The 57671-nt window shown below is 41.1% G+C and carries 54 protein-coding genes, 1 tRNA gene and 2 pseudogenes (1 of these 57 running past the window's edge); 39 read left to right on the top strand and 18 right to left on the bottom strand.

The features are described from left to right. From glnD to VXQ92_RS12985, 5 genes are all read right to left on the bottom strand, one after another. Window positions 1–152, bottom strand: partial view of a [protein-PII] uridylyltransferase gene (glnD, locus tag VXQ92_RS13005; RefSeq protein WP_416682030.1) — the 5' portion only. It extends 2515 nt beyond the left edge of the window; only the first 152 of its 2667 coding nucleotides appear in the window; it begins with the start codon at window positions 150–152; its stop codon lies beyond the left edge, outside the window. A gap of 26 nt (window positions 153–178) precedes the next feature. Next, window positions 179–1393: a formate-dependent phosphoribosylglycinamide formyltransferase gene (gene purT, locus VXQ92_RS13000; RefSeq protein WP_416682028.1), complete on the bottom strand. Its 1215-nt coding sequence runs from the start codon at window positions 1391–1393 to the stop codon at window positions 179–181. A 91-nt stretch (window positions 1394–1484) separates the two neighbouring features. Beyond that, window positions 1485–2135, bottom strand: coding sequence for a hypothetical protein (locus VXQ92_RS12995; protein ID WP_416682027.1), 651 nt, complete (start codon window positions 2133–2135; stop codon window positions 1485–1487). Between the two features lie 94 nt (window positions 2136–2229). Further along, on the bottom strand, window positions 2230–2577 hold the full coding sequence (gene ygaH, locus VXQ92_RS12990) for an L-valine transporter subunit YgaH (protein WP_416682025.1): 348 nt from the start codon (window positions 2575–2577) through the stop codon (window positions 2230–2232). Then, on the bottom strand, window positions 2574–3326 hold the full coding sequence (locus VXQ92_RS12985; RefSeq protein ID WP_004278940.1) for an AzlC family ABC transporter permease: 753 nt from the start codon (window positions 3324–3326) through the stop codon (window positions 2574–2576). The genes ygaH and VXQ92_RS12985 overlap by 4 nt, the downstream gene beginning before the upstream one ends. A gap of 102 nt (window positions 3327–3428) precedes the next feature. Here VXQ92_RS12985 and VXQ92_RS12980 point away from each other — a divergent pair, with 102 nt between their 5' ends. Beyond that, window positions 3429–3926 carry a hypothetical protein gene (locus VXQ92_RS12980; protein WP_416682023.1) on the top strand — a complete coding sequence of 166 codons (498 nt, stop codon included), beginning with the start codon at window positions 3429–3431 and terminating at the stop codon, window positions 3924–3926. 588 nt (window positions 3927–4514) lie between these two features. Here VXQ92_RS12980 and ychF read toward each other — a convergent pair. Continuing rightward, window positions 4515–5606 (bottom strand): redox-regulated ATPase YchF, encoded by a 1092-nt coding sequence (gene ychF / locus VXQ92_RS12975; protein ID WP_416682021.1) that lies wholly within the window; start codon window positions 5604–5606, stop codon window positions 4515–4517. Between the two features lie 296 nt (window positions 5607–5902). On the opposite strand from ychF, the gene VXQ92_RS12970 reads away from it, so the two are divergent. Next, window positions 5903–6667: a glutathione S-transferase family protein gene (locus VXQ92_RS12970; protein WP_416682020.1), complete on the top strand. Its 765-nt coding sequence runs from the start codon at window positions 5903–5905 to the stop codon at window positions 6665–6667. Between the two features lie 463 nt (window positions 6668–7130). Further along, window positions 7131–7601, top strand: a complete 471-nt coding sequence (locus VXQ92_RS12965) for an Lrp/AsnC family transcriptional regulator (protein WP_004645518.1) — start codon at window positions 7131–7133, stop codon at window positions 7599–7601. Between the two features lie 68 nt (window positions 7602–7669). Here VXQ92_RS12965 and VXQ92_RS12960 read toward each other — a convergent pair whose 3' ends face one another. Together VXQ92_RS12960 and VXQ92_RS12955 are read right to left on the bottom strand one after the other, a co-directional pair. Continuing rightward, window positions 7670–8419, bottom strand: coding sequence for a YebC/PmpR family DNA-binding transcriptional regulator (locus VXQ92_RS12960; RefSeq protein WP_004731522.1), 750 nt, complete (start codon window positions 8417–8419; stop codon window positions 7670–7672). Between the two features lie 248 nt (window positions 8420–8667). After that, window positions 8668–9222, bottom strand: a complete 555-nt coding sequence (locus VXQ92_RS12955) for a 1-acyl-sn-glycerol-3-phosphate acyltransferase (RefSeq protein WP_064096678.1) — start codon at window positions 9220–9222, stop codon at window positions 8668–8670. Between the two features lie 801 nt (window positions 9223–10023). Here VXQ92_RS12955 and VXQ92_RS12950 point away from each other — a divergent pair. The 24 genes and pseudogenes from VXQ92_RS12950 (at window position 10024) to bioD (ending at window position 40540) form a co-directional block, all read left to right on the top strand. Next, window positions 10024–10100: transfer RNA gene (locus VXQ92_RS12950), tRNA-Ile, on the top strand. Window positions 10101–10294: 194 nt separating this feature from the next. After that, window positions 10295–11524, top strand: coding sequence for a tyrosine-type recombinase/integrase (locus VXQ92_RS12945; protein ID WP_416682018.1), 1230 nt, complete (start codon window positions 10295–10297; stop codon window positions 11522–11524). 182 nt (window positions 11525–11706) lie between these two features. Beyond that, window positions 11707–14550 carry an ATP-binding protein gene (locus VXQ92_RS12940; protein WP_416682036.1) on the top strand — a complete coding sequence of 948 codons (2844 nt, stop codon included), beginning with the start codon at window positions 11707–11709 and terminating at the stop codon, window positions 14548–14550. Window positions 14551–16288: 1738 nt separating this feature from the next. Continuing rightward, window positions 16289–17293, top strand: a complete 1005-nt coding sequence (locus VXQ92_RS12935) for a hypothetical protein (protein ID WP_127800873.1) — start codon at window positions 16289–16291, stop codon at window positions 17291–17293. Between the two features lie 252 nt (window positions 17294–17545). Next, on the top strand, window positions 17546–19114 hold the full coding sequence (locus VXQ92_RS12930; RefSeq protein WP_416682016.1) for a type I restriction-modification system subunit M: 1569 nt from the start codon (window positions 17546–17548) through the stop codon (window positions 19112–19114). Beyond that, window positions 19114–19605: pseudogene (locus VXQ92_RS12925) on the top strand (restriction endonuclease subunit S); the annotation flags it as partial. The gene VXQ92_RS12930 and the pseudogene VXQ92_RS12925, both read left to right, overlap by 1 nt. After that, window positions 19594–20283 (top strand): annotated as a pseudogene (locus VXQ92_RS12920) (restriction endonuclease subunit S); the annotation flags it as partial. The pseudogenes VXQ92_RS12925 and VXQ92_RS12920, both read left to right, overlap by 12 nt. Before the next feature lie 9 nt (window positions 20284–20292). Then, entirely contained in the window at window positions 20293–21390 is a 1098-nt protein-coding gene (locus VXQ92_RS12915) for a PD-(D/E)XK nuclease family protein (protein ID WP_416682015.1), read from the top strand. A gap of 51 nt (window positions 21391–21441) precedes the next feature. Beyond that, window positions 21442–24318, top strand: coding sequence for a type I restriction endonuclease subunit R (locus VXQ92_RS12910; RefSeq protein ID WP_416682013.1), 2877 nt, complete (start codon window positions 21442–21444; stop codon window positions 24316–24318). A 35-nt stretch (window positions 24319–24353) separates the two neighbouring features. After that, window positions 24354–25328 carry a hypothetical protein gene (locus VXQ92_RS12905; RefSeq protein ID WP_168398649.1) on the top strand — a complete coding sequence of 325 codons (975 nt, stop codon included), beginning with the start codon at window positions 24354–24356 and terminating at the stop codon, window positions 25326–25328. A 107-nt stretch (window positions 25329–25435) separates the two neighbouring features. Continuing rightward, the gene (locus VXQ92_RS12900; RefSeq protein ID WP_104500627.1) at window positions 25436–25642 is read left to right on the top strand and encodes a helix-turn-helix transcriptional regulator; all 207 of its coding nucleotides are present in this window, start codon (window positions 25436–25438) and stop codon (window positions 25640–25642) included. Further along, window positions 25639–27762, top strand: coding sequence for a DUF3987 domain-containing protein (locus VXQ92_RS12895; RefSeq protein WP_416682012.1), 2124 nt, complete (start codon window positions 25639–25641; stop codon window positions 27760–27762). The genes VXQ92_RS12900 and VXQ92_RS12895 overlap by 4 nt, the downstream gene beginning before the upstream one ends. Window positions 27763–28497: 735 nt before the next feature. Continuing rightward, window positions 28498–28926 (top strand): IS66-like element accessory protein TnpA, encoded by a 429-nt coding sequence (gene tnpA, locus VXQ92_RS12890; protein ID WP_004783683.1) that lies wholly within the window; start codon window positions 28498–28500, stop codon window positions 28924–28926. Continuing rightward, a complete protein-coding gene (gene tnpB, locus VXQ92_RS12885; RefSeq protein WP_004783682.1) occupies window positions 28923–29258 on the top strand; it encodes an IS66 family insertion sequence element accessory protein TnpB in 336 nt (111 codons plus the stop codon). Before tnpA ends, tnpB begins: the two co-directional genes overlap by 4 nt. Window positions 29259–29332: 74 nt before the next feature. Then, window positions 29333–30937 (top strand): IS66 family transposase, encoded by a 1605-nt coding sequence (tnpC, locus tag VXQ92_RS12880; RefSeq protein WP_416682010.1) that lies wholly within the window; start codon window positions 29333–29335, stop codon window positions 30935–30937. Window positions 30938–31536: 599 nt separating this feature from the next. Then, on the top strand, window positions 31537–32271 hold the full coding sequence (locus VXQ92_RS12875) for a thermostable hemolysin (RefSeq protein ID WP_416682009.1): 735 nt from the start codon (window positions 31537–31539) through the stop codon (window positions 32269–32271). Window positions 32272–32306: 35 nt separating this feature from the next. After that, window positions 32307–33827 (top strand): AMP-binding protein, encoded by a 1521-nt coding sequence (locus VXQ92_RS12870; protein ID WP_416682007.1) that lies wholly within the window; start codon window positions 32307–32309, stop codon window positions 33825–33827. A 38-nt stretch (window positions 33828–33865) separates the two neighbouring features. After that, window positions 33866–34717 (top strand): TauD/TfdA family dioxygenase, encoded by an 852-nt coding sequence (locus tag VXQ92_RS12865; RefSeq protein ID WP_416682006.1) that lies wholly within the window; start codon window positions 33866–33868, stop codon window positions 34715–34717. Between the two features lie 50 nt (window positions 34718–34767). Continuing rightward, entirely contained in the window at window positions 34768–35589 is an 822-nt protein-coding gene (locus VXQ92_RS12860) for an SDR family oxidoreductase (protein ID WP_416682005.1), read from the top strand. A gap of 306 nt (window positions 35590–35895) precedes the next feature. Then, a complete protein-coding gene (locus VXQ92_RS12855; RefSeq protein WP_416682004.1) occupies window positions 35896–36621 on the top strand; it encodes an alpha/beta hydrolase in 726 nt (241 codons plus the stop codon). Between the two features lie 73 nt (window positions 36622–36694). After that, the gene (gene bioA, locus VXQ92_RS12850; RefSeq protein WP_191731323.1) at window positions 36695–37972 is read left to right on the top strand and encodes an adenosylmethionine--8-amino-7-oxononanoate transaminase; all 1278 of its coding nucleotides are present in this window, start codon (window positions 36695–36697) and stop codon (window positions 37970–37972) included. Further along, the gene (locus tag VXQ92_RS12845; RefSeq protein ID WP_416682002.1) at window positions 37969–39138 is read left to right on the top strand and encodes an 8-amino-7-oxononanoate synthase; all 1170 of its coding nucleotides are present in this window, start codon (window positions 37969–37971) and stop codon (window positions 39136–39138) included. Before bioA ends, VXQ92_RS12845 begins: the two co-directional genes overlap by 4 nt. After that, window positions 39135–39890 carry a malonyl-ACP O-methyltransferase BioC gene (bioC, locus tag VXQ92_RS12840; RefSeq protein WP_416682001.1) on the top strand — a complete coding sequence of 252 codons (756 nt, stop codon included), beginning with the start codon at window positions 39135–39137 and terminating at the stop codon, window positions 39888–39890. The genes VXQ92_RS12845 and bioC overlap by 4 nt, the downstream gene beginning before the upstream one ends. Next, window positions 39887–40540, top strand: coding sequence for a dethiobiotin synthase (bioD, locus tag VXQ92_RS12835; RefSeq protein WP_416682000.1), 654 nt, complete (start codon window positions 39887–39889; stop codon window positions 40538–40540). The genes bioC and bioD overlap by 4 nt, the downstream gene beginning before the upstream one ends. Here the strand turns inward: bioD and VXQ92_RS12830 are convergent. Further along, a complete protein-coding gene (locus VXQ92_RS12830) occupies window positions 40518–41897 on the bottom strand; it encodes an ATP-binding protein (RefSeq protein WP_416681998.1) in 1380 nt (459 codons plus the stop codon). The two genes, bioD and VXQ92_RS12830, sit on opposite strands and share 23 nt — an antisense overlap. Then, window positions 41890–42564 (bottom strand): response regulator transcription factor, encoded by a 675-nt coding sequence (locus VXQ92_RS12825; protein WP_064095383.1) that lies wholly within the window; start codon window positions 42562–42564, stop codon window positions 41890–41892. The genes VXQ92_RS12830 and VXQ92_RS12825 overlap by 8 nt, the downstream gene beginning before the upstream one ends. A gap of 108 nt (window positions 42565–42672) precedes the next feature. On the opposite strand from VXQ92_RS12825, the gene dsbD reads away from it, so the two are divergent. The 4 genes from dsbD to VXQ92_RS12805 all read left to right on the top strand — a co-directional run bounded on the left by dsbD (window position 42673) and on the right by VXQ92_RS12805 (window position 46686). Next, window positions 42673–44610: a protein-disulfide reductase DsbD gene (dsbD, locus tag VXQ92_RS12820; RefSeq protein WP_416681996.1), complete on the top strand. Its 1938-nt coding sequence runs from the start codon at window positions 42673–42675 to the stop codon at window positions 44608–44610. Then, complete coding sequence (locus tag VXQ92_RS12815; RefSeq protein WP_064101926.1) at window positions 44607–45455, top strand: TlpA disulfide reductase family protein; 849 nt, start codon at window positions 44607–44609, stop codon at window positions 45453–45455. Before dsbD ends, VXQ92_RS12815 begins: the two co-directional genes overlap by 4 nt. A 19-nt stretch (window positions 45456–45474) precedes the next feature. Further along, window positions 45475–46215 carry a thiol:disulfide interchange protein DsbG gene (dsbG, locus tag VXQ92_RS12810; protein WP_064101927.1) on the top strand — a complete coding sequence of 247 codons (741 nt, stop codon included), beginning with the start codon at window positions 45475–45477 and terminating at the stop codon, window positions 46213–46215. A 108-nt stretch (window positions 46216–46323) separates the two neighbouring features. After that, window positions 46324–46686, top strand: coding sequence for a YidH family protein (locus tag VXQ92_RS12805; protein WP_064095379.1), 363 nt, complete (start codon window positions 46324–46326; stop codon window positions 46684–46686). Here the strand turns inward: VXQ92_RS12805 and VXQ92_RS12800 are convergent. Further along, the gene (locus VXQ92_RS12800; protein WP_004280150.1) at window positions 46683–47003 is read right to left on the bottom strand and encodes an ArsR/SmtB family transcription factor; all 321 of its coding nucleotides are present in this window, start codon (window positions 47001–47003) and stop codon (window positions 46683–46685) included. The two genes, VXQ92_RS12805 and VXQ92_RS12800, sit on opposite strands and share 4 nt — an antisense overlap. A gap of 120 nt (window positions 47004–47123) precedes the next feature. Between VXQ92_RS12800 and VXQ92_RS12795 the strand changes: the two genes are divergently transcribed. The 4 genes from VXQ92_RS12795 (at window position 47124) to VXQ92_RS12780 (ending at window position 49875) form a co-directional block, all read left to right on the top strand. Continuing rightward, window positions 47124–47540 carry a YeeE/YedE family protein gene (locus tag VXQ92_RS12795; protein ID WP_416681994.1) on the top strand — a complete coding sequence of 139 codons (417 nt, stop codon included), beginning with the start codon at window positions 47124–47126 and terminating at the stop codon, window positions 47538–47540. 1 nt (window position 47541) lies between these two features. Then, entirely contained in the window at window positions 47542–47958 is a 417-nt protein-coding gene (locus VXQ92_RS12790; protein WP_064101928.1) for a DUF6691 family protein, read from the top strand. Window positions 47959–47960: 2 nt separating this feature from the next. Continuing rightward, window positions 47961–48860 (top strand): MBL fold metallo-hydrolase, encoded by a 900-nt coding sequence (locus VXQ92_RS12785; RefSeq protein WP_416681992.1) that lies wholly within the window; start codon window positions 47961–47963, stop codon window positions 48858–48860. 778 nt (window positions 48861–49638) lie between these two features. Then, complete coding sequence (locus tag VXQ92_RS12780; RefSeq protein WP_064101930.1) at window positions 49639–49875, top strand: hypothetical protein; 237 nt, start codon at window positions 49639–49641, stop codon at window positions 49873–49875. A 7-nt stretch (window positions 49876–49882) separates the two neighbouring features. Here VXQ92_RS12780 and bioB read toward each other — a convergent pair whose 3' ends face one another. The 3 genes from bioB to queG all read right to left on the bottom strand — a co-directional run bounded on the left by bioB (window position 49883) and on the right by queG (window position 52418). After that, entirely contained in the window at window positions 49883–50884 is a 1002-nt protein-coding gene (bioB, locus tag VXQ92_RS12775; RefSeq protein WP_191731329.1) for a biotin synthase BioB, read from the bottom strand. 132 nt (window positions 50885–51016) lie between these two features. Continuing rightward, window positions 51017–51220 carry a hypothetical protein gene (locus VXQ92_RS12770; RefSeq protein WP_081406329.1) on the bottom strand — a complete coding sequence of 68 codons (204 nt, stop codon included), beginning with the start codon at window positions 51218–51220 and terminating at the stop codon, window positions 51017–51019. A gap of 103 nt (window positions 51221–51323) precedes the next feature. After that, window positions 51324–52418: a tRNA epoxyqueuosine(34) reductase QueG gene (queG, locus tag VXQ92_RS12765; RefSeq protein ID WP_144725440.1), complete on the bottom strand. Its 1095-nt coding sequence runs from the start codon at window positions 52416–52418 to the stop codon at window positions 51324–51326. Window positions 52419–52441: 23 nt separating this feature from the next. On the opposite strand from queG, the gene VXQ92_RS12760 reads away from it, so the two are divergent. Both VXQ92_RS12760 and VXQ92_RS12755 read left to right on the top strand, forming a co-directional pair. After that, the gene (locus tag VXQ92_RS12760) at window positions 52442–53914 is read left to right on the top strand and encodes an NAD(P)H-hydrate dehydratase (protein WP_416681989.1); all 1473 of its coding nucleotides are present in this window, start codon (window positions 52442–52444) and stop codon (window positions 53912–53914) included. A 17-nt stretch (window positions 53915–53931) separates the two neighbouring features. Further along, entirely contained in the window at window positions 53932–54204 is a 273-nt protein-coding gene (locus tag VXQ92_RS12755; protein WP_144725436.1) for an acylphosphatase, read from the top strand. A gap of 3 nt (window positions 54205–54207) precedes the next feature. Here VXQ92_RS12755 and ruvC read toward each other — a convergent pair whose 3' ends face one another. Beyond that, on the bottom strand, window positions 54208–54753 hold the full coding sequence (gene ruvC, locus VXQ92_RS12750) for a crossover junction endodeoxyribonuclease RuvC (RefSeq protein WP_064095372.1): 546 nt from the start codon (window positions 54751–54753) through the stop codon (window positions 54208–54210). A gap of 125 nt (window positions 54754–54878) precedes the next feature. Here ruvC and VXQ92_RS12745 point away from each other — a divergent pair, with 125 nt between their 5' ends. Together VXQ92_RS12745 and VXQ92_RS12740 are read left to right on the top strand one after the other, a co-directional pair. After that, window positions 54879–55445 (top strand): FxsA family protein, encoded by a 567-nt coding sequence (locus tag VXQ92_RS12745; protein ID WP_064095371.1) that lies wholly within the window; start codon window positions 54879–54881, stop codon window positions 55443–55445. Window positions 55446–55565: 120 nt separating this feature from the next. Continuing rightward, window positions 55566–56204: a LysE family transporter gene (locus tag VXQ92_RS12740; protein WP_191731334.1), complete on the top strand. Its 639-nt coding sequence runs from the start codon at window positions 55566–55568 to the stop codon at window positions 56202–56204. On the opposite strand, the gene VXQ92_RS12735 is transcribed toward VXQ92_RS12740, so the two are convergent. The 3 genes from VXQ92_RS12735 to VXQ92_RS12725 all read right to left on the bottom strand — a co-directional run. Next, window positions 56188–56394: a hypothetical protein gene (locus tag VXQ92_RS12735; RefSeq protein ID WP_191731335.1), complete on the bottom strand. Its 207-nt coding sequence runs from the start codon at window positions 56392–56394 to the stop codon at window positions 56188–56190. The two genes, VXQ92_RS12740 and VXQ92_RS12735, sit on opposite strands and share 17 nt — an antisense overlap. Before the next feature lie 144 nt (window positions 56395–56538). Continuing rightward, window positions 56539–56787 (bottom strand): hypothetical protein, encoded by a 249-nt coding sequence (locus tag VXQ92_RS12730; RefSeq protein ID WP_191731336.1) that lies wholly within the window; start codon window positions 56785–56787, stop codon window positions 56539–56541. A gap of 692 nt (window positions 56788–57479) precedes the next feature. Next, on the bottom strand, window positions 57480–57671 hold a 192-nt coding region (locus VXQ92_RS12725; protein ID WP_416681986.1), incomplete at its 5' end, for an FAD-dependent oxidoreductase.

The raw sequence follows: 57671 nt of genomic DNA, 5'->3' as shown, positions 1-57671 counted from the left end.
AGGTTGGAGCGTGCCAGAATAATATCCCGAATCGACTGCCCATTTTCAAAACTTTCCTGAAGCTGATTTTCGACATCACTGCGCCATTGATTGATGGCTTTAATGTCATGGTTGCTTTTAGCGTAATTCAGCAGTGGATGGGTGTTGATCATGTACAGTCGTCCGTTGGTATTTCAGTTTAGTTCTGGTTGACACTAACCTGGCTTGCTGCCTGTAGTGCCAGTTCACGTGCCTGTTCGATAGTTTCTGCACGTGCAGTGGCGACACCCATGCGGCGACGTTTAAAGCCTTCCGGTTTGCCAAACAGGCGCAAATCAGTGTTGCCGTCTGCTAAAGCAAGATCCAGACCAGAAAAGGAAAGATTGCGTCCATCGACTCCGGCATAAATCACCGCGCTGGCAGCTATACTATGTCGTGCAGTATTCACCGGCAAGCCTAAGATAGCACGTGCATGCAGCTCAAATTCACTTTGGAATTGTGAAGCTAAAGTCACCAGTCCGGTATCGTGCGGACGAGGGGAAACCTCACTAAACCATACCTTGTCACCTTTTACAAAGAGTTCCACACCAAAAATTCCGCAACCACCGAGTGCTGCAGTAACCTTATTGGCAATACGTTTGGATTCTTGCAGCGCTGCCGGAGTCATCGGCTGAGGCTGCCAGCTTTCCACATAGTCGCCCGAGTCCTGACGATGTCCGATTGGATCGCAGTAAGACGTTTCGATTTCGCCAGTTGCCGGATTTTTGGCACGAACAGTTAATAAGGTAATTTCAAAGTCAAAGTCAATCTGTGATTCTACAATGACGGTGCCCTGATTGACCCGACCTCCAGTTTGTGCATATTCCCAAGCCGCATCGACTTCATCAAAGCAGGTGACACGAGACTGGCCTTTACCTGAAGATGACATGACTGGTTTAACAAAGTTTGGATAGCCGACATCGTCGCAGGCTGCACGGAAAGACTCTAAACTGTCGGCAAAACGGTAATCTGAAGTGGGCAGACCAAGTTCTTCTGCAGCCAGACGACGAATACCTTCACGGTTCATGGTCAGATTAACGGCTTTGGCAGAAGGAATGACCGTAGCAATGTTCTGGGCTTCAATCTCAAGCAGAACTTCGGTTGCAATGGCTTCAATTTCAGGCACGATTAAATGTGGCTGGATTTGATTGATGAGTTGTTTAAGTTCTACAGCATCTGCCATATTCAAGGTATAGGAATAATGCGCAACCTGCATGGCAGGGGCATGATCATAACGGTCAGCAGCATGAACTTCGACTCCAAGACGTTGCAGGGAAATCACCACTTCCTTGCCCAGTTCACCAGAACCCAATAATAGAACTTTGTAGGCAGAAGATTGAAGTGGAGTACCAATAGTCACGCTCATGTGTGTCATCCATGCTTGATTTTATGGACTTTTAGCATAGCAGAACTGAGCCGGCAGTTAAGCCAAGATTCATATAAAATTGTGATATTACCTAACAATTTTATTTATAAAGTTTTCTAATATTATCCGGGCTTGAAATTGAGGTATTGGTGAGTGACTCAACTGGTTTTGCTAAAGGATAAATCCGGCTTGGTGGATTTAACTTTTCCATGTCCAGAAGATGCGCTGGACTTAGAGCGAATAGATGTAGTAGTTTTCGAGTTTGTGCTCGTCTATAAGAATAAAATGCCAACATCGGTAATCCGACCAAAATCGATGCTAACAATAAACCCCAGAAGCTAAAGAGAGTTGCATCCCGCACGGCACGTTCAAAACTTGTGCTAACCAGAAAGAAAAAGCCCGTCAGCAAAATCAGGGAAAGAGCTATAATTTTGATTAAATTAGGAATGATCCGATGCATCCAGCTCCAGCGACTAAAAATGATGGTGCTGGGATGTAAATGTAAAACTTGCTGAGTGTGATTCAACATGGCTATGATTTTATTCTGGCCATTTTTCTGTATATAAACCATACGGACTTGATCCGCTGGCTGCACATGTACTTCCACAAAATGTCCGGTAAAGTTTTGAGCATTGATAAAACATTTAAAATACTGTCCCAGTACTTCATGTCGATGGAATAAGGTTAACATTTCATCGCGCCGATGATGAATAAAGATTTTTCCTTCAATCATCTGTTTGACTTCAAACATGCGCATCCTTCCTTGTTTTTATTGTTATATAAAAAAAGACCTATACTATGAGTTTAGCATAAGCCTTTGTCTTGATTGATTAATCATTTAAACCTTAAAAAGGCATAGGTACATAGGTATACACCAGACCATAGGTCAGCGCTGCAGTCAGGGTCGCCATCACGATCTGTTTAAACTTGAAGTACAAAGCAATAAGCACAATAAAGCCGACCAGCATCGCAAAACTTTTATTCGGTGTTTCTAATAAAGGCGGCAGGGTGGCAACCACCAACATGGAGCTGATCGCAGCAATACCGATTGAGCCCAAAGCAATTTTTAGCCACAATGCTCCACGTTTTTGCGAACCTTGCTGAAATTTCTGAATCACAAAAAAAGGTCCGAAACGGGAAGCGAAATTGGCAATGCCGACTATAATTCCCACCAGAATAATCTCTAGATTCATGCTTGATCTCCTGCGTGTTCAGGGTCTGGCTGTTTCAGAATATAGTGCTTGAACAGGCCGGCAAAAATACCCGAACTAATCCCGATAAAAATCGCGGCAGACAAGTCGATAAAGTAACAGGCAATCGCAGACACCAGAATTGTGACGGCTACTACAAAAGTATGTTTCTTTTCAAAGGCTGCCAACAAGAAACTCAGGAATAGTGCAGGTAACAGGAAGTCTAGTGCAGCCTGCAAGAACTGTGGCAAGTTGCTGACCTGATCGGCAAACAATCCACCGAGGAAAGATCCGAGAGCCCAGGACATCCAGCTAAACAGGCTTAAACCCAGCATCCATGATTCCGACCACTCTTGACGCCGTTGCGAGAGCTTGATCATGCCAGAGGCAAAGACTTCATCGGTCAGACCCCAAGACCAGATTGCTGTTTTCTTTAAATTGAGCCGGTCTTGAATCAGGTTTTGCAGCGCCGGACCATAGAGCAGATGGCGAATATCTAAAGCTATTACCGTTAATGCCGTCATCCAGATAGATGTTCCACTGCCTAAAAGAGCGACCACCAAAAACTGGCTGGCACCTGCATACATTGAGCAGGACAGGAACAAGGCTTCCCAGGCGGTAAAGCCAAACTGGGTGGCTGAAACACCAAACGCAAACGACACCGGTAAATAAGTGAAGATAATTGCTTGGCTATCTTTTGCACCTTGCCAGAAGCCAGCAGGTTGGGTAGCGAGTTGATTCGGTTCAGACACGACACACCTTGAAGAAGAGTGGAACGATGGGTCAAATGGAGATTGTGTATTCTACGTGAATTTAATAGCATAGGCCGAAATGTTTAAATTGGCGAGCCTGATATGTGGATGTTCAAGACACGCGCAATGCTGACTGCTGCTTTAATAGGCACGGCAATGTTATTACAAGCGTGTGGGAATGACAGTCAATCGACTGATAAGCCAGAAATTAAACCGGCACCTAAACTGAGCAATGATGCGACGACTTATGCCAAGGCTGCCTGGCAGCTGATCAATGAAGTGGACCCACTGGTTTATGATAAAGAAGTGGATCAACTGGAAAGTCAGGTACGTCAACCGGTACGTAAACTGAGTACAGAGTGGCGTATTAATGTCAAAATGACAGATTCGGTGACTGAAGGGAAATATGCCCTGTGCCGTAAGGCCTTGACCAGTCTCGATATCTGGGCGCGCACTATCATCGAAAATGGTAATGGCCTGTCACAAAAACAGGCAGATTATGAACGGGATAAATTGCAATGCCAGAATGCGATTGCCAATCCTGCACTGGGAAATACTGATCCTAAACAGAAGGGTACAGCGATTGCCAATATGCAATAAATCCCTATTTGTTCAAATTTGCCCAAAAAAGCCAGTCATTCAGCCTGGCTTTTTAGCAAAATAAACTCTAAAAATAGGGCATCCATACCTGTTCCAATAAAAGCCGAATACATCACAGATCAGGAATGTGCTGCCAATCATGCGTTGTATTAACGTACGTGTAGACATGGCCGATCTCCTCAAAGATTTAAAGTATGTTCAACGCTTCGAAATAACGATAATTTACTGCTTCTCATTTTGTGCCTGCTGTACCTGCATGGATATTATTGATAGAAGTTTGATGAAGCTTACTTATAATAAATTGCCATGGTCTTGCTATCGATATGAAGTTCTAGCGCATTTTATAGGCATCATAAGGCAATGCAGGCGGGGGATAGCTCATCGTCAGGATTATTTGAGTAAGATAAAGCTGGGTTAATTTTCATAAGATTTAAGATAGGCTTTAATTAAATCTTCATATATGCGAATCATTATTATTGTTAATGCGTGTTGATATTGTGCGCTGACAGCAAGGTTGTTATATGTATGTAACCTCTTTTAAAAGCAATAAAAAAGCCCCAAGAAGGGGCTTTTTTAAACGGTAAATACTTAAACGTTAAAACGGAAGTGTAAAACGTCACCATCCTGAACGATGTAAGTTTTACCTTCTAGACGCCATTTACCGGCTTCTTTCGCTCCAGCTTCGCCGTTGTACTGCACGAAATCATCATAAGCGATACATTCTGCACGGATAAAGCCTTTTTCAAAGTCGGTATGAATCACACCAGCTGCCTGTGGTGCAGTTGCGCCAACTTTCACGGTCCAGGCACGAACTTCTTGCACGCCCGCGGTGAAATAAGTTTGTAGGCCAAGCAGTGAATAACCTGCACGAATGACCACGTTTAAACCCGGCTCTTCCATACCCATTGCTTCAAGGAATTCAGCACGGTCTTCATCTTCAAGCAATGAAATTTCAGCTTCAATCTGGTTGCAAAGTGGCACTACAATCGCATTTTCTTCAGCAGCTAATTTTCGCACTGCATCTAAATGCGGGTTGTTTTCAAAACCGTCTTCAGCAACGTTGGCAATATACATGGTTGGTTTAAGCGTCATTAAGCCAAAACCACGAACCAGTTTACGTTCGTCATCATCTAGGTCCGCTGCGCGAGCCGGTTTACCTTCATTTAGTAAAGGCAGGATCTTTTCCAGCACTGCTTTAGTGGCAATCGCTTCTTTGTCGCCACCTTTGGCAGATTTGGTTAAACGGGTAACAGCTTTCTCAACAGTGTCCAGATCTGCAAGCGCAAGTTCGGTATTGATCGTTGCGATGTCATCTAGTGGATCAATACGACCATTCACATGAATGACGTTTTCATCTTCAAAACAGCGCACAACATGAGCAATCGCATCAGTTTCGCGAATATTTGCCAGGAACTGGTTGCCTAAGCCTTCGCCTTTAGATGCGCCCGCTACCAGACCAGCAATATCTACAAATTCCATAGTAGTTGGAATAATACGTTGCGGTTTAACAATTTCTGCCAATTTGTCTAAACGTGGATCAGGAACAGGCACAATCCCGGTGTTTGGTTCGATCGTACAGAAAGGGAAGTTTTCTGCAGCAATAGCAGCTTTGGTTAAGGCATTGAAAAGTGTAGATTTACCAACGTTCGGCAAGCCGACAATACCGCAATTAAAACCCATGAAATAACTCACAAAAGCGTTATATAAAAATTGCCCCCGATTTTACATGAAAGCACGGCTAAAGTCAGGTCATGCGCTTGCGGTTTATTACAATCAAATACTTCTGGCTGCCTGATAGGGGCTGTCAGGCTTAACAGAATTTGTCATGATTCCGTTAAATATGGAGATATAATCACCCAGTATTTTACTTTTGAATAAAAATCACATTGTTTTTCTAAAATTGAGTGACTAAAGTATCCGAATAAAACAGTGGCTTACACATGCCCTGATCCAATAATCATAAACATGGAGTATACATGCGAACTTTATACCAGTTTCCGTTATCTCACTTTTGCGAAAAAGCACGTTGGATGCTGGACCATAAAGAGCTGAATTATGTTGCTCACAATCTGATTCCCGGAGTACATCGCGCTTTTGCCCGCTTGAAAACCGGTCAGAATCGTCTGCCTATTTTGCGCGATCAGGACCGCTGGATCGCAGATTCCACCCAGATTGCTTTATATCTGGATGATACTTATCCAGAGCACCGCTTATTGTATGCAGAAGGACATTTTCGAAATAAAGCTTTAGAAATTAATGAAATTACGCTGGAATTAGGTCGCCATGTCCGCCGCTGGATGCTCTCTCAAGCACTGACTTCTGATCATGAGTCTCTGGATATCTTAATTGGGGAGCAGGGCTACCTGCGCCAGTTTGAAAAATTTTCCAAACCTTTATTGAAAGCAATGGTTGCCAAGGGGTATGCCTTGAATGAAGAAACCGTAGCAGAATCCAAACAGCATATTGAGGTGGCTGTACAGCAACTGAACCAAATGCTGGTCAGTCAAGGTGGGCACTATTTTGTCGGAAATCGTTTAGGTCTGGCAGATATTGCGGTTTGTTCCATGTTGGCACCGCTTTTGGCGATTCCAGGTACACCGTGGGAAAAGGAGAATTTTGAAAGCTTGTCTGAAGAATATCGTGACTATCAGCAGTACTTGAATCAGCTGCCACTAGGTGAATATATTTGCCGTACTTACCGAGCTGAACGTAATGCACGGGTAGACTGGCGTGGTGTATAGGTTTAATGCTACCAGAATTAAAGCCAGATAAGATTTACCCAGTCAAAGTCATTTAAAATAGTGAAAATCCCTTCGATCATGCTCGCATATCCAGATTGCCACAGATAGCAAAAACACGCATGATTTTTCACCTGCCCATCCGCCAACTCAATCGATAATAGCCACATTGACAATAACCACCGAAATTATAATTATCGATTGTATTGATAATCTTAAATCGCTGAAAAATTTAGATGATTATCTATTTTAAGCCTCTTTGTGTGAATCTATTTTCATATGCTTGAAAGATGCCAGTTGAGTCAGGCGAATGATAGTAGGATCTGCGAAGCTATTATAATAGCGTCTACAATTTGAAAAATATTTTCAGAATATTAAATTTTTGTGAAAAATAAATAATTGTTGTATAACAGAGAAAGTGCAAAAATTTCTGCATTTACTGTTTATTGATATATAGAGTACAAAAATGGAACTGGATCGTTTCGATAAACATATTCTGGAAATATTGACGCATGAAGATGTCAATTTGAATGAGCTGTCCGAGCGGGTAAATTTATCTGTCAGTTCGGTGCATCGCAGGATCAAACACTTAATAGATCATAATATTATTAGTGGCTTAAAGCGTGAAATCAATTACCAGAAATTGGGTTTCAGCCTGCATGTACTGTTACAGGTATCTTTAAGCAAACATGATAGCGACACTTTTGCCAAATTTCTGGAAGAGCTGGAAAGTATTCCTGAAGTGATTAATGCCTTTTTGGTCACTGGTCAGTCGGCAGATTTTATTGTCGAAGTGGTGGCACGTGATATGGAAAATTATAGTGAAATCCTGCTCAAACGGATTGGGAAAATTGAACATGTGGTTGCGCTGCATTCGAGCTTTGTCATTAAAGAATATAATGTTTTTAACTGTAGCGGATTACTCAATAAGGTTTAATCCCAGATGAGCATGGCAGATAGCAATAAAAAACGCACCCAGGGGTGCGTTTTTTGAATCAGTGATAGTTAAGCATCCAGTTCTGCTAAAACGGCATCTGAGAATTCAACGTTGGTATATACGTTCTGGACATCATCCAAGTCTTCAAGCATATCAATCATTTTCATGATTTTTTTCGCTTGATCGATGTCTGTGATTTCTGCTTTGGTTGAAGGGCTCATCACCACTTCAGCGTTATCGGATTTTAAACCTGCAGCAGTTAGAGCATCTTGAACATCACCGAAAGCTTCAGGTGTGGTAATGACCAGAATTTCATCTTCAGTGACTTCAATATCTTCAGCACCTGCTTCTAATGCCACTTCCATGATTTGATCTTCCAAAGACACATCTTCAAAAGTGATCTCGCCACGTTTAGTGAACAGGAAGGCAACCGAGCCGTTGGTGCCTAGGTTACCGTCAGTTTTAGAGAAGCAATGACGTACGTCAGGTACGGTACGGTTCAAGTTGTCAGTCATGGTTTCAACAATAACCGCAACACCACCTACACCATAACCTTCGTAGGTCACTTCTTTCAGGTCGTCGTTATCTTCGCCACCAGCACCACGTTGAATGGCACGGTTGATCACGTCACGTGTCATATTCACTGATAATGCTTTTTCAACCACAGCACGTAGACGAGGGTTGCTTGCAGTATCTGGACCACCAAGCTTTGCAGCAGTGGTTAATTCACGAATGTATTTGGTAAAAACTTTACCACGACTCGCATCTTGTTTTGCTTTGCGATGCTTAATATTGGCCCACTTGGAATGACCCGCCATGCGAACTATGCTCCTTGTAGATTGGCTGTATGCCTATCAGAATGCCGAAATTCTACCATAAGCGTTTTTTTAAAAAAAAGTGCCTGGATTTGAGATTTCAGGATAAAAACAAAAAAAGTGCAATATCGAGAAAAATATTCTAAAGAGGATAAGGGGATTTATAATTCTATTTATGCATTTATATAGACAGATGACCAAGGCATAACAGCAAAATTGCTGTTTATGCCCGTACTTTTCTTTTAAAAAGCTTATTCAGGAATAACGATATCCAGACCAACTTTGTCTTTATAAAGTTGCTTGATCAAAGCCAGGTCATGCGCAAGGTCTGTTGGATAGATCTTGCCCAGAATGCCACCTTGCTTAGTTTTGGAGTTGGCATATAACAGCACGATCGGTACATTGGCAGCCTTGGCAATATGCCAGAAACCGGTGCGAATCGGTTTGCGCGCTTCACCCTGTTTGGCCCGTGTTGCTTCTGGTGCAATCACCAGATTAAACTTTTCATTGTTCTGAAAATGTTCCACCATCTGGGTCACGATATCTTTATTGGCCTTGCGGTCAACTGGAATACCCCCTACAGCTTTTAATAGCGGTTTGAATGGACCTTTAAATAATTCTTTTTTAATTAGGGTGTGAATTTTGAGGTCATAAATCTGGAACAGTGCAATTGACAATACCGCATCCATCATTGAAGTGTGTTCAAATCCAATAATGACCTGTTTGTCTTCAAGCACATCTGGTTCGACATGATATTGCCAACCTGCAAGTTTAAATGCAGATTCGCCAAGGAATTTATTTAGCATAAGTACAGAGAAGTAAAAACCGTATGAAGAGAACTGCATAATTTCATCCTGTTCGATGATACAGTCAATAGGCTTTCCAATAAAATCGGTGAATAATGTAAAAATCTATGATTTATTCATCTTTTTTTTAAATTAAAAATTAAGAGTTAAAATATATAAGAAAAATTACACTAATATTTTATGAGTATTACTGAATATAAAAAAAGTCTTAAAATGGTGAAAAAATGACTATTCAGAACACATTTTAATTATTAGACTTTTGTCGAAGAAGAGACTTTACACAGGTCTTTTCTATTTTCGTATTCTTTCTACGCTGAGATTGAAAAGTATGACTTACATTGCAGCCTTTATAGTTTCTATACTGATTTTGGCACTCATAATTGTATGGTCTTTAATCGAAATCAAACAGGATTTGCGTAAAGACGAAGAAATGAAGTCTGAATTCTAGTGGTTTACTCTGTTTCGGCTAAATGCTTTTTTCTCTAAATTTCTGTTCATCTAATAAAGAATTTTGATACCTTATAGATATACTAAGACGTTAAATCTATCAATGTCAGGATGAGATTGATAAGATAAGGTTGAAATTCAGAGGTTCATCTGTTTTGAATTGCCTGTTATTTTCTCAAGCCTGAGAAGGCTCTTATACTGAAGTCTTAAATAACCGATATTCTGGTTTAGACAACTCACTCATAATTGCTGCCTAAATGTTCAAGTGGTCATAAAATTACTTGTCTTTCCAAAAAATCTTAGCTAGTATTCATGACGCCTGAACTTATTGATAAATAAAGTTTTCAGCATTTAGGGCCTATAGCTCAGTTGGTTAGAGCAGCGGACTCATAATCCGTTGGTCGACAGTTCAAGTCTGTCTGGGCCCACCAGTTTTTTGTAATCATATGCACAGTTTTGTAATGATTTGATATATAAACCCATGAATTATAATGATTCATGGGTTTTTTATTTCTGCTTTTTGCACAACTATGTTTGGCTATGCACAGCTTTATTTGGCCCTCTTGTGTATCCAATCTTGTATCCGATACTCTTTCTGCATTACTCGGATACAAGAGATTTTGCTATGAAAAGAGCGGCTTTAGATAACATCAAACAAATCAAAGATACCCATCTTCTTAATCTTGAACCTGAGGATAAGGAATATCGTATTTCATGTGATGCTGGGCTTTATTTTCGTGTATCACCAAAAGGGAAAAAAACTTGGCAAGTCCGCTTTAAGGATGAGGCGGGGAAGTGGAAATGGCACAGTATTGGAAGTTATCCGCAGTTATCGCTTGTAGCAGCTAAACTTGAAGCTTCAACTATTTTTCTTAAGTTACAGCAAAATGAAAAAGTATTAACAAAAAAAGAAATTGAATTGCAAAAGATTGAGGAACAACAACTTAATTTAAAAAGTTTGATGTATGACTGGCTTGATACTAAGAAAACAACTTGGGCTGCAATAACAATAAAGAAAGAAACTCAATCAATTGAAAAACGTATCTTATCTGTTTTTGGTGAATTGGATTTCACCAAAATTTCACCTCAACAATGGCTGACATTTTTTCAGGATATGCTTAGAAGTGAAAGTATTTACAATCGTGTAGAGAAACTAGTTTCACATTGTCGCAATGCCTATGATCTTGCAAAGTTTCATGGACAAATAGAGTCGAACCCTTTGGATGGAATTTTGAAGTATCTTGATAAAGGTAGTAAAGGGAATATGAAGCATGTCAGTCTTCAGGAACTGCCCGAGTTGGTGCAGTCTATTCGAAGCTATAGAAATTCGCATACAGCAATTGCTTTAGAGTTACTTGTTATTCTTTTTCCTCGCCCACAAGAATTGCGCTATGCAAAATGGCAAGATTTTGACTTTGAGAAAAAAATCTGGATAAAGCCTGCCGAAACAATGAAATGTGGTATTACCCATGTTGTACCTTTACCAAAACAGGCAATAGAACTGTTATTTAAATTAAAAGAAATTAGGACAGTATCGGATTTTTTATTTCCTAGTAGAGATAGCCTTTTACAGCCAATGAGTGAAGCAACTTTAAATAATGCTTTAAAAAATCTTGGTTATCGAGGCCGTCAAAGCCCACATGGTTTTAGGCATATTGCCAGCACTGCTTTAAACAACCAATTTAGTGATAAAGAACAAGTAATAGAAGCTTGTTTGGCACATAAAAAACATGGTGTAAAAGCTGTTTATGACAAAGCAACACATTTAGAAGAACGAATTGAAATTATGCAGTGGTGGGCTGATTATTTAGAACAGTTATATTTGGATAAAAAAGTCACAATGAAAGTTGCTTAATTCACTATCGAATGTATGATTAGTGCAATTAATAACAATGTCTTAGATACAATGAAGTTAGACCTTTAGAGTTAAAGGATGTTGGGTAGATTTCGTATCTGCAATTAGAAAATATTAACCCATCAATGAATATTATTTGTGGGGGGAAAAATATGGTTGGGAAAACAAATAGGGTAATAGAAATGCTTAACGACTCAATTTTATTAGATCAAGAATTATATAGCTTAGAAAGGCATTTTGAGAAGGTTTGTAACCGCCACCCTCATTTAAAATTATTAGAATCACAATGGCGGTTTGATCAAGAGCTCATTAGTAAAGCCCTTCAAAATGTAAGTACTATTTTTCCACATTACAGTCGTCATGATGTTTCTCATTCTCGTCAGATAATAGTAAATATTGAAAGATTACTTGGAGATAAAATAAAGTTTTTAAGTGCTACTGACACATGGCTTATTTTAGAGGCAGCATATAACCATGATATAGGAATGGTTATTACTCAAAAACAAATTGAAGACATGAATACTCCTGAATTTGAAGAGTTTGTTCATTCATTAAAAGATAGCTCAGATGATAATTTAAAAAAATTTGCAAAAAAATGGATTAAAAAAAAGGCTGTCTTACCTCAAAAAGCAGAAGCCCATGATTTTATTCACCAATATATTCAGTTATTAGCCGAATGGTATAGACAAAAACATCCTCTAAACTCAGCAAAAATAGTAAGAAATCCAGTTGAAGAAATAGGATTGAATTCATCACGTAATGAGTTATTACCAAAGCGTTTATTTGATGTACTGGCAGATATCTGTAAATCACATGGTGATAATTTTGATGCTTTAATAAATTCACTACCGAAAGCAGAAGCAGGCATGGCATCCGAAGACTGCCATCCTCTTTATGTTGCTTGTTTACTTAGAATGGGTGATTTATTAGACATAGATGACAATCGGTTTTGTCCAATCATGATGTCAATGTGTGGTCATAATTTGCCTAATTTAAGTAAAGCTCATTATGATAAGCATCATTCTATTAAACATTTTCGACTTGATGCGGAACGAATTGAAATTAAATGTTTATGTCCTACCCCTGAATCATACGAGGCTGCTTATGATTGGTTTAACTGGCTACAGCAAGAATACCATCAACAGACTCAACATTGGGACCAAATAGTTCCGTGCAAAGAATTAGGTCGTTTGCCAACCTTAATGACACCTATCGTTGATATAGATGAACCCTATTTAATTCTAAGTCAAGGAAGAAAACCAAGTTTTAAAGTTAATGAAGAAGCTATTTTAAAATTAGTAAGAGGAACTGGCTTATATTCTTCGAAATTTGACAGTATTCGTGAAATTTTACAAAATGCCGTTGATTCCACATTGCATAGAATATGGCTTGAAAACCAAGATGAGATTAAGGACTTAATCCCAACATCAGCTCGATTAAAAGAAATCTACGATAATTATAAAATGACTATAACATTTGAACCTAAAGAGAAAAAATCAAATAAATGGGTGTTAAAAATTAAGGATCAAGGGACAGGCATAAGTTCAAATGATTTAAAGTATATGTTAGAAATAGGTAGTTCTTTCAAAAACAAGGAAAAGCAAAAAAGAATTAGAGAAATGCCTAAGTGGTTTAAACCTTCAGGAGCATTTGGCATTGGTTTACAAAGTGCTTATTTGCTTGCAGATAGTTTCACTATGATTACCCATTCATTTTTGGATAATCAAAAACTAAAAATTAGCTTTAACAATAAAAATAAAAGTGTAATTGTTGAAAAAATAAATAAAAATATAGATTTTGGTACTGAATTTATAATTGATATCGATATCAAAAAATTACCCCAAAATATTTCTTATTCATTTGATGAAAAATCTTTAATTGACGATAAATTAAAAGAATTTGACTTCATTGATCCAAACTCAAACTTATCTTTTGTAGAAACAATTAAGATACACAATAGTATTAATAACTTTTTATTAAACTCTCCTATTTCATCCAATCTAAAATTACCTTCCAAAGAAGGAAAAGCTTATTTTGATAAGGAAACAAATCTTTTATTTCATCTTATAGATTTTGGCGATTTTTCTCCTCGAAATCATTATAAAACCTATTTCAGAGGACAGTCCTTTACAGATTTTTACACAAATTATGAATGTGTTAGCTTTATCGTTGATTTTTATCATACAAATTCCGATAAGTTCTTAACATATAACCGTGAAAAAATATTACCCACTGCGAAGAAAGAAGCCAGCAAGGTTTTACGTAAAGCTATATGTAATTATATTGAAATTTTTTTTGATAACTTGGATGAGGAAAAAAAACCTTATGCTGCATTAAGTTATATTGTTAGTCTGACAGAGAAAAAATATGATGAAATTGATCGTAAGTTTTTAAATTATTTGGATAAATTTCCAATTTTACTTGATAAATCTACTATTCTTCTTAAGGATTTAATAAGCAATATTAAAAGTGGAGAAATTAAAAGCCTTTCTATAAATAATAGTTTTAGAAATGATACTACCGAAGAAGAAAAAATACAAAACCGTATTTTAAATACCTCGCGCAATGGTTTATTTCATATTATTAAATTTTTAATAACAAAAGATGGACTTTATTATGTTCAAAATTATAAAACACATGATTTAGAAATTATTAATTTTTCTAAAGATGATATTCAGCCAATAGCTAAGCATTTATTTAAAAATCACCTTATACAAAAAAGTAAAGGAGGATTACACTCTATTGGTTGTAGACTTATTATTCCCGCTTGGGGGGATTTTAGAGGTCTTTCAATTAAAGAAAAATTTAGTTGGGTAGATATATATGATTACTCTTCTTTCCAATCTGACTTTTTAGTTCTACCTCTAAACTTTAAATATGATATTACAGATAAAGAATTTTATGAAGAATCTGATGATTTTATTAATTGGGTATTCAATCATAGAAAGAATAATGAAATTAAGATTGAAGATATTAAAAGATTGAATCAAGATTTAATTAATCATATTCATAATATACTTCAGTAAGATACTAACTTAGATTAAGAAAATAAATAAAACTCTTAATTGATTATATAGTTTTTATAAGTATCTAAAGTAAGGCTCGTCCCTAAGGGATCGAGCCTAATGCATTTGTTAACGCTCTTTGTTGAGCAGATGATTACGCCTGTACTGGCGGTTCAATTTTTTCATGCCGACTGAGGCCATATTCCATTTCATATTTCTACTGCTAGGCAATAGCTTTATGCTTGTCTAATCTGGAAGAACAAGCCACGATTTTTTCATGCTGGTGTAGCATTATCCCGATTTATGTCTCAGGCAAACCCGTATAAGTTTATTTTCATCAGTGACCAAACTTCAGAATACTTACACTATACCAATCTCGGCCTAGTCAGAGAGACCAATCTCCGACTGAGAAACACGACCAGTGCTCCATTAACCTTTCTTTTCTACATATTGTCCAACATGCTCACGCATGTGCCGACTCAAGTTTTCGCAATGAGCATCCCGACTGAAAAAAAATCGAAATGTTTTAGGATTCGCTTTAAGCTAGCTATCTCATTTAATACGAATCTTACTATGAAGATTTGTATCACAATTTCCGCAAGTAAATACTTGCTTTATATGCGCTACTCACCATCGCTCCCACACTGAAAAAAATACAATAGACTTTTAACCAATTTAAGCCTTTTTATTCAGTGCTTCCCAAGTTATTTCAAAGTGTCTTAATGTGCAGACCGTTTATCCTCTCGCCTGTATACATACTTCCTGTTTCCCCCGACCGTAGTTCCTTAAAAAATATCGGGATATGATGTATACATAACTTTATAAAGGGTAAAACTCTTACACTCCAATCAGCATCTATCGATTAATGCCGTTACACGTTTAAGCTATCCAGCGACCCATTCAGCTTGCGCAAAATGGTGCCAGCTTTTCCAGCGTTAGCCTCAAAGCCCTAGTACCTTACGGCACTCTCAGCAGCCATCGTGATTGGAAATGAGCATACTTTTCCAAGTAAAAAAACTTGTTCGATCAAGCATACACATTCAGCTATTAACGGAGACTATCGCACATCCTATGCTGCTCCTGACTGTATCACTTTGAACAGGGTTTCAATGTTCCACTATTTTCATAATTTCACACCTAACTTGGCTATTACTAACCAAATGACCATTTCACGATAAATCGCTTATAGGCTCCCGTTTCCTTGTCGCCCAACCACTTTTTATTTGCTTGGAACTCTTAAAAAGTGAATGAACGGATAGAAAAAGGATATTGCAATCCTTTAGCCCCCGTTGCAACGTACCGAGCGAGGTTTCCCCAGCAGTCCGCTACATCGGCAATATGAAGATGGTTAGTCTTATATTCAGGGCAATATGTATCAAAGTTTTTGAATGGTGGTCAGCCATTCAAACCACTTCAAAAAAAGAAAGTTGGAATGGATGGTCAATCCACAATTCGATTGATATGCAGCCATATTATCAAAGTTAATTTAATATATCAATAATATTGATATATTATTTAAACAAGTATAAGATTTGCTGATCAAGGTTCGTAATGCGCATTAGGAACTACTTTATTGTCACCTTACAACGTGAGGTGACAGTGCTAGCGCAATTTGATTAATGCTGATTGCTGACGCGCTCAGCAAAATGGGAAATGTAGAGAAAATTATTGTTGATGAACAATTCAAAAATGGATGAAGAAATTTGGACTTAAGTGGATTGTTGATTGACATGAAAAGTGCATAGTTGGATGACATAAAATGATTGATTACAGCCCCCACACAAAATACACCGCACAAAAAATTCAAGATAAGGTCACAAGAGGATCATATTTTTACTGCAAATTTATAGTGCAAACTGAGTTAGGTAAAATTGATATTGAAAAGATTATTCATAAATTAACCGAACGATATTCATTAAATTTAACCAGTCGGCAAAGAACATATCGACTAAAACAAGGATTACCTGTTGCTGATCTCATTGTTCAAGACATTCTTTATAAAGATGCATGGTTATTTGTCTTGTTGATCAAAACCCCTAGTAGCCATCGTCACAGCAAAGAAACCATAGGCAAAGTGACTTCAACAACCAGTTCAGCATATACATCAAAAGATAAAATTGCTGAACTTGAACCTGTCATCTGGGACAAAATTACAGTCGGGCAAGAATTAACTTTTATCCGTCAATACTATAAAGACAATGAACAATTTAATTTCATATTGAATAAACCTTATCTATGCTTAGATTTTGGGAAATGTGAGGCTGAATTAGTACGGTTAAGCCATAAAAAGTATGCTGAACATCAGACTAAGTTTTACCGTAAAAGTAACAAGAATTTCTCATGGACGTGGCGATTTAAGAAAACTGAAATAGAAAAACTAAAAAGAGAATTAACCCAAATTCTCAATCGAGTGATTTCACAGAAAGATCAGACCAAAGCGCTCAATGATCTTCTTGCATGGCAGAATTATTTTAAAATTTATGCTGTATTCAGAGGTAATCGACAACAGGCGGGACGTTTATATACCTTCGGGAAACTATTCTTTTTCAGTCGGAAAAGACAACGATGGGATCAAGCACAAATGCCTGTGATGGACTTAACAATCATCGCGCGTTATGAAACCTATGCGGATTCTTATACTGAGTATTGTATGCGTAGATATTTTTATGAATCCTTTGAAACAGAGCTTCCACGTGAAATTTCAAAAACTGAAGATTGGACATTAATTAATGCGTATATTGATGCTGAATATGGCCAACTTTAACAAACTGTCTTATTATTTATTTTATTTATAATTAATGTCTCAATTATCTATAGTTTTGATATAGGTCTTAGTTTAAATTATGATACTTGAGTCTATTAATCTTTTAAAATCCAAATAAAACCTTATATATCAATATTATTGATATGTATTTAGTGCGACAAATTTTGTCTTTCTATATCCAATTTTGCTGAAAAAACTTTAATTTTCGGTACACTAGTCATGTTTTATTCATTTCATCGGACATGCATAACAATGACCCAAGTACAACTGCAACAATTACAAAAACAACTTTGGAATATTGCCAATACTTTGCGTGGCACCATGGGCGCCGATGAATTCCGTGATTACATTCTGGGTTTTATTTTCTTTAAATATTTATCGGAAAAGTCGGTGAACTTTGCCAACGAATTGCTCGATGGCGAAGACCTCAGCTTTTTAGAATTAGATGAAAATAATCCTGAGCATGTGCCATACATCGAAGAAATTAAAAAAAATGCCATTGCCGAAGTGGGTTATGCGCTCACACCAAAACAGCTATTCCATACCTTAGCCGAGCGTGGTCGTCAGGGCGAATTTATTCTAGATGATTTAACTGCAACCTTAAAATCGATTGAACAAAGCACTTTAGGTACCGACTCTGCCGATGACTTTGCCAACCTGTTTGAAGATTTAGATCTAAACTCGACCAAGCTTGGCAATAATGCCAGTGACCGTAATGCACTGGTGGCGAAAGTCCTGAGTCATTTAGATGATATTGATTTTGATATTTCCAATACCGAAGCTGATGTACTGGGGGATGCTTACGAATACCTGATTGGTGAGTTTGCCTCAGGCGCGGGCAAAAAAGCGGGGGAATTCTATACCCCTCAAACGGTATCGACTTTACTGGCGAAGATTGTCACCCAAGGCAAAGAGCGTTTACGTTCAGTCTATGACCCGACTTGTGGTTCAGGTTCGTTGTTACTACGGGTAAAACGTGAAGTGAAAGATGTCGACATGATTTACGGTCAGGAGATGAACCGTACCACTTACAACTTGGCACGCATGAACATGATTCTGCATGATGTGCATTTTGCCAAGTTCGACATCAAGCAGGAAAATACTTTAACCCGTCCGCAGCATTTAGATAAAAAGTTTGATGCGGTGGTGGCCAATCCGCCATTTTCTGCAAAATGGTCTGCCGATCCGTTATTTTTACAAGATGAACGCTTTGCCGCGTATGGCAAACTGGCGCCAAGTTCTAAAGCCGATATGGCGTTTGTACAGCACATGCTGTATCAACTGGATGACAATGGCACCATGGCGGTGGTGTTACCGCATGGCGTATTGTTCCGTGGTTCGAGTGAGGGCGTGATTCGTCAGTATTTGATTGAGCAGATGAACGTGGTGGATGCCATTATTGGTTTACCTGCCAATATTTTCTATGGCACCTCAATTCCGACCTGTATTTTGGTGTTGAAGAAAAACCGTGAGCATAGCGGCAATATTTTGTTTATTGATGCCAGCAATGAGTTTGAAAAGCAGAAGAATCAAAACAAGTTATTGCCTGAGCATTTGGATAAGATTGTTGCGGCATTTGAAAAGCGTGAAAATATTGAAAAGTATGCGCATGTGGCGACTTTGCAGCAAATCAAAGATAACGATTACAACCTGAATATTCCGCGTTATGTGGATACTTTTGAAGCGGAGGCCGAGATTGATTTAGATGCGATTGCAAAACAGCTTCAAGCTTTGGAAGTTGAGAGCCAAAAGACCGATGCTATCATTGCAGATTTTTGCAAAGAGCTAGGTATTGTTTCACCGTTTGCGGAGGTGAAGTAATGGTTGCGCCTAAGTTAAGATTTACAGGATTTGATTTAAGTTGGTCTGAAGTTATTTTGGATGACTTAGCTGAGGTTGAACGAGGAAAATTTTCAGTTCGCCCTAGAAATGATCCGCGCTACTTTGGTGGAAAGATGCCATTTGTTCAAACTGGTGATGTAACTGGTTCAGATGTGTATCTGAAAGGCTTTAGTCAGACTTTAAATGAAGATGGTATCAAGGTTAGTAAGGTTTTTCCTGAAGATACTATTTTGATTACGATAGCTGCAAATATTGGTGATACAACAATTACCCAGTATCCTGTTGCGTGCCCTGATAGTGTGGTAGCAATACAACCCAAAAAAGAATTAACTAATACAATTTTTTTGAAAAATGTTATCGACCTTCAAAAAGATTTTTTAGATTCTCAAGCAACTCAAAATGCTCAGAAGAATATTAATTTACAAGTCTTAAAGCCCCTAGAATTAATAGTTCCGAGTTTAAAAGAACAAACCAAAATCGCCTCTTTCCTTTCTGCCGTGGATGAAAAGATTAGTCAACTCAGCCAAAAACATGAGCTACTTAGCCAGTATAAACAAGGCATGATGCAAAAGCTGTTTAGTCAGCAACTTCGTTTTAAAGCGGATGATGGTAGCGAGTTTGGGGAGTGGGAAAATATTTCGGTTAAAGAAATTTTTGATGTAACCAGGGGGCAGGTTTTAGCGGTTTCTAATACGGTATCAGTTGCAGATACAGATTATAAATACCCAGTTTTTAGTTCTCAAACTAAGCAAAAAGGTTTGATGGGATTCTATAAAAAATATTTATTTGAAGATGCACTAACATGGACAACTGATGGCGCTAATGCAGGTGATGTAAATTTTAGAAAAGGCAAATTTTATTGCACGAATGTTTGCGGTGTTTTATTAAGTAAGAAGGGATACGCAAATCTTTGTATTGCTGAAATATTAAATAAAGTGACTCACAAATACGTTTCCTATGTCGGTAATCCCAAATTGATGAATAATGTGATGTCAGAAATTCCTATTACTATCCCAAGTAATTTAGAAGAACAAACCAAAATCGCTAATTTTCTATCTTCTATTGATCAAAAAATCGAAGTCGTGTCACAGCAAATTGAACAGGCTAAAACTTGGAAAAAAGGCTTGTTGCAGCAGATGTTTGTGTAGGGGGATATAGTGAATTTAGCAACATCACCTTTTGAACATTTCACACAACTTTTAGATTCTGCAAAAAAGTTTAAAGCGATACCGCGAGAAAAAACTTTTTTCGATACTGCGATTCGTAACCATTACGAAAATCCGACCACTGAATTGCTTGAATTTTTTTTAAACCCTCAAGAATCCCATGAGTTGGGAGAGGTGTTCTGGAAAGGCTTTAGTGATGTTGTTGTAGGAATTAGCGCTCTAGAGAATTCTAGTTTAGGTCAAGTGGAAAACTTGGAGCGAGAATGCGTTACACATAACAGCAATCGTATCGACCTAATGATTGATACCGATACGCATCTCATTTTATTGGAAGCTAAAATTTACCATCATCAAAACAATCCATTTGATGACTATGTGAAATATGCTCAAACACGCTCAAAAGGCAAAGCTATCCTTGGCTTGATACTCAGTATCTCTGGTAAAAGTGAAGCCAAAAATTGGCTCGGTATTTCCTATCAACAATTAGTGAATGCTGTCCGACCTTACCTTGCAGAACAAATGATGACGAATCCCATGAATAAATGGAATTTGTTTGCACGTGAGTTTTTGCTGCATCTTGAAAGTTATTATCGTATACAGAATCTAGATATGAAGCGTATTCAGTTTATTTTTGATCATTATCAAGAGATCCAAGAGTTACAGAAACTTAAAACCAATACGATTAAAGAAGTTGTAGACAATATCAGCCAACTGCTTAATCAATCGATTGAGGATTATGAAGCTCATAACAAGTATGAAACATGGGGCGGGATTCGTTTTTATAACCATGCGTGGAATAACTTAACCAATACCACTTTATTTATTAAAGAGCATCAAGGGGAAACAGTATTTGATGTGACAACTTATATTTTGAATTTACCAGAAGAATTAGAGGAGCAAGCATTTTCTATTTTGAAATGCAACGATGATTCACGCTACCTCAACTGGAAAATTGAAAAATATAAAGGTGGTGCTGAACGCTGGTTATGTATCTATTGGCGTGCACCTGAAAATAATTTTGAAGCGATTCGAGATTTGATTTTGGAGAAAGCAAGTTTGTTAGATGTGATTGAAAAAACTTTAAGATAAATCAGTATATTGAATATAAAGCGAATAAGAATTTAGAGAGTAGAGGGTGAAATGACAGTACAAAGCGAATATCAACTTGAAAATGAACTGATTAGCCAACTCAAGCAATTGGGATATGCCTCCGTCACGCTCAAGGACGAAAGCCAACTACTGTCTAACCTGAAAACCCAGATTGAACGTGCCAATGGACTAGCGCCTCTGTCAGAAACTGAATGGAAACAGGTCATCAGTTTTTTAAACACAGGCACAGTGTTTGAACGCGCCAAGAATCTGCGTGATCTGTTCCCGGTCAAATTTGATGATGGTACAAGCAAGCACATCTTTTTCCTGTCAGATGATCCTAGCAAAAATATTTATCAGGTCACCAATCAAATCACTATCGACCACCGCGACTATAACGGCCGTACCAGCCGTTTTGATGTGACCTTACTGGTCAATGGTCTGCCACTGGTACAGATCGAGCTAAAAAAACGCGGCATGGAAATCGCCGAAGCCTTTAATCAAACGCAACGCTATATTCGTGAAGCCTATTGGGCAGGGCAAGGGCTGTTTGGTTTTATTCAGCTCTTTGTCATTAGTAATGGTGCCAATACCCGTTATTACTCCAACGGCACCACAGGCATCGAGTTTGCCTTTCCCTGGGCTGATGTTACCAATAAACATATCAATGAAATTGTCGACTTTGCCGAAGCTTTTTTCAATCAGCAGCATCTGACCCAAATGCTGACTCAGTACATGGTGCTGCTAGAAACCACCAAAAGCCTGATGGTGCTGCGTCCCTATCAGATTTATGCAGTACATAAAATTGTGGAGCATGTGCAAAACTCCAATCAGAACGGCTATATCTGGCACACTACAGGTTCAGGCAAAACCTTGACTTCATTTAAAGCCAGTCAAATCATCATGCAAATGCCTGATGTAGAAAAAGTCCTGTTTGTGGTCGATCGTAACGACCTCGATACGCAAACCTCACGCGAATTTAATGCTTTTAAAGCCGACAGCGTGGACAGCACCGATAACACATCGACCTTGGTGAAACAGCTGGATCAACGTCATGACAAACTGATTGTGACCACCATCCAAAAACTCAATCGGGCCATCAGCACTGAACGTTATTTAGAATCGATTGATTATCTTAAAAATAAAAAAGTAGTCTTTATTTTTGATGAATGTCATCGCAGTCAATTTGGTGAGACCCATCAGAACATCAAAAAGTTCTTCAGCAATGCACAAATGTTTGGTTTTACCGGTACGCCTATTTTTGAAAAGAACAGCCAAAGCAAAGCAGGTTTAAAACTCACCACAGACTACCTGTTTAATGAGTGTTTGCATAAATACGTGATTGTCGATGCCATCCGTGACCGTAACGTATTGCAGTTCCAAATTGATTATCGTGGCAAATACACCGCCAAAGGCATGGCGACCAATGAAAGTTATGAGGAAGATGTAGAAGGCATCGATACCAAAGAACTGTATGACAATCCGCAACGTCTTGAAATGATTGCCCGTTACATTGTCAATATTCACGATACCAAAACCCGTAATCGTGAATTTACCGCAATGTTCTGTGTCAGTTCGGTCGAAACACTGACCCAATATTACGACCTCTTTGAAAAGGTGCAGGCTGAAAAGCAAATTGAAGATGAAGCACAAGGTCGGATATTTAAACCGTTGACTATTGCCACCATCTTTTCCTATGCGGCAAATGAGGCTGTACCGACTGATGACTTAACTGGCTTGATTCACGAAGAAGCCGCAGATATTCCAAGTCAGGTCAACTCATCCAGTCGGGATAAGCTGGATCGCTACATTGCGAATTACAATCGACAGTTCAAAACTAACTACAATTCTGGTGATCAATTTTATGCGTACTACCGCGACATTGCACAGCGCGTAAAAAACAGGCAGATTGATATTCTAATCGTGGTCAATATGTTCCTGACTGGCTTTGACTCTAAGCCGTTAAATACCTTGTATGTCGATAAAAACCTAAAATATCATGGCTTGATTCAAGCATTCTCACGTACCAACCGTGTTTACAACGATAAAAAACCATTTGGCAATATCATCTGTTTCCGCAACCTAAAACGTGCAACGGATGAAGCGCTGGCACTATTTTCCAATAAAGAAACGACCAAGATTGTACTTGTTCCCAGCTATGCGGAAATCGAACAGGATTACCAAGCAGCGGTGAGCAAATTGTTTGCCTTAACGCCCAATTACCAATCAGTCGATGATCTTGTCACTGAAGAACAGCAACTCGAATTTATTAAAGCTTTCCGTGAAGTGATGCGCTATAACGCGCAATTACAAACTTTTATTGAATACGATCAAGACCAAACACAACTGGATAAGCAGCACTTTGCAAACTTCGCCTCTAAGTATGCTGACCTATGTCGTGCCGTTAGAAAGACCACCAAGAGAGACAAAGTATCGGTACTGGATGATGTCGATTTTCAACTGGATTTACTGCATAGTGATCGCATTAATGTTGGTTATATCATCAACCTGCTACAGCTTGTTGTTGATACAGACTCAGAGGACAAGCGTAAGAAGTACCAAGCGCAAATTTACGATTTAATCAGTAGCGATATTAGCTTGCACGATAAGCAAGACCTCATTCAAAAATTCATTGAAGAAAACATGCCGAAGATGATCAACGGCCAAAGCGTCCAAACAGCTTTTTCTGAATTCTGGGATGCTGAAAAAGAACAGGCCTATCAGCATCTTTGTAAAGAAGAAAACCTGAAACCAGAAGCCATGAAGCAGGTTCTGGAGCATTATGAGTTCACCAAACGCCTACCACGTAAAGAAGAGTTGAAGGACTTACCAAACTATAAGGTTAAGCTGTTTGAGCGGGAGAACGTGTTTAGCAATTTGCTGGTCAAGACACGCCAGTTGATTGAGAAGTTTTATACTGGTTTATAAATCAGTAACGCAGAATTTCAATTTGAGATAATTAAATGGAAAGAGTTACACAAGAAGACAAAGAGGAAGTAGCTATATTTCTAAAAGAATATAGCAAAATTAATAATAAATTTATTAAAATTAAATTTATAAGTAATAATCTAAAATTTAAAACTTACCTTAGTAATGAGGAAAAGGATTTCCATGTTGAGAAAATTTATTTATTGTTGGAGGATAAGTCTTTTAAAAAAATATTGGAGTGTGAGTTAAAGCTAAGTGATTTAATTCTTTTTTCTAAAAAATATTATTTCTCAATAAAATATAAGGAAAAACTAGATAGTGGTTTGGTATATAGTGGCACTGAATTGAAAAATTGGCTCAATAAACTTGAGTCAGCAAAAAATAAAATGACAAATTTATTAAATGCATCGCCTCTATCGAAAACTAAGACAACAGTTTTTTATTTAAGTTCAAGCTATGTTAATAAGATTTTGAATTATTTGAGAGAAGAAAAAATAATTGCTGTTATAGATATGGAAATGATAGATGTAAGATTTCATGAACTAAAAGAATATGCAAAAAAATATGATAATAAAGATATTGAAGATTTTTTGGAGTATATGAAAAATAACAATTATATTTCTCCTTTAAGTGGTATGGAAGATGATATAAAAATACCAGAATATAAGTTTTTAAGAAAATATAATGATATTTTACTAAGTGAAAAAATATATAATAAATTAATTGATTATATTGAATTTGTGGATAGTGATCTGCTTGATTTTTTTTACAAGAAAATAGAAACAGAAATATTAAATATGAAATCTCCACGAGTTGATAATACATCGCATAGAACATTCTTTATTAAAAGCATGTGGGATATTGATGGAAAGGCAGAGATTTCCCCAGATAAGAGACCATACAATATAAATATAATTTCTAAATTAATTCAAATTTTTTACACTGACTTAGATGTACTAAGTGATGATGCCGCAAAGGCTAAAGTTAAAGAAATATTAAAAATAAAATAATTTATTTCAATTGTTTAGGTTTTTTTTGGAAAAATATTAAAAAAACATAAGAGCTTATAAATTCAAAAAAACCATGATGGCTCTAGCATTGTTATTGGAGCTCACAAATGCTTTTGAAGATTAAAGATGTTTGCCGTATTCTAAAAATTAGTAGAAATACGCTATATAACTTGCAACAAAAAGATTCTTCATTTCCAAAGCCAATAAAATTTGGAGATAAAAAACAAGCTCGTGTTTTTTATCGTGAAATCGAAATTAAAGAATGGGTTTTAAGTTTGAATCCTTCAGATTCTGAGCTGGAGGGCGGAAAATGAACACAAAATTTAATTTCAATATTCCCTTAGCAGTCACCATAGACCCAGTCACAGGGCATAAAATAGAATTTCACTCACTTAATGAATTTGTTCAATGTTGCATTGATGAGCAGAATTTTAAAGTTAAGCCTGAGAGTTATATTTACTCTAAATTGCCGGATTATAACTGTGAAGAATGTGAAGCACTCCCTCTGGTTAATCCTAATGAATTAACTGAAGTAATAGGGTATGGAATCAGAGGCACGGCCAAAAAGTACGATACTAGCCAGACACCATGTAAAGAAATCGATTCTAAAAAAATATCATTCTCTATTGGTAAAGCTGGAATATTCGCAAGCAACACAAATAATAAATATATGCCGTATGTTCTAGGTACAGACAATATAGATTTATTTGTGCAACTTGCTAAGGCTGGAGAGGCCGTTGTGCTTCATAAAGATATTGATGCAGCGTATCAGATTATAAACAATGGTATGCCTGAAACAATATTTAGAATGATGGTCGGTGAGAAACCACCAGTCAATAATGCTGATTTATTTGTTCAGGTGAATGATAGCTTTAAAACACTTCCACCAAATCAGATAAAGCAATTTTTCCTTGATAAAAAACAGCAGATCATAAAATCAATCGAATCTGACCTAATCGCACAGCCTCAAGTTGAGGAGATGCCAGTGGATCAGAGAGCTGAAAAGCTGGATAACTGGCAAGCTCCAATCAGTTTAAGAAATGACACCCTGGTCCAATCAAAACCTTATCCTATTGATGAGCTACTGGAAGTCGTGAGGAATGCAATTCTTGCAACCGCTGAATATGTGCAAGCTCCAATTGCAATGGCTGCTCAATGTGTTTTAGCCAGTATTTCATTTTTAGCACAAGGTAAGGTTAATGCACCCAAAGAAACCAACAGGGAGGGTATGCCAGCCTCCTTATTCTTTTTAACGGAAGGCGGTAGCGGTGGACGTAAATCATCATGTCAAAAGTTGGTTGAATTGCCTATTAGAGAGCATGAGCGACAGCAGTATGATGAATACAGAAAAAATTTAGAGGATTGGAACGCTAAATCAAAAACAGTTGAATCTAAAGAGTTCGCGCAGTGGGCTTTAGATAATCCAAGACCAACCGATCCGACCAGTATTTTTTCTGACATTACTATTGAAGCCTTGACCAAGTTTTATATTAAAGGAATTGTGAAAAATGCTTCATTGAGTAGCGATGAGGCTGGGCAGTTCTTTGATGGTCACACAATGAAGGGTGACACGGCCAAAAGCGCGTTAGGTGCATTTACCAAAATATTTGATGAGGGCTATTGTCAGAGAAGCCGTGCTTCATCTGATGACAACGGAACGGCCTATGATGTTCGCCTAACTTTCAACTTACTTGGGCAACGTGCTGTACTGGTTGGAGCTTTAAATGATCCGATATTAAGAGGGCAGGGCTTTTTACCACGATTTATTTTAGCTGCTCCAGAGAGCATTGCTGGGCAAAGAACGCATACAGTTGAATTTAGACAAAAGCTAAAAAATTCACACAATGACCCTCGATTAACTAAATTTTGGAATCGCTGTAGAGATATTTTAAAAGATGAGTTACCAGTCCTTTTAAATGAATCGGGAGAGGTTCCATATTTTCCAGTGATGCAGCTATCTAGTGAAGCAGAGTTATTAGAGCTTGAGTTCTACAATGAGTGTGAGATTTTGCAGGGTAGTGGAAAACAGTTTGAATTTATGCAGCCTTTTGCCAGTCGTGCAAATGAGCTTGCCAGACGTTTGGGTGCTGTCCTGGCTTACTTTGAAAACAAGTCTGAAATTGATTCTGAAATCATGCAGGCAGCTTGTGCCGTTATTAGACATTCTTTGTCTGAGTGGTTCAGATATTCAGATATTGAAGTAGCCGATGAAAGTGATTCTGAGAAGCTGATTAAGTACCTTTTAACCAAATGCAAAAAGGACAAAACCAACCGATTGCAAAGAACGGTAGCAATGAAAGGCGCACCACTTCAAATAAGAAAAGCGAAGGAATTTGACCCTTGTTTGAATGAGCTGATTGAGTTTAATTATGTGCGACTGGTGACGATTAACCGCTCCACTTACATTGAATTAAATCCGGCATTGCTGAAATAGTTGCGATTTTGCGATTTATGGCTGAAACCCTTATGGCATAAGGTTATCCATGTCGCAAAGGGTGTGCGATTCCAATGCGGAGTGTGCGAAATGATCCGATATACTCCGCATATGTCGCATACGAATCGCAAGAGCAATGCGAAGCGGAAAGATAGACAGGGCAAGGCTTACAAGGAAAAATCGCAAAATCTAAAATTTAGGAAGATATGAGACAATCTACATTCATTTTAAATACTAAAATCACTTCTAGGATAAAATCTAAAAGGGCTAATTTAGAAAAATAGCTAACATCTTTCAGAATATTATCTATTGAACGATGATATAAAATTAGTGCTGAATAAGTTCAACTATTAGTTTTAAGAAAAAATGAAAATAAATACAAAAAGTAACAAAAAAACTCATGTATCCGTGTTTGTACCTTCTTCACACCATTAAAAATAAATAACTATAAAACAACTACTTAAATTAAAGTATGGTAACGTCTGGGCCCACCAAATATATCAAGCACTTAAGAGCGATTCTCTTAAGTGCTTTTTTAATTCTAAAAATCCATGTAAGCAATAAAAATAAATGGTAATCGCATGTTTGGTATTGAAAGGTCAACATCTGAAAAGAAACCAAAATGGAAATCACTAGAGTTTTATAAGGACAATCGTAAGCGTCCGCTGAGCCCCACTTTTTCTAACTCATTAATACCGCGATAGTGTCCACTAAAATTTAAGTGGACACCTATTTATGGATTTAAAGACAGTTATAGACACTGCACCAACGCTAAAAAAGCCCCGTCGAACCTTCACGGCTGAATTTAAACATCAACTTATTCAGCAATGCCAGCAGCCAGATACATCGGTGGCTAAGGTCGCAATGCAACATCAGATCAATGCCAATCTGTTGCATAAATGGATTCGTCAGTCCAGATCAATGGTTCCATCATTAACAATCTCATCCATTCCACAGACCGACTTCCTTCCCGTCATTCTTCACCCGACGCCAGTCAAACAAGAAGCACCTCCGCCACCTGTGCCAGAGAAGAAAGCTACCGCTCATATCAGGATTCCATTACATGATGAACAAGGTTCCGTAAGGGATCAGATGATCGAAATCGAATGGCCGGTGGAGTCTGCAACTGAATTACTGCTTTTACTTCAGGGCTTGATCAAATGATCCGTATCGATGAAATCTGGTTGTCTACCCAGCCCATGGACATGCGTGCGGGTATGGATACGGCCATGGCGCAGATTATGAAAGCCTTTGGCTCAATCAAACCGCATTGCGCCTACCTGTTCTGTAATAAACGTGGTCATCGTATGAAAGTGCTGGTACATGATGGACTGGGCATCTGGCTGTGTGCCAGGCGGCTGGAACAGGGAAAATTCCACTGGGCTAAAGTTCACCAGGGTGAAAACGTAGCTCTCAGTCCAGAACAATTACAGGCACTAATTCAGGGTTTGCCCTGGCAGCGCATTGGACGACAGCAAGTGGTAACAATGCTCTAAACTAGGCTGCTACATTGTGCTATTCTCCAAACGTTCTATTTCCTCAGCGTCATGACCTCAGGCATACTGCGGTCATGAAAATGCTGCCTGATTTAAGCCAACTGACCCATGAACAACTGCTGGAATTTACCCGGCAGTTGGCGATGCAGCATCAGTCTCTGGCACAATCAAATCAAGAATTAGAAAAATCAAACCAGCAATTGGATGCCAAAGTTCAGCATCTTTCTATTCTCAATCAAAAATACGAGCATGAACTGGCGCTGTTTAAAAATCATAAATTCGGCAGTAAAAACGAACATCTTACCGCAAAACAAATCCATCTATGGGACGAAGCGGTCGAAGAAGATATCGCAGCCGTTGATCTAGAATTAGAACGATTAAATGCAGATAAAACCGATGCAGCGACACAGAAAGCCACAGTCAAAAAACCTAAATGTCGACTGCTGCCAGATCATCTACACACCATCCGTATTGAGCATGAACCTGCATCAACCCAATGTGCTTGTGGCTGCCAACTTCGTCGTATCGGCGAAGATGTCAGTGAAAAACTGCATTTCAGACCGGCACAGTTCTATAAGGAACAGCATGTGCGTGGCAAATGGGTCTGTGATCAGTGTGACACCCTGACTCAGCAAGCGATGCCCGCCTATGTGATTGATAAAGGCATTGCTTCACCTGAACTGCTCAGCCATGTTTTGGTATCGAAATATGCCGATCATTTGCCGCTGTACCGTCAACGTCTGATCTATCAGCGGGCGGGTATTGATTTATCCAGATCAACGTTATCTGACTGGATAGGTCGCTGCGGTGTAGAACTGGAGCCTCTGGCCAATGCCTTAAAAGAGGTGGTACTACAACAGCAGGTGCTGCATGCAGATGAAACACCGGTCACCATCATGCGGATGGGTGAGAATGATAAAAAACCGAAGAAAGGTTATGTCTGGGCCTATGCCACTACACAGTACAATCCAGTTCAGGCGGTGATCTATGACTTTCAGGATAGTCGTTCAGGCCAGCATGCTGCAGAGTTCTTGAAAGGCTGGCAGGGTTATCTAGTCTGTGATGATTACAGTGGTTATAAAGCACGCTTTAAATCAGGCCAGGTCATAGAGGTGGGCTGCATGGCCCATGCACGTCGTAAATTCCATGAACTGCATGTGACCGGGAAAAGTCAGGTCGCTGAACAGGCATTGGTGCTGATTCAGAAACTGTATGCGATAGAAGCAGAACTCAGGAAAAAGACCGATGGTACAGCGGAAGACCGCCGCGAATACCGACAACAGCATAGTCAACCAGTGATGCAACAACTATATGAATGGCTCAACCAACATCATCTGACAGTGCCATCGAGTTCTCCCACCGCCAAGGCCATCAATTACACTCTGAAGCGTTGGCCAGCTTTAAGCCGCTATTTGGATGATGGCAATCTACCGATTTGCAATAATTGGGTCGAGAATCAGATGCGTCCCTGGGCGTTGGGGCGCAAGAACTGGCTGTTTGCAGGTTCGCTGCGCAGCGGCCAGCGAGCGGCGAATATCATGACTTTAATCCAGTCAGCAAAGCTGAATGGCTTGGATCCGTATGCCTATTTAAGTGATGTGCTGAAAAGGCTGCCGACGCATAAAGCGACCCAAATAGAAGAATTACTGCCACATCGCTGGAAATCCAACTCAAATTAAAAAATAGGCATGGGGTTCAGCGGACGCTTACGGACAATCGGAGTATTTTGATTTTCCTTCCGGCTGGAGTGGGAAGGTTATTTCAACTGCTACACTTGTTATCTATGGTTCCATCTTTGCTTAGATTTTTTCTGTAGAGAAAGTCGTTGTTCCCGATGGCCTTATTTTTATATTCTTATGCTTTACTCGGCTATTTGCTTTTTTACGACTTATAAAATGAAATAAAGAAGGGCTACCCTTCTTAAGGGTGACAACGTGGACTACTAACAGAGATGAGTTTGAAATCAAAAAAAAAAGATTTTATTTTAAATTTCCAGATATTTGCAGGAGCGTAAATGAGAGCACATGACTTGCTAAGATGCCCCCAAAAAAGCCGCTTTGATTAAACTGAGTGCTACAAATTGGAAAGTACTGTCATTATTACCTTGGTATTTTTAAACGGCTCCTGCCGATCCATATAAATATAATTCACCACCCTCTTAAAAAACGATATATAGAATTTATATAAACAGCTTTTACATTTGATTGCACAAAATTAAGAATTTTTTAAGGTAGGGCTTCTATCTTGAGTAGCAAGTTAATTTCGTGGTATGAGCCGAATGATCAAGTTTAGTTGTGATCCTCAGTCATCTGATCAGATTTATTATTTGGATGGATATTTCAACCAGTCTCAATACAAAAAACAAATCTATCACAATAAATTTTCAGTACAGGCCCATCACTTTGATCCCGTGATCTCGGTACAAGATAATGCTCTACAGCTAAGCGTACAAATGGTACGCCGTGGTGAGACGTGGGAACGTCGAGCACTGGAAAATTTTATTCAGGAAAAGTATCAACAAGTCCATCAGGCCACGATATCCACCTTCTCTTCGACCCTGTTTGCCGGTTATGACGGAGCCGAAATGCAGGTTGTAATTGGCATGGAGCATTTACACCAAACCAATGCCTTCCTGGAACAGTATCTCGATGAACCAATTGAAAATATTCTTGGCAAACTCAGCCAGACGGAGATTAGTCGGAACAAGATTGTAGAAATTGGCAACTTGGCTGCAGTCGACATAAATCAGGCCAAACTGATAGTGGCATTTCTGGTCTTTCATCTCTCGCAGCAATGCATCGAATGGGCTGTATGTACCGGGACAACTGCGGTGCGTTATGTGTTGCAACAGATGGGATTACGTTTTCATGTGCTTGAAAAAGCTGACCCGCAAGTCTTAGGAGAGGCACAGCGCCTGTGGGGCAGTTATTACCAGCAGAAACCTTATGTCCTGGCGATTGATGTGGCAGAAGCCCTACAAGTCGCTCGTCAACTTTATCAATTTAGTCATTAAAGCATTTTGCTTGATTACCGAGGCACAGAATTTAAATGATGACTGCTTTATTTGAACGTATCAGCCTGCAAGCACGACAATATCCGCAGCGAGAAGCGGTAGTCACCGCACAAACGACCCTCAGCTATGCAGAGCTGCAGCAGCGGGTAGAATTATTGAGTGCCAGTTTCATGCAGCTTAATCTGCGCCATCTGGCCCTGTGGGGCGTAAATAGTATGGACTGGATAGTAGTTGATCTTGCCGCACAAAAAACCGGCATGACTGTAATGCCTGTTCCTCTATTTTTTACTGTAGCCCAAGTACGGCATCTGCTTTCCGACAGCCAAACCGAGCTGCTCTGTATTCTGGATGAATCTTTCTCTGCATCAGAATGGCTGTTAAATCTGGCTCAAGACATGAGTGGAGATGAGATATTTATTGCTGGCCAGCTACATGCACGCTTTTTTCAGCTAAAGCAGGCCGTACAGTATTCATCTTCTTTACAGACCCAGCATCCGGCAAAAATCACCTATACCTCAGGCAGTACCGGAACACCGAAAGGCGTGTGTCTGGCAGAAGATACCATAGAATCAATTACGTATTCACTCAGTCAAGCACTGGCCAGCAGTCAGCTTGGACGGCATTTGTGCCTGATTCCATTTGCCACCTTGCTAGAAAATATTGCCGGCATTTATGTCGCACTGAGTATGGGACGCGCTGTAGTAGTCGGTGAGGTGAGCCAGTTCGGTCTGGTATCTAACCATACTTTTGATACACAGCGGTTTTTAAATACAGTACAGAGCTATCAAATCGAAAGTGTGATTTTATTGCCGCAGATGCTGAAAGCGATTGTGGAATATAGCGCTGAACACGGTACTGCAGGGTTCAAGACGCTGAAATTTATTGCGGTCGGTGGAGGGAAAGTCTCTGCTGATTTACTCAAACAGTGCCAGCAACTTAACCTTCCGGTTTATGAGGGGTATGGCCTGTCCGAGTGTGCCTCGGTAGTCAGTCTGAATTTGCCGGGTGCACGCCGTATTGGCAGTGTAGGTCGGGTTTTACCGCATGTCGAAGTTGAGATTGCACCCAACAGCGAAGTAGTAGTGAAGGGCAATGCCATGCTGGGTTATGTCAATGACATGACTGCGACACCGTATATTCATACAGGTGATGCCGGCTATTTTGATGAGGAAGGCTATTTGTACATTACCGGACGCATCAAGCAGATGATTATCAGCAGTTTTGGACGCAATATTTCTCCGGAATGGGTTGAGTCCAACAGTCTGACCGAGCCGGAAATCCAGCAGATTGCCATTTTTGGCGAAGCCCAGCCCTATCTGTCGGCCGTGATTTATGCCCCGGATGATACGCCAGACCAGCAACTGGCAGTATCGCTTCAGCGGGCCAACAGCCGGATGCCGGACTATGCCCAGATCAAACACTGGTGCCGTGCTCCCGAGCCATTTTCTTTAGACAACCAGATGTTGACCGATAACGGCAAACTGCGCAGACAGCAGATCCAGCAAAAGTTTCAGGCTGAACTGATACCGGACAAGTCCCAACTTAATTTTGCCTAGTTCACAGACCCATTGACCTGTTGAATGAGAGAGAACACATGAATATTGCACAGCAAGCTTTGCACACCACACCTAATCAGATTAAAACGCAATTGGTAGAACAGGGCTGGGTCTTGTTAAGACATGAACACTATGACGTGACCTCGTTTAGTGAACTCATGAATAGGCTATGCCAGCGGCTGACTTATGATCCCGCACGCGAAAATATCACTCGCCAGTCCCAGAAAGTTGATGCAGGTAGCCAGGCCATGGGACTGCATATTGAAAATGGCACGACGCCTTTACCGCCCGATATCATCGCCTTTTTCAGTGAGAAAAGTGCTTCGCGCGGTTCGCAGACTACCTTATGTGATGGGCATGAAGTCTGGACAAATATGTCGGCTGATCTCAAGCAGAAATTTGCCGAACCGATGACCATTAGCCGTTATTTACCCAAACCGATCTGGCAGAAGTATGTGGCCACTGTCTTGAATATTGAAAATGCAGAGCAGGTCGGCCTACAGGAGCTGGAACGCTTTATCCAGATGGTGCCTGGCCAGCAGATTAGCCCGGCACACGATCAAGGGGTGCACTACCATTTAAATATGCCGATGGTCCGCCATGACACTCTTAAGGGTATTCCAGCCTTTGCCAATACCTTACTCGGGCCTTCTTATAATTATGAAAAACCCCGTTTTCATTTTGCTGATGGTTCAGAGATCAGTCCAGACTTACTCGCCGAACTGGCAGAGCGGTGTGAAGCCCGGACCTCAGAAATTGACTGGCAGGATGGTGATCTGGTAATCATTGATAACAAACGCTTTATGCATGGCCGACGTGAAATCTTGGTGCCACTTGAGCAGCGTAAATTGTATATCTGTATGGGACTGGGCCTGAATCCTGACTTTTAAGCAAAGCAGAAAAAGACATCTAAAAAATTCAACCATAAGAGAAGTGATCTATGTCCAATTTAACAGCAGTTCTTCTAGGTGCGACCGGTGGCATTGGTCAGGCCATTGCCGATATTCTTGGAAAAAATGGCCTGAATCTGGTTCTGGTCGGACGTAATGAACAGACTTTGCGAAAATTAGGTGAAAAACTGGCACAGCGTTATCCGGATATACAACTGCAAGGGATCTGCTGTGACCTGGCCGAGCAGCACAGCCGTAACGAATTACTGGGTGCGCTGGCCGAACTGAATACCCCCATTCACTATTACATCAATAATGCCGGTATCAATGATTTCAGTCTGTTCTCACAGCAAGCACAGGAAATGATGGAGCAGATGATGCTGATTAATGTGGTCTATCCCTTGCAACTGGTGCAGGGCATTATTCCACTAATGTCAAAAAATCAGTCAAGCCAGATCATTCATATTGGCTCTACCTTTGGCAGCATTGGCTATCCGGGTTATGTCAGTTATTGTGCCAGTAAATTCGCCTTGCGCGGTGCTACCGAAGCCTTGGCACGTGAGTATGCTAAGACCTCAATTCAATTCCGTTATTTTTCACCAAGGGCAACGATCACGGAGATGAATGATGCAAATGTCACAGAAATGAATCAGGCACTGGGAACTAAAATGGATGATCCTGATTTTGTCGCACAAGAGTTTTATCGTTTTTTAGAGACAGACTGTCAGTCCTATCAGGTGGGTTATCCTGAAAAAATCTTTGTGAAGGTAAATCAGTTTTTACCCCATATCGTTTCCGGGTCAATTGAAAAAGATCTGGATACTATTTATAGATATGCGAACCGAGATCCAGCAGCCTACCACACTGAATAGTAGAAGATGAATGTAATGACTGATCAGCGCTAGGTCAATAAACAGTTGTTTTATTCTTTACAGATATCGCTGTAACCGATATGTTCTGGAGCTTTTGTATCTGTTAACACGAAAATTTTTTCTTTTTAGAGAAACCTGCGGCAGCGGTGGCACAGGGTATTTTGCTGTAATAAATAATATTTTAATTTTGAAAAAGAAAGTTTTCAGGCTAAAAGTATTTTCATGCTTTTTTGAAAAGCAATAATTTTGATTTCAAAAAATCTCTATGGCTTGCAGTCATATTGTATTTTTAATATGGAACTATAGATGAATATTTTATTGATCGCAGGCTGGGGATTAGGAACAACAGTCCTGGAAGAATTTTCTGAAAAACTCAGGCCAGATCATACAGTCGCAATCTCTGATATTTTTGACCCATTTGATGCAGCGACCCTGCAGGAAAAGATAAAGCTCGCACAAGATTATGATGTACTCATAGGCTGGTCTTTAGGGGGACAATTGGCCATATATTTGGCCAATGAAATCTATCAGCAGACAGGGGTAGCAAAGCCTGTGATTGCCTGTATGTCTAATCCCTGTTTTGTGGTTAATACACATTGGCAACAGGCAATGCCTGAAGCTGATTTTGAAAAATTTTCTCAGGCGGCCCGACTGGACATGCTAACGACATTGAAACGTTTTAGTCATCTTGTCTGTATGGGGGCGAAGGATGCACGGCAACGGGTAAAATATTTACAATCCAAACTGTCTTTAATTGATTTAAATCATCAAGAAAAGCATCTTTATCTTTTGAAACAATTAAATTTGGTAGAGATCTTAAAAACCTGTTCAACGAAGATACTGTTTATATTTTCAACCCAAGATTCACTAGTTCCTTACCAAGTTTCCATAGAATCTGTCTTTTATCAACAAAGTTTGATCAAAGTCAAAGAAATCGAGGCTGCGCATGATGCAATCCTGTTCGATACAGAATTGCTGCTAACCCCTATTATGGATTTTCTGGATGATTTACCAGTTACTTCAGCAAGATAGAGAGTTCAGTCATTTGCATTTTTAACTGAGCAGGCTAAGATCGATATTTCCACAATTTTTCAGGATGAATTTTGTGTTTGACGCTTTTGATCAAGAGCATATTTGGCATCCCTATACCTCAATGACTGCACCCTTGCCATGTTATCCGGTCGCTAGCGCCAGCGGTGCCCAGATCTATCTGCAAGATGGCACGGCGCTGATTGATGGTATGTCCTCCTGGTGGTGTACGATTCATGGCTACAGTCATCCTGAGCTGAATCAGGCCGCCATTGAGCAGCTTAATAAGATGTCACATGTGATGTTTGGCGGATTGACCCATCAGCCTGCCATTGAACTTGCGAAAATCCTGCTGGAGATCACGACATCTGAGCTTGATAAAGTCTTTTTTGCTGATTCCGGTTCAGTTGCTGTAGAAGTTGCCTTGAAAATGGCGGTGCAATACTGGCATGCCCAAGGTCAACCGGAAAAAAGTAATTTTGTCACGACACGTTCGGGCTACCATGGTGATACATGGAACGCGATGTCAGTTTGCGATCCCGTCACGGGTATGCATCAAATCTTCGGTTCAAGCCTGCCTAATCGATATTTTGTTCCTGCACCTGAAAGTAGTTTCAATGGCGAATGGCAGGAGCAGGATATCCAGCCACTGGAACAGTTACTGGCAGAAAAACACAGACAAATCGCTGCCCTGATTATTGAGCCGATCGTTCAGGGTGCGGGGGGGATGCGTTTTTATCATCCTGAATACTTACGTCAAGCCAAAGCTTTGTGTAAGCAATACGATGTACTCCTGATTCTGGATGAGATTGCGACAGGTTTTGGACGCACTGGTAAGTTATTTGCCTATGAGCATGCCGATATCATCCCTGACATACTTTGTTTAGGTAAAGCCCTGACCAGTGGCTATATGACATTATCTGCTACGCTCACCACCAGGCAGGTTGCAGAGACCATTTCTCGGGGTGAAGCGGGCGTTTTTATGCATGGCCCGACCTTTATGGCCAATCCGTTGGCGTGTGCAGTTGCAGTAAAAAGTATCCAGCTTTTACTGGCACAGGACTGGCAAGCCAATATCCAGTGTATTGAACAGCAATTAAGTACTTTGTATGTTTTAGAGGGGCATCCTGTAGTCAAAGATGTGCGGGTGCTTGGGGCAATTGGAGTGGTTGAGCTGCATCAGGCAGTTAATCTGGCTGAATTCCAGGCAGAATGTGTTCGTCGTGGTGTATGGATTCGTCCATTTGGCAGACTGGTGTATGTCATGCCGCCTTTTATTATTTCTACAGCCGAATTGCAGACATTGCTGGAACATATGATCGCTATGATTCAGCATCTGGAGCTTGCAGCATGAATCACCTCGAACATTTTGCACAGCAACTTGATGTATTAAAGCAACAAGGGCAGTACCGCGAGTTTAAATCCAACATTACCAGTGCTGCCCATTTTGAACTCAACGGCAAAACCATGTTGAATCTGGCATCGAATGATTATCTGGGTCTTGCCAGCCAAGTGGATTTACGGGAAGCATTTTTTGATATGACTCCTGTTTCTGAGCGGCAGATGAGTGCCAGTTCCTCCCGGTTGCTGACTGGAAATTTTCCCGCTTATGAACAGCTTGAACATGACATGTCGCAAGCCTTTGGCCGTGCGGTACTGCTGTTTAATAGCGGCTATCATATGAATATCGGGATTTTACCTGCGCTTGCAGACAGTAAGACCCAAATCATTGCAGATAAACTGGTTCATGCCAGTATGATTGATGGTATCCGTTTATCTAAAGCGAATTATGTGCGATATCGGCATAATGATTTAGATCACTTGGCACAACTTTTATTGAAATATCATTCAGATGATTCAATTGAACGTATCATTGTCGTCACAGAATCCATTTTTAGTATGGATGGGGATGAAACCGATTTAACTGCTTTGGTGGCGCTAAAGAAACAGCATCCTAAAGTCATGCTGTATGTTGATGAGGCGCATGCGATAGGCGTACGCGGTTTACGTGGACTGGGCTGTGCCGAACAATATAATGTGATAGGAGATATCGATTTCCTGGTAGGTACCTTTGGTAAAGCGCTTGCTTCGGTTGGCGGCTATTTGGTCTGCGAACCGGTAATCCGGGAATATCTGATTAATTCAATGCGCCCGCTCATTTTCAGTACGGCCCAACCTCCCATCTGTATGGCCTGGACGAATTTTATCTTTCAGCATCAGCAGGGCTTACAGGCAGAACGTCAAGCGTTAACTGCATTATCACAATACAGTCAGCAGGCAGTAAAAAATCTGGGTTATGACTGTCCGTCAAGTTCCCAGATTGTTCCGGTCATTATTGGAGATACACATCAGACCGTGGCTTCAGCAGCCTATTTGCAAGATCATGGTTTTTATGTATTGCCTGTACGTCCACCCACTGTTCCCAAAAACTCGTCACGATTGCGGATATGTTTGCATCATGGAATAAAGAATCAGGAAATTCAGCACTGTTTTAGTGTACTGGAGCAGTATCAGCCATGAATAACACACTGATTGCACAACGATTTGCTCAGGCTCAGCACAGTTATGATCAGCATGCAGTAGCACAGCGCCATGTCGCTCAACATTTACTTCATTTAATGCAACTGCATATTCCTCAACTGCATATGCAACGTGCGCTGGAAATTGGTTGTGGTTCAGGTCTGTTTAGCCATGCTTTTTTACAGCATTATGGAGTTGATCAGTTGTTTTTAAATGATCTTTATCCTGAAGTGAAACAGCATTTTCCTGAAACTGAGCAATTCATTTGGGGCATAGGCGATATCGAACAGTTGCCATTACCGCAGTCTTTAGAGTTGGTGGTGTCCTGTTCAGCCTTGCAGTGGATTCAGGAGCTACCGGCCTTAATCCGAAAAGTGGCCACTGCCTTGAACCCGTCAGGATATTTCTGTTTTGCCAGTTATGCAGAAGACAATTTAAAAGAAATTAAAGTGTTAACAGGACAGGGTCTGGATTATTTACCACTGGAAACTGTAGCCAATATCTTGCAGGCACAGGGCTTTGAACTACTAATGGCAAATGAAGAACGGATCCAGCTCAACTTTGCCCAGCCTAGAGATGTGCTAAAACACATGAAATCTACCGGTGTGCAGGCAACGGCTCAGGGTTTTCGCTGGAGCAAATGTTTACTTGCGCAGTTCGAGCAACATTATGCTCAATTCCAGATCCCGGAAACAGGGAGTTATCCTTTGACCTACCATCCCATTTACCTGATTGCACGGAAAGCTCTATGAGTTCGAAAATCTTTTTTGTCAGCGGCATTGATACCGCTATTGGTAAGACCTATGCCACCGGTTTTTTGGCCAGAAGCTGGAATGAACAGGGGATTCGAACCATTACCCAAAAGCTGATTCAAACTGGCAATGTGGATGTTTCAGAAGATATCGAGCAGCACAGGATGATCATGGGGTGTGGGCTGCTGCCTGAAGATCATGACAAGCTGACCATGCCAGAAATTTTTAGCTATCCGGCCTCACCGCATCTGGCATCTGAACTGGATCGGCGTTCAATCGATTTCGAAAAAATTCAGCAGGCAGCCACTATACTAGCCGAGCGTTATGACCGGGTTTTGCTTGAAGGGGCAGGCGGATTAATGGTGCCGCTAACCCGGGACATGCTGACAATCGATTATATTGCAGCGCACGATTATCCTGTCATTCTGGTGACTTCAGGCCGTCTAGGCAGTATTAATCATACTTTACTGAGTCTGGAGCTACTCAAACAGCGTAAAGTCGCACTTCATGCTGTGGCATTTAACCATGCTGATGACCATCAGGACCAAACGATTGCGATGGATACCATTCAATATTTAAAGGAGTATCTGACCCGGTATTTTCCAACAGCCGTATGGCTGGATATTCCTAAGCTTGCGGGTCACGCTTAGACACGCCGTACTTGATTTCAATGCGGAGCCCATAGGGTCGAAGGGCATTGAAAGAGAGCTGGTAGCCATACTGTTTTAACAGGTTAGCGGTCAATGCCAGTCCCAGACCATGGCCATGCTGCTGAGCAGATTTGCGCCAGAAGCGTTGTCCTAAATGTTGGATATCCTCGGCTGTAAGTTGTTGTCCATCATCTTCAATTACCAGGCCATGAGACTGCATGGAAATCCAGATATGGGCAGCCTGTGCATGCAGCAGTGCATTTTCAAGCAGATTTTTCAGTACCGTATACAGCACAAATTCAGGTAGCTGAATTTCGCCTAGACTTTCCCAGTCTACCTGTATTTTTTCATTCATTTCTGGATAGCGTGTACTTAAGTCTGCAAGCACCTTCTCAAGCGTGGGGCGAAGCCAGATGGCTTCAGACATTGCTTGGATACTGTTTTCTGATTGGGTCAGCAATAAAAGCTGCTCGAGTAACAGCGTATAACGCCGGATACTCTCATTGGCCTGCTGCAAATTGTGCTGAATGGATTCAGGCAGGTGCTGCTGCTGACCGATCAGCTGGGCCAGTTGTACATGGGTTTTAATTGCGGTCAGGGGACTGCGTAATTCATGTGCAGCATAGGCACTAAAGGCTTTCTCCTGTTGCAGACTGTCATTGAGTTTCTGAATCAACTGCGTGGAATTGTTGACAAAAGGCTGTACTTCCTGAGGAATGCTTGCAGGCTTGAGCTGCATTAAAAAATCTGCCGCCTGTGAATAGTTGAGGTTTTTCTGGTTCAGGTATTGACTGAGCTGATCCAAAGGCCGGAACTGTCTGCGGATAATAAAGATGATCAAGGCAATACAGATCAGCAGTGAGAAGACCAAGGGAACCAGTACGGACTGCAGAATCTGCTGTAGTAGCATATCCCTCAAGAACATACGTTCTGCCGCCACCACCTGAATATCGCCACGACGCAGAACATAACTGCGCCATTCCGTATCACCCTGCTGCCAGGTGCTGAATCCTTCTGGTCGCTGGCTTAAATTTTGGGGGGCACCGCGTGTTTTGGCAATCACCTGATTACCTAACGAGATGTCAGAGCTAAAAAGAGAGACTTCACAGGCAATTAACTGGTTTGCATCATCATTCTTGGCTAATTTTGATAGGGTTGCATCCCCCAGACTATCCAGCGGTAACTGCTGAATCAGCCGGGCAACCATTTGTGCAGATGCCGATAGGCGTTGATCCAGTGTGTCTTGTAAACGCTGTTTCAGGTCAATATACAGCCATGAAAATACCGCACTCCACAACACAATAAACACGGCCAAAAGACTCATGACCAAACGCCATTTCAAGCTGTGACTAAACATGACGTTGCTCAAACGGTTTGAAAATATAGCCCACACCGCGAACGGTCTGAATCAAGTCTGGATGCAGTTTTTGTCTCAGGTGATAAATGTGTACATTCAGGGCATTGCTCTCTATAGCGTCCTGAAAGCCATAGAGCTTGTCAATAAGCTGTTCATTTTTCAGGATCTGGTTGGGGTGACTCATCAGGGTTTCCAGCAGGCTGAATTCACGGCGAGATAAATTCACGGCCTGGTCTTGATAGGTCACAGTCTGGGTATCCCGGTTCAGAACCAGTTCATCAAATTGCAGTGTATTCGAGGCAAAGCCACGGTGGCGCCGGGTGAGGGCATGAATCCGGGCAATCAGCTCCTCCAGTTCAAAGGGTTTGGTCAGATAGTCATCGGCACCGGCATTCAGGGCCTGAACACACTGATCGGTCCGCAGCCGCGCCGTCAATACCAGTACCGGGAGATCAATCTGGTCGCGTCGCCAGCTGTGCAGCAACTCCAGGCCATCCTGATCCGGCAGACCTAAATCCAGCAAACACAAATCGACTGCACTATGCCGGATAAAATAATCCGCAGCACGTGCGTGACTAACATGCTCCACTGAAATATTCAGATAGTTCAGAGCAGCACAAATGCTCTGTGCGATATAGGGGTCATCCTCAACCAATACAATAAACATAGAACATCCTGATCAAACTGCCATTATTTTATAAATGATTTGGGCTGTTAATGTTGCCTTAATTTTAGTTTTTCAATAATGCAGTCCTAACAGGAGGAGATCAGCTGGATGTTGAAGTGGATATTGGGTGCCGTGATTGGCGGTGGAATCATGACGGGAACTGCATATGCAGATTTTTTACCACCGGATCAGGCATTTCAGTTTCAGGTGGTTTCTACAAGCCAGGATCAGGCAGAGCTTAGCTGGCAAATCGCAGAGGGTTATTACCTGTATCATGACCAGCTTAAAGTGTCTCATCAGCAGACCCCAGTCAAGTTGGCGTTGCCCAAACCCGAAGACAAAGACGATCCCAATTTCGGTTTGACCCAAGTGCATTATGGGCAAGTCAAAACCAATATGAATGTGCAGCCCAACCAGCAGTTTGTAGTGCAATGGCAGGGCTGTGCAGAAAGTGGTTTATGTTATCCGGTACAACGCACCACAGTAACAACTGATGCAGATGGTTTATTTCCAGCGCAAAACTTGAGCAAGCCTCAAAAGCTGCTGGCCAGCACTACACAGCCACAAGTAAACGAAAAAATTCTGACTGCTCAGAAAGATGAGCTCCAAGCTATAGAGCAAACTCCAATTACAGATAAAGCACTGACCGAAGAAAAGATAGAGGAAATACAAGTCGCTGCAGTTTCTGAACCTGTGGTGCAGCCTGAGGTGGAATTAACAGAGAAAAATGACCAGCTCATTGCAGACCCTAAAAATCAAACTTCGTCAGCAGGCATGAATAGCCAGTGGAACAATGACCAGTATTTTTTAAGTCTGCTGTCAGAACAAGGTCTGTTAATTAATGCCCTGATTTTTCTCGGGCTTGGCATTCTGCTGGCATTTTTACCATGTTCTTTACCTTTAATTCCAATTTTAACGGGAATTCTGGTTCAGCAGCACCGGGGCTACCGTGCGGCACTAATTGCGCTGGTTTTCGTTTTGGGTATGGCACTGGTCTATGCGGTCATGGGACTTGCTGTGGCACAGCTCGGTTATAGTTTTCAGCGCTGGTTTCAAAGTCCGGTATTCATCAGTATTTTCAGCATTCTGTTTGTTTTGTTCGCACTTAATCTGTTCGGAGCATTTCAGCTGTCCTTACCCCAAGGAATGTTGCAGCGTCTGGATCAATGGCAGCAAAAGCAGAAGGGTGGCACGCTGATTGGTGCTGGTCTTATGGGCATGATCGCCGCACTGATTGTAGGGCCATGTATGAGTGCACCGTTGGCCGGTGCCTTAATCTATGTGTCTCAGCTCAATCAACCGATGCTGGGAGCCAGTTATCTGTTCGTCTTAGGCCTTGGGCTGGGCTTACCACTATTTATTGCTGCCGTATTTGGGTCCCATCTTTTACCCAAACCTGGCATCTGGATGGATCGCCTGAAGTTTAGTTTTGGTTTTGTCATGCTGGCGCTGGCCTTGTATTTCGCCCGTCCACTATTGCCCGGTATTTTATATCTGAGCCTTTTGGGCGTGGTACTGATCACCTGTTCAGGCTACTTCTTGTTCAAGATGCTGCCTCATGTGCATCGGTCTGTATCGAAAATAGTCCTGATGCTGCTCAGTGGTTTACTGGTCTATGCAGGAGGCATGCAGCTCTATCATGTCTGGAGCCAGGTACAGGTCGCCCATGTAGAATCACGGCTTGAATGGCAGAAGGTCAGCACAGCCGCACAATTGCAACAGCTATTAGCCAAACATCGCGAACAGCCGGTAGTGATTGATGTTTATGCAGACTGGTGTGTGGCCTGTCAACCGATTGAAAAGGAAGTGATTTCACGTAGTGATGTCCAGGCGGCTTTACAAAATGTGGTTCGTATCAAATTAGACCTGACTCACTATCATCCAAGTCAGGATGAGCTTCTAAAAGAACGGCAAATCCTGGGTCCACCTACTTTTATATTTTTAAATGCAGCGCATCAGGAACAGCGGGACTTGCGTTTGACCGGAAGCTTTAGTGCGGCACATTTACTAGGCACATTGCAGCAACTGCAAGGGGAGCAACCATGATGATTTCCAGTGATGCACTGCATCTGGGACCTTTGATGTTGCCCTGGACACTTATTATTGTTGCCACTGGCTTGATGCTGTTATCTGCCATCCTGTTTGGATTAGCCAGAAAGTATTCATGGTCTAAACAGCAGCTTGGACAAAGTCAGGATTTGCTCTGGAGCAGTTTTTTGGTTGGAATGCTGGGTGCGCGTCTTGTTTTCGTCCTGCTTAATGCCGAGCTGTATTTTGCAGCACCCATCGACATACTGAAAATCCAGGACAAAGGTTTCCATTTATGGGGAGGGGTGCTGCTTGGTGCTTTGTGGTATGTCATTCGAAATAGACAGCTGCAGACCCGATTCAAAGCCATTTTGTTGATCATATTGGTACTCTGGGTCGGGCTTGGACTCGCGTTCAAATCCAGCCTAAAAACTGAAGCAGCGTTTCCTGATCTAGCCTTTGCTGGACTAGAACAGGAGCGTTTGGGTACAGACAAGATTTCACTCAGCCAATTCATTGGCCAGCCCACGATAATTAATTTGTGGGCGAGCTGGTGTCCGCCCTGTCACCGCGAAATGCCGGTGTTGGCCAGAGCAGTCCAGCAGCATCCTCAAGTGAATTTTATCATGCTCAATCAGGGTGAGGAGGTAGCCACCGTAAATGCCTATTTAAGAAAACATCAGTTTCAATTTAAACATGTCCTGCTGGACCCATATGGTGAACTACCCCAGCAGCTGAATAGTTTTGGCCTGCCAACGACGCTGTTTTTTAATGCTCAAGGCCAGCTGGTCGAGCGGCATATGGGGGAACTCAGTCCGGCCATGTTGCAGCAATATTTAAACAGAATTTCAGATCAACCTTAAAAAAACGGAAGGACTTAGTATGAATAAAATTCACCAGGTGCTTGGTGCAGGTATGTTCCTGATCATGAGCATGCACACACAGGCAAATATTAAACAGAACATTGAAAAACAGGGTTTTGTGTTTGTAAAACAGATTCCGGCACCGCAAGGAATGACCGGCTGGGTGGGGCATGAAGACCAATACTCCAATACGCTCTTTATCTCCAATGATGACAAATATTATATCAAGGGCGAACTGTTTGATGCGCAAGGGAAAAGCCTATCCAATGAACAGATTGAAAAGCATATGAAAAAAGCGGTATTGGACGACGTCTGGAAAACCCTGGAAAAATCGACCTGGATTCAGGATGGTAAGCCGGATGCACTACGGGTGGTTTATGTCTTTTCCGATCCCAATTGTCCATATTGCTATAAATTCTGGCAGGCGGCCCGACCTTGGGTCGAATCAGGCAAGGTACAGCTGCGTCATATTCAGGTCGGTGTGATCCGTGAAGAAAGCCGTGGTCAGGTGGCAACATTGTTAATGTCGAAAGATCCAGCGGCAGTTTTTAACGATATGAACAAGAATAAAGGTAAAAAGCAGCTCAAGAAAATGGAAAAGATTCCTGCCGAAATTGCTGCCAGAATTGATGCCAATCAGGCCTTGATGGGGAAATACGGCTTTTTCTCCACACCGTCGATGGCCTGGAAAAACAGTCAGGGTGAATTTAAATCTACTCAAGGCCTGGCGATGGACGTCAAGGAAATTTTTGAACAATAAGATTTTAACTACATGATAGAAAAAGTAATTTTTACTTAAAACCTCTATACATGATAGGGGAGCAGATTTACATTGGTGGATAGGCTAAGCATGAAGAGCAGATAAGACATGTCAAATTTGGATGATCCACGGGTACTGCTTGCTTTGGAACGAACCGCTCTGGCGTGGAACCGGAGTGGTTTGGCATTAATTGCTTTTGGTTTTGTGATTGAAAAATCCAACCTGCTAGTGCAACTGGTGGACCCAGACACTTATGCACAGAAAATAGCTTATTCACAATGGTTGGGAATTGCGGTGATTGTATTTGGTATGTTGGTAAATTTCGCCTCAATCCTGCAATATCGACGGGGGTTGGCATCACTGCGACCGCCGGAATTTATTGAAGGTTATTACACCCAGTATCCCGTATGGCTAAACCTGTTTACTGCTTTTAGCGGACTGCTTCTGATCATTTCTTTTTGGCTGCACTAGGAAGAGGGTTGGGCGCAATACAGCTCGTACAGCTTTTGCATCAGGCTCAAGACCTTGGGGTCACTCAGACGATAGAAAATCTGTTTACCCTCACGTCGGGTGCCAACCATGTCGGCCTTACGCAGTACAGTCAGCTGTTGTGAAAGTGTAGGTTGATGAATATCGGTAGATTCTTCAATTTCCTGAACATTCATTTCCCCGTCGACCAGGACACATAAGATTTTCAGACGATCAGGATTGGCTAAAACTTTTAGGCATTGGCTGACGAAATCGACCTGTGAAAAATCAATTTTGGCATTTGCAGCAATCATATCCATAAATGTCCTCGAAACCTTTGATGTAGCCCGTGCAGTTTACACAATTTACCATAAAACTGCTTGATTATTATTTTTTATTATATAATATAAAAAAGTATATTGTATAGAGATTGATTCACCATGCATGGCTTCCTCATCGCATTTATTGGCGGTTTAATGCTCGGACTTTCAGTGGTCGGCTATCTGTACGTCAATGGCCGTATTGCAGGAATCAGTGGTTTGGTTGGGCAGGTATTAAACCCAAAAACCGTATTTAAAACGCCTGCGATCTGGTTTTTATCAGGCTTGATCATTACACCGTTTATTTATGGTCTGTTTGTACAACCTGAAATTGAATTGAATGCCAGCCCATTGATGATGATTGTGGCAGGTCTGCTGGTAGGCTTTGGGACACGTCTGGGTTCGGGCTGTACCAGTGGTCACGGAATTTGTGGCATTAGTCGGCTGTCTAAGCGTTCTATTGTCGCGACCATGACTTTCATGTTTGCAGGTTTTGTCACCGTTTATATTATCCGTCATATCACAGGAGCATTCTAAAATGAAAAATGTGTTTGCCTTTTTATTTGGTGCCCTGTTCTCTGTGGGTCTGATGGTGTCGGGCATGTCCAATCCTGAAAAAGTACTCGACTTTCTGGATCTGTTTGGTGATTGGGATGCCAGTCTGGCCTTTGTGATGATGGGCGCGATTGCGGTGGCCTTTATTCCTTTCCAGAAAGCGGTACGTGCGGCTCAACCGAAAACAGTATTTAATGAGCCTATTGATTTGCCTAAAAATAATCAGATAGATAAGAAACTGATTACCGGTGCGGTTTTATTTGGTGTGGGTTGGGGGATTGCGGGCATCTGTCCGGCACCAAGTTTCACCTTGATCGGTTTGGGTCACTATCAAGTGCTCTATTTTGTTGTAGCAATGCTGGTGGGTGTATGGATTCACCGTAAATGGTCAGGAGCTTAACTATGCAAGACATTTCAATGGAAAAACAGGTACAACAACCGGTTGTGCAAGATTTCTTTGAAGAAAACACCAATACTTTCAGTTATGTGGTGAGTGATCCTGCAACCGGACATTGTGCCATTATTGACAGTGTCCTGGATTATGATGCGGCCTCGGCCAGCACATCGACTACACACGCAGATCGTATTATTGCCTATGTTAAGGCAGAAAATTTAACTGTGGAGTGGATTCTGGAAACCCATGTTCATGCCGATCATCTGACAGCAGCGCAATATCTCAAGGCAGAACTGGGCGGTAAAATTGCCATGAGCCAGAAGATTTCTGTGGTACAGGAAACCTTTGGTGCGATTTATCACCTGGACATGAAACAGTTTAATGCCCTGCAACCATTTGACTACCTGTTTGAGGATCATGAGCATTTCAAGATTGGTGAACTGGATGCCTATAATATTCCTACGCCAGGGCATACACCGGCCTGTCTCAGCTATGTAATCGGGGATGCGGTATTTGTCGGTGATACCCTGTTTATGCCGGATTATGGTACAGCACGTTGCGATTTCCCGCGTGGGAGTGCATCGACCTTATTCGATTCGGTACAGTCACTGTATCAGCTTCCGCCTGAAACTCGGATGTTCTTGTGTCATGACTACCTGCCTTCAACACGTCATGATTATGTCTGTGAAACAGATATACACACCCAGAAAACCCAGAATATTCATATTCACGAAGGTACCAGTAAAGCAGAGTTTGTCGAAATGCGACATCAGCGTGATGCTACTTTAAATATGCCGAAACTGATTCTGCCGGCAATTCAGATCAATATGAAAGCAGGGCAGTTCCCTGAGCCTGAAGCCAACGGTGTGTCTTATTTGAAATTGCCGTTGAATTATTTTAAGTCTTAAAATCCTCCTTGGCATGTGTGATCATGTTGATTGCACATGTTTTTTTTTATCTGAATCAGACTGAAGTTAAACGTTAACCAAGGTGAGCTCGTCTGCTTCGTACGAGCCAGCGAGAAGTGAATCTAGTTATTCAATTAAATTTATTTCTCGCTATTTTTTGAACAGCAAATGTTAATATATTTTTTATTTAAGCAGTTTTATCCAGGTTTACTGTTTTAAACAGATCTCCCTGTCCGGATGGGCGCTACATAATAATCTTTCCAGTTCTATCTTTTCATCAAAGAGCTTCTTTGCAGCACAATAGGTTAGTCTTGTATCAAGGTGTTATTTTGGTTTGGTATATTTAAATTATTCTCTTTAATCCCAAAAAATAATATTCGTGAAAGGACTATGTTGCGTTTCAAAAAAATTAACAAAAAAAGTGAAAAGTAGATGAAATGCATTTTACAAGTGAAAAAATTATGTTAATTAATAGGAGGTGATTTTTTAGTCAAAAATCATGATGTTTCAGGAAGGAATATCTTAAGAAGCGTATTAAAAAAATGATTAAACAGGAGTTTCAAAGATGCTTCAGCTTTTAAGAAAACTGTTCTGTCTGCATATTTATGAATATGAGCAAATGCAAGAAATCGGCGAACATAGGGAGTGTCGTAAATGCGGGACAAATAAGGACTAACGTTCTTGCAAGAAAAGTGAGCATAGGCTCACTTTTTTATGTCTGTAATTCGCTAATTTACGTTAAAATTAAAGGGAATTTTAACTGGGTGAACAGCGGAAGATGAGCAAGGATTTCTATGCAGATACCTATATCGTAGATGATAACCTGGCGGATACGCTGCACTGGCTCAGCCTGCATCAAGACAGTTATGACGCATTTAGCTATGATGCAGTCACTCAAGAGCTAGTGGTGCATCATGCCAATGGAACAGATCAAATCCGAGTGGGAGATTATCTGAATGCCCGTTATGGCATTTTAATTACTGCACATAACTTTTCTACGAGTTCATCAAGTTAAACAATTATTAGCTTGTCATGGCATCTGTGGCCAGACTACGAACACCTGGTTTTGGCTGTTCTGCAACCAGACCTAATTTAGCAAAAAGTTGCTGATCTCTGCCTTGAGCAGTATTAGGGGTCGTCAACAGTTTTTCACCCGAGAAAATAGAATTTGCACCGGCCATAAATGCCAGAGCCTGATCTGAATCGGTTAAGGATTCGCGGCCTGCAGAAAGGCGGATATAACTTTTTGGCATCAGCAAGCGTGCTACGGCAATCGTCCGAATCCACTCGATGACATCCAGTTTTTCTACATCTGCCATCGGTGTGCCTTCAATCGGAACCAGCATATTGATTGGCACAGATTCCGGATGCACAGCCAAAGTCGCAAGTTCATACAATAAGCCAATCCGGTCATTACGGCTTTCGCCCAGACCAACGATACCGCCACTACAGACTTTCAGGCCAGCTTGACGCACATGATCCAACGTATCTAGACGATCATCAAAGCTACGTGTGCTGATAACGTGTGAGTAGTATTCACGAGAAGTATCCAGGTTGTGGTTATAATAATCCAGACCTGCATCTTTCAGGCGTTCTGCCTGTGACTCATTTAGCATACCCAGTGTCATGCAGGTTTCCAAACCTAATGCTTTGACTTCACGTACCATTTCCAGCACATAAGGCATATCGCGTTCATGCGGGTTGCGCCACGCAGCACCCATACAAAAACGTGAACTGCCAGAAGCCAGTGCCTGTTTAGCTTCCTGGATGACTTTCTCGACTGCAATACGTTTTTCAGCTTCCAGTTTGGAATCATAGTGAGCTGATTGAGAACAGTATTTGCAATCTTCAGGGCATTTACCGGTTTTAATCGAGAGCAGGGTACTGACCTGAACGGTATTTGCAGTGAAATTTTCACGATGAACCTGTTGTGCCTGAAACACTAAATCCATTAAAGGTTGCTGATAAAGTGCTTGTATTTCTTCACGTGACCAATCATTACGTACGACATCACTACTGTTCATCTGTCTGTCCTTGTTCATACTTATTTACATGCTTCATCTTAAGTAAAAGCATGGCTATCTTCATTAGCAAAATATGACCTTATAGAAAAAACAAAACCCACACAAGGTGGGCTTTGCATTTTACTGGACAGCTTATTTGTTGCTGTGATTTCCATGAATATCCTGACCATGCAGATCACTACGATGCTGCTTGTTAAACACGCGCTGGTCCTGTTCATGCTGGTTGTTTTTCGGAGAATTAATTGGCCCATGCTGGGGTTGCTGCTGTTGGTGCTTCTGCTGTTCTTCCTGAAGCTGTTCAAGTAGCTCTTGATTTGGATTTTTTGATGACATCATCTTTCCTCCATTTCATTTTGACTATTTGTATTTATGCCATAGTCTGAAATAAGGGTGTGTAAGGCTTTTAAGTGAAACTGTGACGCTAGGTAAAAATGGAAAATTAACTGGATTTTGCCAGTTGTTCTTGAACAGCCCAATCAATATGCACCTGTACAATCTCATCATGATGGGCGCGCTGCTGATGGAGTGCCTGAACAATTTGTTCATCAAAAGGTGCATTTCCCAAACCGATCGCGATATTACGCATAAAGCTTTGATATCCGGTACGGCGCATCGGGCTACCTTCAGTCGAACTTAAAAAGGTCGCTTCATCCCATTGCCATAAGTCCAGTAAACTGACCTGATCCAGTCCGTGCCGCGGATGAAAATCCTCTACCGAGGTGACTTGGGCAAAACTGTTCCAAGGGCAAATCAGCTGGCAATCGTCACAGCCAAAAACACGGTTACCAATCCCATGCCTCAAATCTTCTGGAATAATGCCTTTATATTCGATGGTCAGATAGGCAATACAGCGGCGAGCATCCAGCATATAAGGCTCGACAATTGCCTGAGTCGGACAGATGTCGATACATGCAGTACAGGAACCACAATGTTTACTGGCAGGCGCATCAAAAGGGAGTTCGAGTGAAGTAAACAGTTCGCCCAGCACAAAGAATGAGCCTGATGTTTTATGAATCAGAAGGGTATGTTTACCTGTCCAACCCATACCGGCACTTTCAGCCAGAGATTTTTCAAAGATAGGGGCTGAATCCGCAAAAGGACGTGATTCAAAATCTCCTACTTTTTCCCGGATTTTTGACGCCAAGGTCTTCAGGCGTCCACGCATGGTCTTATGATAATCCCTGCCACGGGCATAACGGGCAATAATAGCGGAGTTCGGAGCATAAGGAATATACCTGGGTTCCGGTTTATCAACCAGATAATCCATGCGTACACAGATAATGCTGCGTGTGCCGGGAACCAGTAAAGCGGGATTGGCGCGTTTTTCCAGATTGTCTTCCAGAAATTTCATGTCACCATGATATCCGCGATCCAGATATTCCTGTAAGCGGGCTAATTCTGCTTGAGCATCCGGTTTGGCAATGACACAATCAGTAAAACCCAATTCTAAAGCCTGTGCTTTAATCCAGGCCTTTAACTCAGCTGGATCTTGTTGATAGAACTGAATTTGCGCGTGAGAATCGGGAGTTGTCATAAACCAAAGACAGGAAATTAGAAATGCAGCAACTAGTTTACCATAGCCTCGTTTATCATAGCCAAAGTATTCAAGCCTGGGAAAAGCGCTGGTTTCAGCAGCAAAATAGCTCCTATGGTTTAATGCAACAAATGGCCTGGGCAATCAGCCAGCAACTGGGCACTTTATTTTTCAGGCAAAAAATTAAAAAAATCGCTGTCTGCTGCGGTCAGGGTAATAATGCCGGCGATGGTTATCTGGTGGCCAAATATTTAAAACAGGCCGGTTTTCAAGTTGATATTTATGCGGCTGAACCGGGCAGTTCCAGAGATCTGGCAACAGCTGTGCAGGAAGCCAAACAAGCCGGTTTGCAGCCTTATTCGCAGTTTGACTTTCAAACCGAATATGAAGCCTATGTCGATGCTTTATTCGGCATTGGTCTGAACCGTCAGCTGGATTCAAATTGGCAAGACATTATTCATGGTATTAACCGGCAAAATGGATTAAAAATCTCGATCGATATTCCGAGTGGATTGGGTGCCAATACCGGCCAGCCTTTGCCTGTTGCGATTAAAGCTGACTACACTTTTACGGGTTTAGGGCTCAAGGCCGGACTATTCACCGGTCAGGGTAAGGAATATGCGGGCAAGATTGAACTGATTTCTGCAATTCCCGCAGATACTGAGCTTCAACCGATTGCCCAGCTTGCATCACATCAGATCCAATTACCCAAACGCCAAGCTTTTGGTCATAAAGGCAGTTATGGTCATGTGTTGGTGATTGGTGGACATACCAATATGGGAGGGGCTGTGATTATGGCTGCCGAAGCAGCATTTGCTACAGGAGCGGGAAAAGTCACCATTGCTTGTGATGCGAAACACCATACAGCGATTTTGTCGCGTGCACCGAATATCATGCTACGTGATATTAATGCTCTCACTGTAGAGCAGCGTATAGCGTTGATTCAGCAGGTTGATGCAGTCTGTTTCGGGATGGGCTTGGGGCGTGATGAATGGGCAAAAGAGCAATATCAAGCATGGTTTGATTTAATTCAAAATTCAGACCTGGAAATTGTCCTGGATGCAGATGCACTGTGGTTTTTAGCCAGACACCCCCAAATATTGAACTCCAAAACCTATGCTACACCGCATTCCGGGGAAGCCGCTACGCTATTGCAGAAAGATATTCAAGAAATAGAATCAGACCGGGTTGCAGCTATTCATGCCCTGCAACAAAAATATCAGGGACAGTGGCTGCTAAAAGGTTCAGGCAGTCTGATTCTGGAAGAAAAACTTTATATATGCACAGCTGGAAATGCCGGTATGGGGACGGGTGGAATGGGAGATGTGCTGGCCGGAATGATTGCCAGTCTAAAGGCACAATTTAAACAAAAAATTCATTTGCATGAAATTGTGACACTGCATGCACTTGCCGGTGATGAACTGGCCAAAAATGGCGAACGTGGCTTGCAGGCACAGGATATGAAACATGCGATTTACCAGGTAGTAAACCGTTAACATTAAGGAGGAACGGGATGTCTGTTATCAAACTGAGTATTGCTGGCCAAGTACAAGGAGTTGGGTATCGTTACTGGTTTGCCGAGCAGGCTCAGGCACTTGGCCTGAAAGGATATGTGAAGAACTTGAGCACAGGTGAGGTGGAGGCTGTTATTGCTGGAACAGACTCCCAGCTTCAGGAAATGATTACACGAAGTTGGCAAGGGCCTGCTCGTGCAATCGTAAAGTCTGTTATACAAGAGTTTCTGCAATCTGACCTAGATGCTCAAGACTTTAGAATATTACGTTAAACCTTATCGACGACGGCTACTGACGCGACTCCGGCCGCGTGCCATACCGCCTAGAGCATTCAATACCGCCATTTTACTCATACTACCTGAAGCATGAGCATGACAAATGGCAGCAGCTAAGGCATCGGCAGCATCCTGTTGGGGCTTGATGCTGAGTTTTAGAATATTCATCACCATCATCTGTACCTGTTCTTTGTCAGCAGCACCATAACCCACCACCGACTGCTTGATCTGGCGCGCGGTATATTCAGCGACTTTCAAATCCAGATTGACCAGTGCAGCAACTGCAGCACCACGCGCCTGCCCAAGTTTTAGGGCAGAATCCGGATTTTGTGCCATAAAAACCTGTTCGACTGCGGCTTCGGTCGGACCATAAAATTTTACAATGCGCTCCACGCCAGCAAAGATCCGTTTTAAACGTTCAGGCATTTCCGCCGTTTCTGTTCTAATGGTACCGGCATCGACAAAAGTCAGTTTGGAGCCGTCTTTTTCGATAATCCCGTAACCAGTTAAACGAGAACCGGGGTCAATCCCAATAATTAATGACATGCCTGCACTTTAAAAATAGAATAATGCCCATATTGTTACATAAGCGTATCAAAAAAGCTTGATCCTGATGAAGCTGTTGATTTCCCCATCCTATTATTTATTTTACTGAGATTAGATTAATTTTCATGAAATTATTTCTTATTATCCTTGCAGGTGTAATCCTAGAAGTACTGGTCTGGATTGGCGTGGGTGACCTCGTCGGGAGCATGTGGTACGTATTTTTCTGGTTTATAGCCGCATTCTTTATTGGTATGAATCTGATCCGTAAATATTCGGCCGGTGTCATGCCTCAGATGCAGCAAATGCAGATGGGACAGATGAGTGCAGATCCTGCACTAACAGGAAATTTACCTAAAATTCTGGCAGGTTTCTTTTTGCTTATTCCTGGATTGATTACTGACGTATTGGCAGTCTTGATGCTTATTCCGGCAGTTCAGCAGGTCTTTAAAGCCGCAATAATGAAAGCGATGATGAAGCGTCAGCAACTCATGATGGAAAAAATGATGGGGGGCATGATGGGTGATATGGGTGGTACACAAGGCCAAAATCCATTTGCCGAGATGATGCGTCAAATGCAGGATATGCAAAAGCAGCAGTCAGGCCACGGTGATTCAACGATCATTGATGGTGAAGCACGTGAAGTGACACCTGATGCCAAAAAAATTGAAATGAAAGATGTGAATCCTAAATAAGTATTCTATTTGAAGCTTGAACCGAATCATTTGATTCGGTTTTTTATTACCAGAATAAATAATGCGAATATTCACGCAAAAGTTATAATGCACTGTTTTCAGAATTCTTTTATGGAACCCATGTCACTGCTTCTAACCATTTGTGCCTTACATTTTGTGGCCCAGTTAAGTCCCGGCCCCGATATTCTTTTGATTGCCAAAAGCGCCGCATCTACCACACGCAAAAATGCCCTGAAAGTTATCGCAGGCATCTCTGCCGGAATTGTGGTGTGGGTCATCCTGACATTGGCTGGATTCACTGTATTGATTGATCAGTTTCCATGGATTCAACAGGTATTGATGGTGCTCGGTGGTGTGTTCCTGGCGAAGATGGGCTGGACCATGCTAAAGGGAGGCCTGCACAGCTTTAAAAATAGATATCAACCCGATGATAATGTAAATGAGCAAGTGCAAGTTAAAAACTATTTTATGCTGGGCTTATGGACCAATCTTTCTAATCCTAAAACACTGATCTATTTTAGTAGCGTATTTTCACTCGCCTTGAGTTCATCTGCTTCAGATTATTTGAAAACACAGTTGGCTGTGATTATTCCCTCGCAGACCTTTATTACGTTCGCTTTATTAATGCTGTTGATTTCCCAACCAAAAATTAAAGCGTTGTACCAACGTTCAGGTAGTTATATTGATATGATTTCAGGCGGACTCTTTCTGCTGTTCGCATTGTGGTTGTGGTATGACGCGCTTATTCTGATGAATTAATTTGTGCATCTTCATGCAAGGCTGTAGTGGTAGATGAGACAGGTATAGGAGATACTGCATTATCCTGACTTTTAAGCGCCGTTTGATAGCGATTAGGCTTTAAAGTGGTTTCAGTATTTTCAGAACCTTGATAGCTGCGGCTACGGTTGGCGCGCTCACGCAATCCACCTTTTTTAATTAGCTGAACCATGACCTGTCTCTCATTTGAATCTATGGTTATTGTAAATCAAATCGAGGTCTTGTGAGGTGGTTTTTCTGCAGCACAATTCGGATGACTCAAGTATCATAAAAGACCTGTTTGGGATGAACAGGTCTTGCTGCGGGGTGAATAAAATTAACGAAGCCTTTTATCTTCTTCTTTTAAAACATCCAATAGTGAGTGTTGTGCCGGTACTTCTTGTTGCGACTGCACATACAAATGCACCACTTTAAATATGATAGCTGTAACGAGACAGGCGATTAGACATAAAATCCAGAAACCAAAAGGGCTGCGAATATGGTGTGAACCACAATCGTTACAAACCTTTTGAGTGGATTCAACCACTTTGTCACAGCATGCACAATGATACTGGTAACGTAGCATGATGATCTCCTTGAATTCACAGCATTCGAGTGAATAATTTATTTTTTTTAATGTACATCAGCATGTTTTTTACACATCAGATTCTAAATCAATGCATGAACCATGCCTATGGGGTTTAACAAAAAGGTTACTAAAGCATTTTTTGCCTAAAAACCATTTCATTTAAAACGATCAATATCAGGAGTGCGGCAACGCAGCCAAAAAAGATTATCTTAGCGACCCAAGGTATTCTAAAAATTTTTAAATATTTGATTTAAAGCATGAGTTGTAATTATTAACGAGGGGGTTAGCGGGAAATTTATATATAAAAATTAGGTAAATATTTAAATAATTTTGATAATTTATGTTATGTAACCAGAAATACTCCAATAAAGAGCCAAAGCATGAAAAAAATAGCAGTGCTACTTGTAAGTTTAAGGGGGATGGGCAATGTTTCGTACAAACTGAGGTGGAAAAACAAGCTGTCACGTAGTTTCAGCAAGATTTTAACGCAGCTGCATATGAAAGGTTGTTTCAATGCTTTTTGAATTTTAGACCTGAATAATAAAAAAGCAGTGACTATCTTAAATAATGTATCTGCCATTCATGCAGAAATGGGCAATATTGAGCACTTAACAGCCGAGCTCCGAAAATAAAAATTGTACTTAAAACAAAAAAGCCAGTCAGGATGACTGGCTTTTCTATCGTTAAGATTACTGTCCTGAACGGATGATGTAATCAAATGCAGACAGCGAGGCTTTTGCACCTTCACCGGTCGCAATGATGATCTGCTTGTATGGCACGGTGGTACAGTCACCTGCAGCAAATACACCTTTCACATTGGTTTCGTTGCGATCGTTAATCACAATCTCGCCACGACTGCTCAGCTCAACCGGGGTCTCTTT

It is taken from the genome of Acinetobacter sp. 228 (assembly GCF_048147885.1).
This window is presented reverse-complemented; position numbering and strand designations above follow the sequence as displayed.

Coding starts and splice junctions, on each gene's coding strand:
- VXQ92_RS12875 (WP_416682009.1), top strand. CDS start 31,537: ATGATCAAGTTTAGTTGTGATCCTCAGTCATCTGATCAGATTTATTAT.
- bioD (WP_416682000.1), top strand. CDS start 39,887: ATGAGTTCGAAAATCTTTTTTGTCAGCGGCATTGATACCGCTATTGGT.
- VXQ92_RS12730 (WP_191731336.1), bottom strand. CDS start 56,787: ATGCTACGTTACCAGTATCATTGTGCATGCTGTGACAAAGTGGTTGAA.
- VXQ92_RS12760 (WP_416681989.1), top strand. CDS start 52,442: ATGCAGCAACTAGTTTACCATAGCCTCGTTTATCATAGCCAAAGTATT.
- VXQ92_RS12895 (WP_416682012.1), top strand. CDS start 25,639: ATGAACACAAAATTTAATTTCAATATTCCCTTAGCAGTCACCATAGAC.
- VXQ92_RS12795 (WP_416681994.1), top strand. CDS start 47,124: ATGCATGGCTTCCTCATCGCATTTATTGGCGGTTTAATGCTCGGACTT.
- VXQ92_RS12785 (WP_416681992.1), top strand. CDS start 47,961: ATGCAAGACATTTCAATGGAAAAACAGGTACAACAACCGGTTGTGCAA.
- VXQ92_RS12980 (WP_416682023.1), top strand. CDS start 3,429: ATGTGGATGTTCAAGACACGCGCAATGCTGACTGCTGCTTTAATAGGC.
- VXQ92_RS12800 (WP_004280150.1), bottom strand. CDS start 47,003: ATGGATATGATTGCTGCAAATGCCAAAATTGATTTTTCACAGGTCGAT.
- VXQ92_RS12905 (WP_168398649.1), top strand. CDS start 24,354: ATGGAAAGAGTTACACAAGAAGACAAAGAGGAAGTAGCTATATTTCTA.
- VXQ92_RS12965 (WP_004645518.1), top strand. CDS start 7,131: ATGGAACTGGATCGTTTCGATAAACATATTCTGGAAATATTGACGCAT.
- VXQ92_RS12830 (WP_416681998.1), bottom strand. CDS start 41,897: ATGTTTAGTCACAGCTTGAAATGGCGTTTGGTCATGAGTCTTTTGGCC.
- VXQ92_RS12745 (WP_064095371.1), top strand. CDS start 54,879: ATGAAATTATTTCTTATTATCCTTGCAGGTGTAATCCTAGAAGTACTG.
- dsbG (WP_064101927.1), top strand. CDS start 45,475: ATGAATAAAATTCACCAGGTGCTTGGTGCAGGTATGTTCCTGATCATG.
- ychF (WP_416682021.1), bottom strand. CDS start 5,606: ATGGGTTTTAATTGCGGTATTGTCGGCTTGCCGAACGTTGGTAAATCT.
- VXQ92_RS12955 (WP_064096678.1), bottom strand. CDS start 9,222: ATGCTAAATAAATTCCTTGGCGAATCTGCATTTAAACTTGCAGGTTGG.
- VXQ92_RS12910 (WP_416682013.1), top strand. CDS start 21,442: ATGACAGTACAAAGCGAATATCAACTTGAAAATGAACTGATTAGCCAA.
- tnpC (WP_416682010.1), top strand. CDS start 29,333: ATGAAAATGCTGCCTGATTTAAGCCAACTGACCCATGAACAACTGCTG.
- VXQ92_RS12995 (WP_416682027.1), bottom strand. CDS start 2,135: ATGTTTGAAGTCAAACAGATGATTGAAGGAAAAATCTTTATTCATCAT.
- dsbD (WP_416681996.1), top strand. CDS start 42,673: ATGTTGAAGTGGATATTGGGTGCCGTGATTGGCGGTGGAATCATGACG.
- VXQ92_RS12735 (WP_191731335.1), bottom strand. CDS start 56,394: ATGGTTCAGCTAATTAAAAAAGGTGGATTGCGTGAGCGCGCCAACCGT.
- bioC (WP_416682001.1), top strand. CDS start 39,135: ATGAATAACACACTGATTGCACAACGATTTGCTCAGGCTCAGCACAGT.
- ruvC (WP_064095372.1), bottom strand. CDS start 54,753: ATGTCATTAATTATTGGGATTGACCCCGGTTCTCGTTTAACTGGTTAC.
- VXQ92_RS12945 (WP_416682018.1), top strand. CDS start 10,295: ATGAAAAGAGCGGCTTTAGATAACATCAAACAAATCAAAGATACCCAT.
- VXQ92_RS12970 (WP_416682020.1), top strand. CDS start 5,903: ATGCGAACTTTATACCAGTTTCCGTTATCTCACTTTTGCGAAAAAGCA.
- VXQ92_RS12870 (WP_416682007.1), top strand. CDS start 32,307: ATGATGACTGCTTTATTTGAACGTATCAGCCTGCAAGCACGACAATAT.
- VXQ92_RS12805 (WP_064095379.1), top strand. CDS start 46,324: ATGTCAAATTTGGATGATCCACGGGTACTGCTTGCTTTGGAACGAACC.
- VXQ92_RS12865 (WP_416682006.1), top strand. CDS start 33,866: ATGAATATTGCACAGCAAGCTTTGCACACCACACCTAATCAGATTAAA.
- VXQ92_RS12930 (WP_416682016.1), top strand. CDS start 17,546: ATGACCCAAGTACAACTGCAACAATTACAAAAACAACTTTGGAATATT.
- VXQ92_RS12740 (WP_191731334.1), top strand. CDS start 55,566: ATGTCACTGCTTCTAACCATTTGTGCCTTACATTTTGTGGCCCAGTTA.
- VXQ92_RS12815 (WP_064101926.1), top strand. CDS start 44,607: ATGATGATTTCCAGTGATGCACTGCATCTGGGACCTTTGATGTTGCCC.
- VXQ92_RS12960 (WP_004731522.1), bottom strand. CDS start 8,419: ATGGCGGGTCATTCCAAGTGGGCCAATATTAAGCATCGCAAAGCAAAA.
- VXQ92_RS12900 (WP_104500627.1), top strand. CDS start 25,436: ATGCTTTTGAAGATTAAAGATGTTTGCCGTATTCTAAAAATTAGTAGA.
- VXQ92_RS12855 (WP_416682004.1), top strand. CDS start 35,896: ATGAATATTTTATTGATCGCAGGCTGGGGATTAGGAACAACAGTCCTG.
- VXQ92_RS12755 (WP_144725436.1), top strand. CDS start 53,932: ATGTCTGTTATCAAACTGAGTATTGCTGGCCAAGTACAAGGAGTTGGG.
- ygaH (WP_416682025.1), bottom strand. CDS start 2,577: ATGAATCTAGAGATTATTCTGGTGGGAATTATAGTCGGCATTGCCAAT.
- purT (WP_416682028.1), bottom strand. CDS start 1,393: ATGACACACATGAGCGTGACTATTGGTACTCCACTTCAATCTTCTGCC.
- VXQ92_RS12935 (WP_127800873.1), top strand. CDS start 16,289: ATGATTGATTACAGCCCCCACACAAAATACACCGCACAAAAAATTCAA.
- bioB (WP_191731329.1), bottom strand. CDS start 50,884: ATGAACAGTAGTGATGTCGTACGTAATGATTGGTCACGTGAAGAAATA.
- VXQ92_RS12845 (WP_416682002.1), top strand. CDS start 37,969: ATGAATCACCTCGAACATTTTGCACAGCAACTTGATGTATTAAAGCAA.
- VXQ92_RS12860 (WP_416682005.1), top strand. CDS start 34,768: ATGTCCAATTTAACAGCAGTTCTTCTAGGTGCGACCGGTGGCATTGGT.
- VXQ92_RS12790 (WP_064101928.1), top strand. CDS start 47,542: ATGAAAAATGTGTTTGCCTTTTTATTTGGTGCCCTGTTCTCTGTGGGT.
- queG (WP_144725440.1), bottom strand. CDS start 52,418: ATGACAACTCCCGATTCTCACGCGCAAATTCAGTTCTATCAACAAGAT.
- tnpA (WP_004783683.1), top strand. CDS start 28,498: ATGGATTTAAAGACAGTTATAGACACTGCACCAACGCTAAAAAAGCCC.
- VXQ92_RS12770 (WP_081406329.1), bottom strand. CDS start 51,220: ATGATGTCATCAAAAAATCCAAATCAAGAGCTACTTGAACAGCTTCAG.
- VXQ92_RS12825 (WP_064095383.1), bottom strand. CDS start 42,564: ATGTTTATTGTATTGGTTGAGGATGACCCCTATATCGCACAGAGCATT.
- VXQ92_RS12780 (WP_064101930.1), top strand. CDS start 49,639: ATGAGCAAGGATTTCTATGCAGATACCTATATCGTAGATGATAACCTG.
- VXQ92_RS12940 (WP_416682036.1), top strand. CDS start 11,707: ATGCTTAACGACTCAATTTTATTAGATCAAGAATTATATAGCTTAGAA.
- tnpB (WP_004783682.1), top strand. CDS start 28,923: ATGATCCGTATCGATGAAATCTGGTTGTCTACCCAGCCCATGGACATG.